This window comes from Hyphomonas johnsonii MHS-2 (assembly GCF_000685275.1).
Classification (GTDB): Bacteria; Pseudomonadota; Alphaproteobacteria; order Caulobacterales; family Hyphomonadaceae; genus Hyphomonas; species Hyphomonas johnsonii.
Map to the genome: position 1 here is coordinate 849,087 of NZ_ARYK01000001.1, position 56,205 is coordinate 905,291.

At 59.3% G+C, this 56,205-nt stretch carries 55 protein-coding genes, 2 tRNA genes and 1 other RNA gene (2 of these 58 running past the window's edge); 31 read left to right on the forward strand and 27 right to left on the reverse strand.

What is annotated here, in order from left to right; translation table 11 throughout:
- From HJO_RS03980 to HJO_RS03990, 3 genes are all read right to left on the reverse strand, one after another.
- On the reverse strand, positions 1-431 hold the 5' portion of the coding sequence (locus HJO_RS03980; protein ID WP_035613707.1) for a polysaccharide biosynthesis/export family protein. The gene continues 163 nt to the left of window position 1, outside the view; 431 of the gene's 594 nt are visible here — the first part of the coding sequence; the start codon lies at positions 429-431; its stop codon lies off the left edge, out of view.
- Between the two features lie 61 nt (positions 432-492).
- Entirely contained in the window at positions 493-1,479 is a 987-nt protein-coding gene (locus HJO_RS03985) for a metallophosphoesterase family protein (protein ID WP_206741795.1), read from the reverse strand.
- Positions 1,470-2,483, reverse strand: coding sequence for a glycosyltransferase family 2 protein (locus HJO_RS03990; RefSeq protein WP_051618153.1), 1,014 nt, complete (start codon positions 2,481-2,483; stop codon positions 1,470-1,472). Before HJO_RS03990 ends, HJO_RS03985 begins: the two co-directional genes overlap by 10 nt.
- 269 nt (positions 2,484-2,752) lie before the next feature.
- Here HJO_RS03990 and HJO_RS03995 point away from each other — a divergent pair, with 269 nt between their 5' ends.
- From HJO_RS03995 to HJO_RS04010, 4 genes are read left to right on the forward strand one after another with little or no spacing between them, the layout of a single operon-like run.
- Positions 2,753-3,043 (forward strand): putative quinol monooxygenase, encoded by a 291-nt coding sequence (locus HJO_RS03995; protein ID WP_035613710.1) that lies wholly within the window; start codon positions 2,753-2,755, stop codon positions 3,041-3,043.
- Positions 3,044-3,058: 15 nt separating this feature from the next.
- On the forward strand, positions 3,059-4,282 hold the full coding sequence (locus HJO_RS04000; protein WP_035613713.1) for an acyl-CoA dehydrogenase family protein: 1,224 nt from the start codon (positions 3,059-3,061) through the stop codon (positions 4,280-4,282).
- 26 nt (positions 4,283-4,308) lie between these two features.
- Entirely contained in the window at positions 4,309-5,766 is a 1,458-nt protein-coding gene (locus tag HJO_RS04005) for an MFS transporter (RefSeq protein ID WP_035613716.1), read from the forward strand.
- Between the two features lie 55 nt (positions 5,767-5,821).
- A complete protein-coding gene (locus HJO_RS04010) occupies positions 5,822-7,243 on the forward strand; it encodes a Do family serine endopeptidase (RefSeq protein ID WP_241764658.1) in 1,422 nt (473 codons plus the stop codon).
- An 8-nt stretch (positions 7,244-7,251) separates the two neighbouring features.
- On the opposite strand, the gene HJO_RS04015 is transcribed toward HJO_RS04010, so the two are convergent.
- Positions 7,252-8,505 carry a cytochrome P450 gene (locus tag HJO_RS04015; RefSeq protein WP_084141441.1) on the reverse strand — a complete coding sequence of 418 codons (1,254 nt, stop codon included), beginning with the start codon at positions 8,503-8,505 and terminating at the stop codon, positions 7,252-7,254.
- A 60-nt stretch (positions 8,506-8,565) separates the two neighbouring features.
- Positions 8,566-9,408, reverse strand: a complete 843-nt coding sequence (locus tag HJO_RS04020) for a TauD/TfdA dioxygenase family protein (RefSeq protein ID WP_035614487.1) — start codon at positions 9,406-9,408, stop codon at positions 8,566-8,568.
- 57 nt (positions 9,409-9,465) lie between these two features.
- On the opposite strand from HJO_RS04020, the gene HJO_RS04025 reads away from it, so the two are divergent.
- Positions 9,466-10,779, forward strand: coding sequence for a replication-associated recombination protein A (locus tag HJO_RS04025; protein ID WP_035613719.1), 1,314 nt, complete (start codon positions 9,466-9,468; stop codon positions 10,777-10,779).
- A complete protein-coding gene (locus HJO_RS04030; RefSeq protein ID WP_035613722.1) occupies positions 10,776-11,513 on the forward strand; it encodes an RluA family pseudouridine synthase in 738 nt (245 codons plus the stop codon). The genes HJO_RS04025 and HJO_RS04030 overlap by 4 nt, the downstream gene beginning before the upstream one ends.
- Here the strand turns inward: HJO_RS04030 and HJO_RS04035 are convergent.
- Positions 11,498-12,502, reverse strand: coding sequence for an NAD-dependent epimerase/dehydratase family protein (locus tag HJO_RS04035; RefSeq protein WP_084141444.1), 1,005 nt, complete (start codon positions 12,500-12,502; stop codon positions 11,498-11,500). The two genes, HJO_RS04030 and HJO_RS04035, sit on opposite strands and share 16 nt — an antisense overlap.
- A gap of 166 nt (positions 12,503-12,668) precedes the next feature.
- Positions 12,669-14,441: a signal peptide peptidase SppA gene (gene sppA, locus HJO_RS04040; RefSeq protein ID WP_035613728.1), complete on the reverse strand. Its 1,773-nt coding sequence runs from the start codon at positions 14,439-14,441 to the stop codon at positions 12,669-12,671.
- A gap of 195 nt (positions 14,442-14,636) precedes the next feature.
- Between sppA and HJO_RS04045 the strand changes: the two genes are divergently transcribed.
- The 8 genes from HJO_RS04045 to HJO_RS04080 all read left to right on the forward strand — a co-directional run bounded on the left by HJO_RS04045 (position 14,637) and on the right by HJO_RS04080 (position 21,155).
- Positions 14,637-14,711: transfer RNA gene (locus HJO_RS04045), tRNA-Gln, on the forward strand.
- A 385-nt stretch (positions 14,712-15,096) separates the two neighbouring features.
- Positions 15,097-15,864, forward strand: a complete 768-nt coding sequence (locus tag HJO_RS04050) for a DUF3450 domain-containing protein (RefSeq protein WP_035613732.1) — start codon at positions 15,097-15,099, stop codon at positions 15,862-15,864.
- 31 nt (positions 15,865-15,895) lie between these two features.
- Positions 15,896-17,296, forward strand: a complete 1,401-nt coding sequence (locus HJO_RS04055) for a MotA/TolQ/ExbB proton channel family protein (RefSeq protein ID WP_035613735.1) — start codon at positions 15,896-15,898, stop codon at positions 17,294-17,296.
- A 39-nt stretch (positions 17,297-17,335) separates the two neighbouring features.
- Complete coding sequence (locus HJO_RS04060) at positions 17,336-17,845, forward strand: MotA/TolQ/ExbB proton channel family protein (protein ID WP_035613738.1); 510 nt, start codon at positions 17,336-17,338, stop codon at positions 17,843-17,845.
- Positions 17,845-18,261, forward strand: coding sequence for an ExbD/TolR family protein (locus HJO_RS04065; RefSeq protein WP_035613741.1), 417 nt, complete (start codon positions 17,845-17,847; stop codon positions 18,259-18,261). Before HJO_RS04060 ends, HJO_RS04065 begins: the two co-directional genes overlap by 1 nt.
- A 13-nt stretch (positions 18,262-18,274) precedes the next feature.
- Positions 18,275-18,694, forward strand: a complete 420-nt coding sequence (locus tag HJO_RS04070) for an ExbD/TolR family protein (RefSeq protein WP_035613744.1) — start codon at positions 18,275-18,277, stop codon at positions 18,692-18,694.
- A gap of 11 nt (positions 18,695-18,705) precedes the next feature.
- Positions 18,706-19,329, forward strand: coding sequence for a TonB family protein (locus tag HJO_RS04075; protein WP_035613747.1), 624 nt, complete (start codon positions 18,706-18,708; stop codon positions 19,327-19,329).
- 425 nt (positions 19,330-19,754) lie between these two features.
- A complete protein-coding gene (locus tag HJO_RS04080; RefSeq protein ID WP_035613750.1) occupies positions 19,755-21,155 on the forward strand; it encodes a tetratricopeptide repeat protein in 1,401 nt (466 codons plus the stop codon).
- A 228-nt stretch (positions 21,156-21,383) separates the two neighbouring features.
- On the opposite strand, the gene HJO_RS04085 is transcribed toward HJO_RS04080, so the two are convergent.
- The 3 genes from HJO_RS04085 to HJO_RS04095 form a co-directional block, all read right to left on the reverse strand.
- Positions 21,384-21,908: a bactofilin family protein gene (locus HJO_RS04085; protein WP_035613753.1), complete on the reverse strand. Its 525-nt coding sequence runs from the start codon at positions 21,906-21,908 to the stop codon at positions 21,384-21,386.
- Positions 21,898-23,118, reverse strand: coding sequence for a M23 family metallopeptidase (locus HJO_RS04090; protein ID WP_035613754.1), 1,221 nt, complete (start codon positions 23,116-23,118; stop codon positions 21,898-21,900). The genes HJO_RS04085 and HJO_RS04090 overlap by 11 nt, the downstream gene beginning before the upstream one ends.
- Before the next feature lie 193 nt (positions 23,119-23,311).
- A complete protein-coding gene (locus tag HJO_RS04095; RefSeq protein WP_035613758.1) occupies positions 23,312-23,791 on the reverse strand; it encodes a peroxiredoxin in 480 nt (159 codons plus the stop codon).
- 97 nt (positions 23,792-23,888) lie between these two features.
- Here HJO_RS04095 and HJO_RS04100 point away from each other — a divergent pair, with 97 nt between their 5' ends.
- A complete protein-coding gene (locus HJO_RS04100) occupies positions 23,889-27,278 on the forward strand; it encodes a YhdP family protein (RefSeq protein ID WP_035613761.1) in 3,390 nt (1,129 codons plus the stop codon).
- A 12-nt stretch (positions 27,279-27,290) separates the two neighbouring features.
- On the opposite strand, the gene tyrS is transcribed toward HJO_RS04100, so the two are convergent.
- Positions 27,291-28,541 carry a tyrosine--tRNA ligase gene (tyrS, locus tag HJO_RS04105; RefSeq protein ID WP_035613765.1) on the reverse strand — a complete coding sequence of 417 codons (1,251 nt, stop codon included), beginning with the start codon at positions 28,539-28,541 and terminating at the stop codon, positions 27,291-27,293.
- Between the two features lie 61 nt (positions 28,542-28,602).
- On the opposite strand from tyrS, the gene HJO_RS04110 reads away from it, so the two are divergent.
- Positions 28,603-29,721 carry an anhydro-N-acetylmuramic acid kinase gene (locus HJO_RS04110; protein ID WP_422120067.1) on the forward strand — a complete coding sequence of 373 codons (1,119 nt, stop codon included), beginning with the start codon at positions 28,603-28,605 and terminating at the stop codon, positions 29,719-29,721.
- Between the two features lie 45 nt (positions 29,722-29,766).
- Here HJO_RS04110 and HJO_RS04115 read toward each other — a convergent pair whose 3' ends face one another.
- On the reverse strand, positions 29,767-30,444 hold the full coding sequence (locus tag HJO_RS04115) for an alpha/beta hydrolase (protein WP_035613770.1): 678 nt from the start codon (positions 30,442-30,444) through the stop codon (positions 29,767-29,769).
- Between the two features lie 113 nt (positions 30,445-30,557).
- Between HJO_RS04115 and HJO_RS04120 the strand changes: the two genes are divergently transcribed.
- The 7 genes from HJO_RS04120 (at position 30,558) to HJO_RS04150 (ending at position 37,506) form a co-directional block, all read left to right on the forward strand.
- Positions 30,558-31,703: a cysteine desulfurase family protein gene (locus HJO_RS04120; RefSeq protein ID WP_035613772.1), complete on the forward strand. Its 1,146-nt coding sequence runs from the start codon at positions 30,558-30,560 to the stop codon at positions 31,701-31,703.
- Complete coding sequence (gene sufB / locus HJO_RS04125; protein WP_084141447.1) at positions 31,703-33,265, forward strand: Fe-S cluster assembly protein SufB; 1,563 nt, start codon at positions 31,703-31,705, stop codon at positions 33,263-33,265. The genes HJO_RS04120 and sufB overlap by 1 nt, the downstream gene beginning before the upstream one ends.
- A gap of 244 nt (positions 33,266-33,509) precedes the next feature.
- Positions 33,510-34,271 (forward strand): Fe-S cluster assembly ATPase SufC, encoded by a 762-nt coding sequence (gene sufC / locus HJO_RS04130; RefSeq protein ID WP_035613774.1) that lies wholly within the window; start codon positions 33,510-33,512, stop codon positions 34,269-34,271.
- Positions 34,268-35,494: a SufB/SufD family protein gene (locus tag HJO_RS04135; RefSeq protein ID WP_035613777.1), complete on the forward strand. Its 1,227-nt coding sequence runs from the start codon at positions 34,268-34,270 to the stop codon at positions 35,492-35,494. Before sufC ends, HJO_RS04135 begins: the two co-directional genes overlap by 4 nt.
- Entirely contained in the window at positions 35,491-36,714 is a 1,224-nt protein-coding gene (locus HJO_RS04140; RefSeq protein ID WP_035613778.1) for an aminotransferase class V-fold PLP-dependent enzyme, read from the forward strand. Before HJO_RS04135 ends, HJO_RS04140 begins: the two co-directional genes overlap by 4 nt.
- A gap of 10 nt (positions 36,715-36,724) precedes the next feature.
- Positions 36,725-37,114, forward strand: coding sequence for an SUF system Fe-S cluster assembly protein (locus tag HJO_RS04145; RefSeq protein ID WP_035613780.1), 390 nt, complete (start codon positions 36,725-36,727; stop codon positions 37,112-37,114).
- Positions 37,115-37,149: 35 nt separating this feature from the next.
- Entirely contained in the window at positions 37,150-37,506 is a 357-nt protein-coding gene (locus HJO_RS04150) for a HesB/IscA family protein (protein ID WP_035613782.1), read from the forward strand.
- A gap of 8 nt (positions 37,507-37,514) precedes the next feature.
- Here the strand turns inward: HJO_RS04150 and HJO_RS04155 are convergent, their stop codons facing one another.
- From HJO_RS04155 to HJO_RS04170, 4 genes are all read right to left on the reverse strand, one after another.
- A complete protein-coding gene (locus tag HJO_RS04155) occupies positions 37,515-38,153 on the reverse strand; it encodes a hypothetical protein (RefSeq protein WP_156945409.1) in 639 nt (212 codons plus the stop codon).
- An 87-nt stretch (positions 38,154-38,240) separates the two neighbouring features.
- Positions 38,241-38,771 carry a hypothetical protein gene (locus tag HJO_RS04160; RefSeq protein ID WP_035613785.1) on the reverse strand — a complete coding sequence of 177 codons (531 nt, stop codon included), beginning with the start codon at positions 38,769-38,771 and terminating at the stop codon, positions 38,241-38,243.
- Positions 38,772-38,860: 89 nt separating this feature from the next.
- Positions 38,861-39,667 carry a lysophospholipid acyltransferase family protein gene (locus HJO_RS04165; RefSeq protein ID WP_035613787.1) on the reverse strand — a complete coding sequence of 269 codons (807 nt, stop codon included), beginning with the start codon at positions 39,665-39,667 and terminating at the stop codon, positions 38,861-38,863.
- Between the two features lie 38 nt (positions 39,668-39,705).
- Positions 39,706-40,314 (reverse strand): TetR/AcrR family transcriptional regulator, encoded by a 609-nt coding sequence (locus HJO_RS04170; protein ID WP_051618258.1) that lies wholly within the window; start codon positions 40,312-40,314, stop codon positions 39,706-39,708.
- Positions 40,315-40,466: 152 nt separating this feature from the next.
- On the opposite strand from HJO_RS04170, the gene HJO_RS17525 reads away from it, so the two are divergent.
- Positions 40,467-40,988, forward strand: coding sequence for a hypothetical protein (locus HJO_RS17525; protein WP_156945411.1), 522 nt, complete (start codon positions 40,467-40,469; stop codon positions 40,986-40,988).
- 16 nt (positions 40,989-41,004) lie between these two features.
- Here HJO_RS17525 and purS read toward each other — a convergent pair whose 3' ends face one another.
- Both purS and purC read right to left on the reverse strand, forming a co-directional pair.
- Complete coding sequence (gene purS / locus HJO_RS04180) at positions 41,005-41,250, reverse strand: phosphoribosylformylglycinamidine synthase subunit PurS (RefSeq protein WP_035613790.1); 246 nt, start codon at positions 41,248-41,250, stop codon at positions 41,005-41,007.
- A gap of 87 nt (positions 41,251-41,337) precedes the next feature.
- Positions 41,338-42,111: a phosphoribosylaminoimidazolesuccinocarboxamide synthase gene (gene purC, locus HJO_RS04185; RefSeq protein ID WP_035613792.1), complete on the reverse strand. Its 774-nt coding sequence runs from the start codon at positions 42,109-42,111 to the stop codon at positions 41,338-41,340.
- Positions 42,112-42,285: 174 nt separating this feature from the next.
- Between purC and HJO_RS04190 the strand changes: the two genes are divergently transcribed.
- The gene (locus HJO_RS04190; RefSeq protein ID WP_035613793.1) at positions 42,286-42,612 is read left to right on the forward strand and encodes a DUF1476 domain-containing protein; all 327 of its coding nucleotides are present in this window, start codon (positions 42,286-42,288) and stop codon (positions 42,610-42,612) included.
- On the opposite strand, the gene HJO_RS04195 is transcribed toward HJO_RS04190, so the two are convergent.
- From HJO_RS04195 to HJO_RS04210, 5 genes are all read right to left on the reverse strand, one after another.
- On the reverse strand, positions 42,609-43,085 hold the full coding sequence (locus HJO_RS04195) for a YbbN family protein (RefSeq protein ID WP_035613795.1): 477 nt from the start codon (positions 43,083-43,085) through the stop codon (positions 42,609-42,611). The two genes, HJO_RS04190 and HJO_RS04195, sit on opposite strands and share 4 nt — an antisense overlap.
- A gap of 88 nt (positions 43,086-43,173) precedes the next feature.
- Positions 43,174-44,166 carry a family 16 glycosylhydrolase gene (locus HJO_RS17530; protein WP_162173771.1) on the reverse strand — a complete coding sequence of 331 codons (993 nt, stop codon included), beginning with the start codon at positions 44,164-44,166 and terminating at the stop codon, positions 43,174-43,176.
- 151 nt (positions 44,167-44,317) lie between these two features.
- Positions 44,318-44,944, reverse strand: coding sequence for a 5-formyltetrahydrofolate cyclo-ligase (locus HJO_RS04205; RefSeq protein ID WP_035613797.1), 627 nt, complete (start codon positions 44,942-44,944; stop codon positions 44,318-44,320).
- 52 nt (positions 44,945-44,996) lie between these two features.
- Positions 44,997-45,156: non-coding RNA, 6S RNA (ssrS, locus tag HJO_RS18885), on the reverse strand.
- Positions 45,157-45,201: 45 nt separating this feature from the next.
- Positions 45,202-46,281, reverse strand: a complete 1,080-nt coding sequence (locus HJO_RS04210) for an esterase-like activity of phytase family protein (protein ID WP_162173772.1) — start codon at positions 46,279-46,281, stop codon at positions 45,202-45,204.
- Between the two features lie 133 nt (positions 46,282-46,414).
- On the opposite strand from HJO_RS04210, the gene HJO_RS04215 reads away from it, so the two are divergent.
- The 3 genes from HJO_RS04215 (at position 46,415) to HJO_RS04225 (ending at position 48,358) form a co-directional block, all read left to right on the forward strand.
- The gene (locus HJO_RS04215; protein ID WP_035614497.1) at positions 46,415-46,879 is read left to right on the forward strand and encodes a winged helix-turn-helix transcriptional regulator; all 465 of its coding nucleotides are present in this window, start codon (positions 46,415-46,417) and stop codon (positions 46,877-46,879) included.
- Between the two features lie 168 nt (positions 46,880-47,047).
- A tRNA-Gly gene (locus HJO_RS04220) sits at positions 47,048-47,122 on the forward strand.
- Between the two features lie 249 nt (positions 47,123-47,371).
- Positions 47,372-48,358, forward strand: a complete 987-nt coding sequence (locus HJO_RS04225; protein ID WP_035613799.1) for an NAD-dependent epimerase/dehydratase family protein — start codon at positions 47,372-47,374, stop codon at positions 48,356-48,358.
- A gap of 65 nt (positions 48,359-48,423) precedes the next feature.
- On the opposite strand, the gene HJO_RS04230 is transcribed toward HJO_RS04225, so the two are convergent.
- The gene (locus tag HJO_RS04230; RefSeq protein WP_035613800.1) at positions 48,424-49,308 is read right to left on the reverse strand and encodes an NAD-dependent epimerase/dehydratase family protein; all 885 of its coding nucleotides are present in this window, start codon (positions 49,306-49,308) and stop codon (positions 48,424-48,426) included.
- A 326-nt stretch (positions 49,309-49,634) separates the two neighbouring features.
- Between HJO_RS04230 and HJO_RS04235 the strand changes: the two genes are divergently transcribed.
- The 3 genes from HJO_RS04235 to HJO_RS04245 are packed head-to-tail and all read left to right on the forward strand — an operon-like array spanning position 49,635 to position 53,048.
- Positions 49,635-50,567 carry an NAD-dependent epimerase/dehydratase family protein gene (locus HJO_RS04235; protein ID WP_035613801.1) on the forward strand — a complete coding sequence of 311 codons (933 nt, stop codon included), beginning with the start codon at positions 49,635-49,637 and terminating at the stop codon, positions 50,565-50,567.
- A gap of 10 nt (positions 50,568-50,577) precedes the next feature.
- Entirely contained in the window at positions 50,578-51,615 is a 1,038-nt protein-coding gene (locus HJO_RS04240; RefSeq protein ID WP_035613803.1) for a GHMP family kinase ATP-binding protein, read from the forward strand.
- 2 nt (positions 51,616-51,617) lie between these two features.
- Positions 51,618-53,048 carry an aminotransferase class I/II-fold pyridoxal phosphate-dependent enzyme gene (locus tag HJO_RS04245; RefSeq protein WP_051618160.1) on the forward strand — a complete coding sequence of 477 codons (1,431 nt, stop codon included), beginning with the start codon at positions 51,618-51,620 and terminating at the stop codon, positions 53,046-53,048.
- 93 nt (positions 53,049-53,141) lie between these two features.
- Here the strand turns inward: HJO_RS04245 and HJO_RS04250 are convergent, their stop codons facing one another.
- The 3 genes in view from HJO_RS04250 to HJO_RS04260 are tightly spaced (at most 41 nt apart) and all read right to left on the reverse strand, a layout consistent with a single transcriptional unit that may run on beyond the window.
- Positions 53,142-54,395: a glycosyltransferase family 4 protein gene (locus HJO_RS04250; RefSeq protein WP_035613804.1), complete on the reverse strand. Its 1,254-nt coding sequence runs from the start codon at positions 54,393-54,395 to the stop codon at positions 53,142-53,144.
- A 41-nt stretch (positions 54,396-54,436) separates the two neighbouring features.
- A complete protein-coding gene (locus HJO_RS04255) occupies positions 54,437-55,720 on the reverse strand; it encodes an ABC transporter ATP-binding protein (protein WP_084141453.1) in 1,284 nt (427 codons plus the stop codon).
- Positions 55,721-55,723: 3 nt separating this feature from the next.
- On the reverse strand, positions 55,724-56,205 hold the 3' portion of the coding sequence (locus tag HJO_RS04260; RefSeq protein WP_206741796.1) for an ABC transporter permease. 388 nt of this gene lie beyond the right edge of the window; 482 of the gene's 870 nt are visible here — the last part of the coding sequence; the start codon falls outside the window, past its right edge — the gene reads right to left on this strand; the stop codon is at positions 55,724-55,726.

Consider the following 56,205-nt stretch of genomic DNA (forward strand, 5'->3'; position numbering starts at 1 on the left):
ACAGTAAGCCCTGAATTATAAGGGTATTCTCCCGGGCGGCCGACTTCTCCCAGGATATAGAAGGGGCGATAGTTGATTACTTCTGCGCTTACCTTCGGTTCCAGGAGGAACCCGTCGGCGAGGCGCGCTTCGATCTTGTCTTCCAATGCCGGCGTGCTGAGCCCGACAGCTTCCATTTGCCCGATCAGGGGCATTGATATGGCACCCGAACCGTCCACGACGAACTGGCCCGACAGTTCAGGCTGTCCGAACACGCTGATGCGGAGTTTGTCACCTGTGCCCAACGCATAGGCAGTCGTTGCCTGAGTCTGAGCCCGAGAGACGGTTGCATCGCCTGCCGTACGTTGCGCCGTGGGGGACGACTGGCAGGCTGTTACAAGCAGGGCCGCTGCGATAGCGGGCGCGAGGAGAAGAAGTCGAAGGAATTTCATAGTGGCGTATCTCCATGCGATTGGGCGAAGGTTTCGCCGGAAGCGTCTCTTATTGGCACATCTACGTCGCCAGGATCGTGATCTCGGTCCCGAACAGTTTCGCTGCAGACAGGCGGCCGCTCAGGAACGCGCCAGTATCCAGTCCAAGCCTGCGATCGTCACGGAAGACCCCTTCTGCCGGCGTATGGCCGTGTACAATCAAATGCGAAAATTGACGATCGTCGTCAAGAAATTCGTCGCGGATCCAGAGCATGTCCCGCACGGACTGTTCGCGAAGGGACCGCTCAGGTCGCAAACCGGCATGGACAAACAGATAGTCGCCAGCGACGTGGTACGGCCTGAGCGACCGATAAAAATCAAGATGCGGTTCAGGCAAGCGCACCCGGAATTCATTCCACAATTCTTCCCACGCCTGTTTCGCGTTGGCCATGGCATCATGCGAACCGAGGGTGCTGCGCGAATTTGGCGCCTGAAACCCATATGAATACAAGGTTTCAGCACCCCCGTAACGAGCCCACTGGCTTCCGAAGGAAGCATCATCAAGAAATTTCAGAAGCGCTTCTTCGTGGTTGCCCATCAGGTAGATCGTGTTGAAACCGGCGAGCCGGTCACCCAGGAACATTTCGATCACGTCCTTCGATTGGAGGCCGCGATCAATATAGTCACCGAGAAACACGATCGTCGCTTTGGTGCCCGCGGGGAGGCTGGCGGCGTCCGCCTCGATCTCCACCATGAGGCGGTCGAGCAAATCGCATCGTCCATGTATGTCGCCAATTGCGTAGATACATTCGCCGTCCGGGGCGCGGGTTACGCGAGTGGGGACGAAGATTTCGGAAGCCGCCGCACTCGATTGTTCGGTGGCCGGCCGTTTCGCGCCGTCGCGAATCCGGGCGCGCAAGGACGTCGCCGAACGGGTGATCCGTCCGAACTGCTCCAAGAAGGACCTTTGCAAAAGTTGCGGTATTCTCGACATGTCGACTTTCTGAATTCGACTTCCTTTATAATGGTTTCCGGCCAAATTCCAATTTTCCTTTGAAGTCATCGCCATTGCCGGGACGCCTGAACCAGGAAGCCGACGGCCCAACTCATATGCATTGTTCCGGAAGCGACGCCGGATAGCAGGCCACACGGCGAACGTTTTGAAATTGCAATGAAAATCGACGCTAGAAGCAGAATGGACACGTATCCGGCCGGCAAGATGAGTGCGGGCCAGAAAAACGGGCTGACAACGAGCCCAAGGACGCTGCCAAGGAACGCAAGGATCGGCAGTGCCTGGCGCACCTTCAGGGGGCGCTTGTGCTTGAACGCGTTCCGGGCGCGGCCCTTGCCATAGTTGAAGTACTGACGTGCCAGGCTGCTGATGGTCCCGCGCGGGTGATAGGCTTTGCGGATGGTGGCATCGAGAAAGATTTTGCCACCCTGTTGAATGACCCGTTCGTCGTATTCCGCGTCTTCATTGTGGGAAAATGTTTCGTCGTATCCGCCGACCGCCCTGAAAGTGGCGAGGTCGAAGCCGGCATGGTGCCCGTGATCGACAAACCCGGATTTGCGACCGCCTCGATGCGCTGAGCCGCCGGACCCGAGCGGTGTGTCGACGATCCAGGCGTTGGCTTTCTCGAAACATGTTGCGCCGACAGCATCCATCGGAATCACGACGGAGCTGGCCTTTGTCCGCGCCAACGCACTGACCACGTCCAATATGAAATCTGGCGGAAAGACCGAATGCGCGTCGCACCTGACCATGAACCGGGTTTTCGCATCGGCAAACTGGACGACGGCCAGATTGACGGCAGCGGCCTGCAGGCGCTTCGGGTTGTGTGCCAGTCGGAGGTTCGGAAACTCCGCCTGGAGGCGCTGGACGATCGCGACAGTGTCATCGGTGCTGCCACCGTCCACAATCGTGAGGGCGACGTCCTGAAGCCGATTGGCGCCCGTCATGAGCGATCGAATGCAGGCTTCAATATATCTGGCTTCGTTCAATACAGGCACCACGGCCAGGATTTCGTCCGGAGAGACCGGCCGTTCCGAACTTTGGGTTTGCTGTGCCGTCATTGTCACGCCAGGGTCCGAGCTTCGTTGCAAAGGTTACCGGTCAGCAAGTCCTGTTCCACTTCGATGACCGGTTGGCTGGCGGGGTGTGTCACGCCTGCAGTTTTGCTATTCTGGCGCGTGAGGTGCGAAAATCGTGATTAACAGTGACGGCGTAGTGCTCCAAGTCCCCGGAAGCCCAGTTTTTTCGTGACCCTACCCTAGGTCAAGCTTGTCCCGCCCTCCCAAGGTTCTAGTGTAGCGCCAGAATTCAATAGACAGGGAGTAGAACGATGATCGGTGTTGTCGCAAAACTGAAGATCCAGGACGGCAAGCAGGCGGAATTCGAGCAGGCTGGCAAAGACCTGATGGCAAAAGTCAAAGCCAACGAGCCCGGCTGTCTGACGTACCAGCTGTACAAGGAAAAGGGGTCGGATACCGACTACATCTTCATGGAGCAGTATGCTTCACAGGATGACCTCAAGGCCCACGGCCAGACTGACTATTTCAAGGCAGCGGGGCCCAAGCTCGGTGCGTGCCTGGCGGGCGCGCCGAATGTCCAGTACTTCGATATCGTAGAATAGAGAGGCGGTCCGGAAATGGATCTCTCGTTCACCACAGAAGACAAGGCCTTCCAGGCAGAAGTCCGCGACTGGATTACCAGCGCGTACACCGAAGACCTGCGCGCCAAGATGGCGATGTCGAAAAATGGCTACCTCGACAAGGCAGGCCAAGTGGCATGGCAGAAGAAGCTCTATGAGAAAGGGTGGGTCGCCCCCAACTGGCCGAAGGAGTATGGCGGCGCCGGCCTTTCGCAGTCCGAGCGCTATATCCTGAACATGGAACTTGCTGCCGCCGGGGCGCCAACGGTCAGCCCGATGGGCCTGGCAATGGTTGCGCCTGTCATCATGGCGTTCGGTTCGGACGAGCAGAAGAAGAAGCACCTGCCGCCGATTCTCGCGTCAGACATCTGGTGGTGCCAGGGTTATTCCGAACCCGGGGCCGGCTCGGACCTGGCGTCACTCCAGATGAGCGCCGTCCGTGATGGCGATGACTATGTCCTCAACGGGTCCAAGATCTGGACCACGCATGCTCAATGGGCTGACTGGATCTTCTGCCTCGTCCGTACATCGAAAGAAGGAAAATCCCAGGAAGGGATCAGTTTCATCGTCTTCCCGATGTCACTGCCGGGCATTACCGTATCGGGCCTGCCAACGCTCGATGGGCCGGTCGAAGGCGAGCAGGAGGTCAACCAGGTTTTCTTCGAGAACGTCCGGGTCCCGATTGCGGACGCGTTGATCGGCGAAGAAAACAAGGGTTGGACCTACGCGAAATACCTTCTCCAGTTCGAGCGCGGCAATGCCTATGCGCCCGGCCTGCGGAACATGCTGAACAAGGCGAAGAAGATCGCGGCAGTGGAATTGAATGGGGGGACACCACTTCTCCAGGATCCCGATTTCGCGAGGAAAGTCGCGCTGCTCGAGATCAAGATCGACGGCTTGAATGCGATCGAGCTGCGGATCTTTTCGGCACTTTCTGCGGGGCAGGCGCTTGGGCCGGAGAGTTCGATGCTCAAATGCCAGGGGTCTGAAACGCAACAGGCGATCACCGAACTTCTCGTGGAGGCCGTTGGCCAGTACGGCGAGCCCTTCGTAGCCGATAGCATGGCGTTGGCGCGCGACGGCGCGAACACTGACTTGCCGATGCCGAGATATGCGGTGCCTGTAGCACCGAGCTATTTCAACTATCGTAAAACGTCCATCTACGCCGGGTCCAACGAGATTCAGCGCAACATCATGGCCAAGATGGTCCTCGGCCTCTAGGCGGGGCGTCGTCAGAAGGATCGATCATGGCGGCAGGAGCGGTGGGCAAACCGAGCCATTTTACGCGGATAGCATTCGGCGTCGGCGGGATCGCTGACGGCGTAAAGAACAATGGCTTCGACTATTTCCTGCTGTTTTACTACAGTCAGGTGCTCGGCGTTCAGGCGTCGCTTGTTGCCGCCGCCCTGTTCATCGCGCTGCTGGTCGATGCCGTGTCAGATCCCGTCGTGGGATACTGGTCGGACAATCTGAGGACGCGCCTCGGGCGGAGGCATCCGTTCATGTATGCCGCGATCGTGCCTGTCGCGGTCGCGTACTTCTTCGCTTGGAATCCACCACCCGGCCTGTCGACGAGCGAGTTGTTCGCCTGGCTGGTCGGCGTGACGATCTGCGTGCGCCTGCTGTTCACGATCTACGAGGTTCCGCAGACGGCGCTCGCGGCGGAACTGACCAGCGATTATGACGCGCGCACCTCGCTGATGTCCTACCGGTACTTTTTCGCCTGGGTCGGCGGGCTGAGCATTCAGATAGCACTGTTGGCCCTGCTACTGACCCCGACGGAGGCTGACCCATCCGGCTTTTTCAACAAGGAAGGCTGGCACACGTACGGCCTATGGGCGGCCATTGTCATCTTCCTGGCTGTTCTGGCCACAACGGCCGGTACACATAGCCATATCCCCCACCTCAAGCCGCCGCCGGCGCAACGCCAGCTGACCATCGGAACAATTTTCCGGGAGATACTGGAGACGGTTTCCAACAAATCGTTCAGGGCCCTTTTCCTCGCGACACTGTTCGGGCTGCTCGCGACGGGTATTTCGGCCTCCCTGAACCAGTACATCAACGGCTTGTTCTGGCAGTTCACGACAGACCAGATCGCGGCACTCACCGTGGCGGTGTACATCTCTGCTGTCATCGCCCTGATCCTCGCGCCGATTGTTGGAAAGACGCTCGGCAAGAAGCGCGGCGCCATCATCGTGGGAGTCCTGGCGTTCACGATCGCGCCGTCTCTTGTGATCCTGCGCTTGCTGGGCCTGATGCCGCCGAACGGGACAGAACTCCTGTTCCAGATCGTCATCAGCGTAACGGTCTTCGACCTTGCGCTCATTATCGCCACCCAGATGCTGATCGGGTCGATGATTGCAGACATCGTGGAAGACAGCGAACTGCAAACGGGCAGGCGGTCTGAAGGCATCTTTTTTGCCGGCATCAGCTTCATTCGCAAACTCGCACAGGGCAGCGGCGTGATGCTGGCTGCGATCATCCTGTCGGTGGCCTCGATTGCGCCCGGGATGAAGCCCGGCGAGGTTCCCGAAGACCAGCTGCACCTGCTCGGGATAGGCTATGCAGCCTCTCTCCTGACCATCTGGATGCTCATGATCCTGTGTGTCTCATTCTACCGGATCAGTCGTGAGGGGCACGCGGCGAACCTTGAGGCACTGGCGGCGCGGTCAGGGGAGGCAGGCGCGGGGCCGAATTCTGACTGAATTGTCATATAGTGACGAATTGCCTCCGGCTCGACGCCGCAATAGAGCCATACTCATGGTCCATTCAATTCCCATGACGAAACACGTATCCAAGCTGCTGGCTGTAGCGGGGCTGGCAGTACTGACCCTGTTGATCCTGGTGCTGTTGCCCCTGTTTGCCGAGGCCCAGCGACTGCCGGAATCGCGCGCGGAAATGGAGCTGTCCTTTGCGCCGCTGGTGAAGCAGACCGCACCGTCCGTTGTAAACGTCTATACGCAAAAGCGCGTCACCTCGCGGATGTCTCCGATTGAGCAATTCTTTTCGGGCGGCGTGGTTCCGCAGGAGCGTATCCAGAATTCCCTCGGTTCGGGTGTGATCGTTGGTGCTGATGGCGTCATCGTCACGAACAACCACGTGATCGAAGGGGCTGAATCCTTCCGCGTTGTCCTGAGTGATCGGCGCGAGTATTCGGCTGAGCTGGTTCTGGCCGACGAACGGACCGATCTCGCGGTACTCAAGATCGATACGGACGGCGCCAGCCTGCCAACGCTTCCCTATGCGGACACGCGCGCTGCGCAGGTCGGTGACCTGGTCCTGGCGATCGGCAACCCCTTCGGTATCGGGCAGACCGTTACGAGTGGCATCCTGTCAGCCACAGCAAGAACGGATGTCGGGATTTCCGACTATGCGTTCTTTCTGCAGACCGACGCTGCAGTGAACCCCGGTAACTCGGGGGGCGCGCTGATCAATGCCAGGGGCGAGCTGGTTGGCGTCAATACCGCAATCTTTTCCCGGTCAGGCGGATCCAACGGGATCGGTTTCGCCATCCCGGCAGAAATGGTGAAGCGCGTCGTGGACGCTGCCATCAATGAGGGTACGTTCGTGCGGCCATGGCTCGGCCTCGCCGGACAGGCCGTTAGCTACGACATCGCGAAGGCACAGGGCCTGACGCGACCAGTCGGTGTGATGGTGACAGAAGTGTACGAGGGTGGTCCAGCCGACAAGGCGGGGTTGCGCCGGGGGGATCTTGTGACCGAAATCGACGGGCGCGAAGTATTTGACGAAAAGGGCCTGAAATTCCTCGCGGCGATCAAGAGCCCCGGTGAGTCGGCGGAACTTTCCTTCCTGCGGGGCGGCAAATCCCTATCGAAGCGTGTCCGGCTTGCTCCTCCGCCGGGCGCAACGGCCGCGGACATCGTCCTGCTGGATGGCGAGAATGTCTTCTCGGGTGCCCGGGTGGTCGAACTGTCGCCGCGGCTCGCCGAAGAGAATGGTCTCGATCCCTTTCAGAAGGGGTCGGGCATTTATATTCACTCGGTCTTGCGACGGTCGATCGCGCGGAACTATTTCCGGCCTGGCGACATTATCCGGTCGGTCAATGGCGTATCGACAAAGTCGGTGAAAGACCTGGAAAAAGTGCTCAAACCGACGACGCGTAGCTGGAACATCGAGCTGGAGCGCAACGGGCACATGATAAAAGGCACAGTGAGCCTCTGAACTGGCGCTCAGCGCGCATGAACGACAACCGGTACGTCTTCATACCCAAGGACGAAGTTGGACAGCACTCGCGTGGGCTTGCCCACCAGTTCAATGTGGTCGAAGCGCTTGAGAATCTCTTCCCACAGAATCCGGAGCTGCATTTCCGCGACACGGTTTCCCATGCACCGGTGAATGCCAAATCCGAATGAAAGGTGCCGCCGCGCGTTCGCGCGGTCGATCCTGAATTCATCGGGCGAGTCGATCGCGGTTTCGTCGCGGTTTCCCGATACGTACCACATGACGACCTTGTCGCCTTTCCGGATCGACTTTCCCTTGAAGGAGACATCTTCCGTGGCGGTCCGACGCATGTGCGCCAGCGGCGTTTGCCACCTGATGATCTCCGACACCATGTTCGGGATAAGTGTGGGGTTTGCCTTCAGCTTGGCGTACTCGGCCGGCGATTCATTGAGCGCCACGATACCGCCCGAAATCGAGTTTCGGGTCGTATCGTTCCCTCCGACGATCAGGAGCATGAGATTGCCAAGCAACTCCATGGGATTGTTGACCATGTCCTTTGTCTCGGGATCATGCGCGAACAGGGATATGAAATCGAATTTCCGGGGCTGCGCGGCGCGTTCCTTCCACAGCGCCGTGAAATAGGCGAGGCATTTGTGAAGTTCGGCTTCGCGGTGCTTCATGTCGACTTCGACGCCAACGGTCTCTGATGTTGTCGTCACATCCGACCAGTAGGGCAGCAGGTGACGATCTTCGAACGGGAAATCAAACAGTGTTGCGAGCATCTGGGTCGTCAGCTCCTTAGAGACATGCTCGACCCAGTTGATTTTTTCGCCGACGGGAAGGGCGTCAAGGATCGCAGTCACGCGCTGGCGGATCAAGGATTCGATGTCGCTGAGTTGCGTCGGAGCGACCGCAGGCTGCACCGCCTTGCGCTGAACGTCGTGAACCGGCGGATCGCTGGCGATGAACATGGGCGTGTCGAAATCGGCCGGTGCATCCCCGATCACAATGTCTCGCCGGGACGAAAACTGCCTGTGGTTCGAGTCCACGGCCACGATGTCTTCGTATCTGGTGATCGACCAGAATGGACCGAACTGGCTCTCCTCGCAAAAATGGACCGGGTCTTCCTGCCTCAGCCTGCGAAAATATTCTCCGTGCCTGTTCTGTTGAAACAGCTCGGCACGAGAGACATCAAGCGTTTGGAGCGGAAGGTCCCACGGGCTTTTTATCCCCTGAGCCTGTTGGTGAAGAGTGTCTGGCACGCGTTCCTCCCGAATTTTCTTTTCGGGAGGGTATGCCGGAAAGGCAAATCCGGGAAGGCTTCAGGCCGCGCCAATGGTTGTGCGGTGCAGCAACCGGTCGAAGCCCTGGTAGCCGCCTGTCGCCATGTGGAGGAGGGAGCGATTGTCCCACATCAGCAGCATATCCGGTGCCCACCGGTGCCGGTACTGGAACTGCGGCTGGGTCTGCCAACGGTAGATCTCGGTTAGAAGATCCCAGGATTCGCTTTCCGGCATCCCCTCGATTCCGACGATATAGCCAGCACAGCCGTACAAGGCTTCCCGTCCCGTCTCGGGATGGACCTGGATGAGCGGGTGCAATTGCTCTGCTTCGGCCTCGGTCGACGGCCGGATATCCATCGACCGTCCGGCTGCATGGTCCTTTTCACCGTAGCTGCCGCTTGGGGCATAGGCGTTCCGGGCGGAGTGAATGGCCATGCGGCCTTCGATGCGCCCACGAAGCGCTGGCGGCATTTGTTCGAGGGCGAGATGCTGGTTTGCGAAGAGCGTGTCGCCGCCTTGCGGCGGTATCGTGATGCCATACAGGCACGTGCCGGCGGGTGGGCGCACCTGGAAGCTCCAGTCGGTGTGCCATGTCTCGGCAAATACGGGCGCCGTTTCGTCGGCGGTTCTCTTCACAGCGATGATGTGTTCGCGGCCCGGGATAGGTGCGATAAACGGATCATCGCCGAATGGCCCGAAGTGGAGCGTAATGCGTTCGAGGTCGTCATCATTGATCTTCTGGTCGGGAAAGGACAGGACATGGTGTTCGAGCCAGGCGTCGCGAATTTGCTCTACAAGCGCGTCCGACAGCGGGTCAGCGAGGTTGAGACCGGTGACGGCGGCACCGAATGGCTGGCCCGAGGGTGTAATTTCCAGTGACATGATGTTTTCCTCCGCCACCATCTTATCATCCTGACTGTTCACGCCTAGGAGAAGTGCATGTCCGATCTGTTTGCCGCTGCCGGCATGGCAACCGCTGCTCCACGCCCGTTGGCCGACCGGCTCCGGCCGGCGACGCTTTCCGATGTGGTGGGCCAGGACCACCTGTTGGGACCAAACGGTGCATTGTCGCGCATGCTTGCTGCCGGGAACCTGTCGTCCATCATCCTTTGGGGGCCTCCGGGCGTTGGCAAGACGACGATCGCGCGGCTTCTCGCAGAGGAGACAAATCTCGAATTCGAGTCGATCAGTGCGATTTTTTCGGGCGTCAAAGACCTGCGCGCCGTGTTCGACCGCGCCGCGAACCGGCGCAGCATGGGCAAGGGCACGCTCTTGTTCGTCGATGAAATCCATCGGTTCAATCGCGCACAGCAGGATGGATTTCTGCCGTTTGTTGAAAATGGAACCGTGACTCTCGTCGGCGCGACGACCGAGAATCCGAGTTTCGAGATAAATGGTGCACTGTTGTCGCGTTGCGCCGTGCTGACGTTGAAGCGCCTCGATACCCAAGCGATGGAAACCTTGCTGGAGCGGGCCGAAGCCCTTGAAGGCAGATCGATTCCCGTCGAAGACCGCGCTCGCGCAGCTATGATCGATATGGCGGACGGTGACGGCCGATACCTGCTGAACATTTCAGAACAGGCGTTTGGTCTCGCAAGTGAACCGGACCGCCTGACGCTGGACGAACTCAGCGCGGCGATCCAGAAGCGGGCACCAGCCTATGACAAGGATCGGGACGAGCACTACAACCTCATTTCTGCGTTGCACAAATCCATTCGCGGATCTGATCCGGATGCCGCGCTCTACTGGTTTTCGAGAATGCTGGAAGGGGGGGAGGACCCGCTTTTCCTGGCGCGCCGCCTGCTGCGGATGGCGAGCGAGGATGTCGGCCTCGCCGATCCGACCTCGCTGATGATTTGCGGAGAAGCCGCCAGGACGTATGAGCGTCTCGGCAGCCCGGAAGGCGAACTGGCGCTGGCCCACGCTGTCATCCACCTGGCCACTGCTCCGAAGTCCAATGCGGCGTACCTTGCCTACAAGTCGGCGCGAGCCTTTGCGCGGGAAACGGGAAGCCTGATGCCTCCAAAGCACATCCTCAACGCGCCAACGGGCATGATGAAAGAGCAGGGGTATGGTGATGGCTATGCGTATGACCACGACACGGAGGAGGGAGTGTCTGGCCAGCCCTACTTCCCGGAGTCAGTCGGGCACCGCACTTTTTATGAACCGTCCGGCAGGGGCCGGGAAAGTACAATTGCGGAAAGGCTGAAGCAAATCGCAACCATCCGCGAGCGGTCCCGAGGCAAGCCATGACCCGCAACAGGCCGGTCCCGGTCTTCTCACCTGAAGACGAATCTTTCGTCCGCAGTCTCGTCCTGTTCCAGGATTCCGATGTCATGGTTTTCAACAAGCCGTCCGGACTTCCTGTTCAGTCGGGTAGCGGTGTCGATCGATCCCTGGACAGCCTGCTTGGTGTGTTCGCGCGCTCAAACGGGAAGCGCCCTCGCCTGGTCCACCGTCTGGATGTCGGCACGTCAGGTATCGTAATCGTGGCGAAGACGAAGCCAGCGGCAGCGTTCCTGTCTGCAGAATTTTCGGAGCGGCGCGCGAAGAAGACCTACGTCGCGCTGGTAGGCGGCGAACTGCCACTAGCGTCAGAGGGCCGTATCGACTTGCCGCTCGTGAAGGTGAAGGAGATGGGGCGCGACCGGATGATCGCGGCGCGGCCGGGACGCGCCGGCGCGCAGAGCGCGCGGACTGGATGGCGAATACTCCAGTCAAATGGTGGCAGTGCCATGTTCGAATTGTCCCCGGAAACCGGGCGGATGCACCAGATTCGAATTCATCTGGCCCACCTTGGGTGCCCCATTGTGGGGGATGGCCTCTATGGAGGTGAGTGCAATGGCAGAGAGCGCCTGATGCTGCACGCAGCAGCTTTGGACATAACGCTTCCGTCTGGCGAGAGGCAGGCGTTTGCTGCGCCTGTGCCTGGCGAATTCGCAGACGCTCAGCGCGCCCGCGGCCTGACTGGTCAGTCAGGTTTGTAGTATGCGCGATACCAATCAACGAATGCCGCTATGCCGGTGCGAACGTCAGTTGTCGGGGTGTAGCCTGTCAATGATTTGAGCAGGCTGGCATCGGCGTATGTCTGCTTCACGTCGCCTGGCTGCATGCCGATCATGTTCTTGATGGACTTGCGTCCAATGGCATCTTCGATCGCAATGATATAGTCGAGCAACCGGACGGGCGTCGCGTTGCCTATGTTCACCAGACGGTAGGGCGCAACCGGGCTGAGCGAGTCGTTTCTGGATGCCGGCTCTCCGGCGCGCGGCGGCACGTCCATCAAACGGCGGATCGATTCGACGAGGTCGTCTATATAGGTGAAATCACGCAGGAGGTCGCCGTGATTGTAGACGTCTATCGGTTCACCGCGGAAAATCTTGTCCGTAAACAGGAAGAACGCCATGTCCGGCCGACCCCAGGGGCCGTATACGCTGAAGAATCGCAGCATGGTGGTCGGCGTGCGGTATAGATGGGAATGGCTGTGCGCGACCAGCTCGCTTGCGAGCTTTGTCGCCGCATAGATGGTGAGCGGGTGAGGAGCCGGGTCGGTTTCCTCGAAGGGGAACTTCTGGTTCGCGCCATAGGCGGAACTCGTCGACGCCATGACGAGGTGCTTGACCTGATGCTGACGTGCTAGATCGATCACGTTAAATGACCCGATCACGTTGGCGTCAATGTATTCGCGTGGGTGGTCGAGGCTGTAGCGGACACCAGCTTGCGCAGCCAGGTGCACGACGATCTCCGGTTCGCATTCCTTGAAGATGCGGGTCATGGCCGCGTCGTCGTCGACGCGCTCGTCTTGCATCACGAACTTCTCAAACTCCGTCAGCCGGGCAACCCGGTCGTGCTTGAGTTTGACGTCATAATAGGGCGTGTAACAGTCCACGCCGGTGACGTCGTGGCCTTCGGAAAGAAGCCGATGGGCGAGTTCTGCGCCAATGAACCCGGCTGCGCCAGTCACTAAAATTCTCATTATGTGCTTCCGAAGCTTTTTGTTCGGCTAGGGTAGTTCCAGTTGAGACACAAGCCGCGAGTTGATACCTGCCAGGACGTTATGACGCCAGCGATCAGGGCTGTGCTCTGGGCAAAGATTGAGCCTCCGCCGTCTATTGGACAGGCTCAATCAGGAAATACGATCGCTACCTTTCGCGAATTCTCGGTCCGACCGCCTGCATCTGGCCCGAGTTCGACGCGTCCATTGCCGCGAGTTCCTCGATCAGGATCTTGGTGCGTTCGTCGCCCGCGATTTCGCTGAGAATACCAGCGACTCGCGCGGTTTCCTCGGATACGCCAAACAGGCCTTCGAGCGCCTCGAATCCGCTCTTGCGGCGCGGATAATAGGTCAGGCGGGGAGTCACGTCAGAATCGATCCCGCCCAGTTCCTTGGCCTTTTCGATAGCATCCATGAATCCGCCAATCTGATCGACAAGTCCCTGCTGGAGTGCATCTTCGCCGCTCCAGACGCGCCCGCGCGCGACGGTGTTGACTTCATCGACGGTCATGCCTCGCCCGTCAGCGACGATGCCGACAAATCGATCATACCCACGCTTGAGCCAAGCCCTGACTTCGGCTTCCTGGGCCTGTGTGAAGGTTCCGGTGCCATAGGCATCAGCGAAGTCGCCGCCAACGCTGACCGTGTCGAAAGTGATTCCGATCTTGTTGAAGGCGCCTTCCAAGGCAAGCTTGCCTCCGAAAATTCCGATAGACCCGGTAATCGTTGAGCGGTTGGCCATGATATAGTCGGCGCCAGTCGAGACGTAATAACCGCCGGACGCGGCCAGCGACCCCATGGAAACGACCACGGGTTTCCCGTCTTCCTGGACCCGTTCGATTGCTCTCCATATCTGGTCGGATGCGGTTGGCGAACCACCGGGGCTGTCGACACGGAAGACGATGGCCTTCACCTTGTCATTCTCGCCTGCGTCGAGGATTGCCCGCGCGATCGCATCCGAAGCGAATCCGGGAGGGCTGGAGAATGGTGACCCGCTTTCGGAACCGCCCGTGACAATCGCGCCTTCACCGCCGACCACAGCGATCAGTGGCGCCTTGAGACTGACGGACGGCGGCGTGTACGCGGCGAGCTCAACGAGTTCCGCACCCTTGCCGGCCCGCTCCTTGGCGGCATCTTCAGCCTCTTCCGGCCAACCTAGCTTGTCCATGAGGTTCAGGTCGATCACTTGCTGTGCTGTCTTCGGACCGCTCTCGAGTGAAGCCTTCACGGCATCGACGGAGAGGCCGCGGTCTTCTGCGATGTCGATCAGTGACACGCTCCAGATCGAGTCGGCGAGTGCCGTCATCGCTTCGCGGTGCGGCTCGGTATAAGACGTCTCATTATAAGTGTTCGGCGCATTCTTGTATTCGTAGAACGGATAAATCTCAGGCGTGATGTCGATCTTGTCGAAGAGGCCTTTCAGGAATTCCGTCTCAAATGTCACGCCGGTTGCGAACAAGTCTGTGCCTGGCTGCATCCAGATTTCGTCCGCCGCGGTAATGGAACGGAGTGCCGATGGGCCGCTCATGCCATACGTGCCCTGGGTGTGGGCGATAATGAATTTTCCCGAATCCCTGAAACTGTGAAAGGCTTCTCTCAACTCTTCCGCGCGGGAGCTGCCGACAGTTATCATGGCGCCGCGGACGTAAAGCCCCTTGACGGCGTCATCTGTTTCAGCGGCTTTCAGTTTCGTCAAAAGGTCAATGAATCCGGGGGTCTGCGAGAATGCCGCAAAGCCTCCGGTCGGGCTTTGGTCGGGAAATTCGGAGTTGAGGTCGAGCGTCAGCACCATCGTCTTTGGCGCTTCAGGACTGGAGTTCGCGGCGCTCGCAATGAGCATGCCGACGAACGTTACCATGAGAAGGACGAATATGATCATGGCGACAAAGGCACCAGCCATGGAAAGGAAGAATGTTTTCATTGGTGCGGAAACTCCATGTCGCGCTAAGCAGATCGCCAAAACCTACCCTTGCCGATTATCGATAAAAAAGTAAAGAGCCGACAACATTCGACCGCAAAAGCATATGCGCGACCGAGGAAGGTGTGCGATATATGCGAAACAATGCCATCGGGTGTTGCCAGCCAACGCAAGAGTGGCTATCTCGCGTCGTCTTGATGGGGTGTCGCCAAGCGGTAAGGCACCGGTTTTTGGTACCGGCATTCCCAGGTTCGAATCCTGGCACCCCAGCCATCTTTTTCCTGCCTTGACTTGGTCGATGTCGAACTTTGTGGCTCGTGACTGTGTTACATGTGTTGCGTTCAATCACCGCGCAGATATTTTCTAAACGAATCGTAAAGCCATGTTGATCCGGCCGTTCAGGGTTGTTAGCGTCCGGGATTGCAATTAAGGGCGTTGCGGACTTGTTGCCAGAATGGCAAGGGTCAAAGCGAGAGAGCGAACAACGCTCCAAAAAGGGCAGGTGTTGGGCATTTTTGCCTTGCGACTTCCAAAAAACTCGGCCGGTGTGTTTTTGGCCAGGCATTGAAACCGGGACATCTTCATTAGCAAGATGCCTGATTGTCGAATTTTCCGCGCAATACCTGCGCGACCGTTTGGAGAGTGAGAGGCAAACCTCATGATGAAATTTCTGTCACCAGCCCGCGGCATTGTTGCCGTTACGCTGATTGCTGGACTGGCCATTCCGGCCCAGGCTCAGTTGCGCGAAGCGCTAAATACGGGCGAGCAGGCCACGAGGCGCGCCGAACAAGTCCAGGAACAGATCAACCAGCTTGACGATGATCGCACCGACATGGTGCGTGAGTATCGCACCTTGCTGCAGCGTCGGGACGCAGCCGAGCTTTACGCCAAGCAGCAAGCACTGGTCGTTCAGAGCCAGCGCGAAGAGATCGAGTCTCTGACCAACCAGCTGGGTTCCATCGATGACATTACGGCGCAGACCGTGCCGATGCTTCTCAGCATGGTGGACGACCTGAAAACGTTCGTCGAAGCAGACCTTCCTTTCAAGAAGACCGAACGTGAAGCGCGCATCGACGGCCTGGTCGGCATCATGCAGCAGCCGGACGTGACTGCAGCGGAACAGTATCGCCTGATCATGGACGCCTATCAGGCCGAAATGGAATATGGTCGCACGATCAGCACCTGGCAGGAAGAAATCGACATCGATGGCAAGCCAACGACTGTCGACATGTTCCTCTACGGACGCGTTGCGCTCGTCTACCTGACACCGAATGGCAAGGCGTCGCGCTACAACCGGACGACGGGCCAGTGGGAGAGCCTCAGCGGCAAGTTTGTTCCCGACATCGCCAAGGCGATCAAGGTTGCCCAAGGCAAGGCGCAACAGGACGTTCTGTTCGCCCCGGTTCAAAAGTTCTCGGTCGAATAGTCGGCGCGATCCTGAAAAAGAGGTATATGACATGTTGAATTTGAAATCCTCGCTGAAGGCTCTGGGTGCGGCGACGCTTCTCAGTCTCGGCTCGATGACCTTCACCGCGCCTGCGGATGCTCAGGCGACCCTGAAGACTGTACTGGACAATATCCGCAAGGATTCCGATGAAATGTCGGCTGCGGACCAGGCCCGCCTGCGCGAGTTCCAGCAAGACAAGAATGCACAAGCTGCCAAGATGACCGATGCGCGGAATGCGCTTGCGGTTGTTGAGGGACGCGGACGCGCACTTGGCGCAGAATTTGATGCCAACGAGGCAACGCTTGGCGACCTTGAGGCCCAGGTATCGGCGCAAGCCGGTGATTTCCAGGAGCTGCTTGGCCAGTTCCGGACCGCCGCTGGTGAAACAATGCCGGAAATCCTGAACTCCTTTGCCAACTTCGACTATACGGGGCGCGTGGAAGGCATCGCCGAGATCGCAGAAGCACGGACGCTTCCAAACCGCCAGCAGCTGGAGCGCCTGCCCAAGGCAATGCTGCAGGAAATGATCGCCCAGTCCGAAGTAAAGACATTCTCCGCGGTCGTGGACGGCTTTGGTCCGGATCAGTCGAATGTTGAAACCGAACTCATGCGAGTGGGCGTGTTTACGGCGGCGACAACCGACGGCAGGAAATTCGTCGAAGTCAAGAAAAGCGACAACGGCGACACGTTCCTGCAGATGTTCAAGCAACAGCCCGCTGGCTCTTATGCTTCGGCCATGGGCAGCGTCATCAATGCCGGCCCTGATCAGTTGGTTCGTGGTCCGGTTGACCCCTCCAAGGGTAACCTGTTCGGTATCCTCGGCGATCTTCCAAAGTTCGCCGACCGTCTCCAGCAGGGCGGTCCTGTGGGTGCTGTGATCGCCACCCTGGCGACGATTGGTATCCTGATCGGTCTCTACAAGATCTTCACGCTCTTCACGATGGGCGGTGCGATGCGCCGGACTGCGAAGACACGGCAGGCTGGCACGGGTAACCCGCTGGCGCGCGTCTTCGAAGCATACGAGACAAACCGGAATGCGGACATCGAGACACTCGAACTGAAGCTCGACGAACAGATCCTTCGTGAGTCGCCACGCATCGAACGCTTCAATGACATCATCAAGGTGTTTGCAGCTGTTGCGCCTCTGCTCGGACTGCTCGGTACGGTTATCGGTATGATCATCACCTTCACCACGATCACGATCTACGGTGCAGGCGATCCGAAACTCATGGCCGGCGGTATTTCAGTCGCTCTCATGACTACGGTGTTTGGCCTTGTGGCCGCCATTCCGCTTCTGCTGATCCACGCTGTCGCTTCGTCGATGGCACGTGGCAACCAGCAGATCCTCGACGAGCAGGCCGCTGGCCTGGTTGCCGAGAAAGCGGAATCCCTGAGCGGGGCAATGGCGTAAGCCATCCCGCTCGTTTCACTCGAGGAGGAGGAACCCGATATGGGTTTTGCAGATTTACAAGCGTTCCTCGATCGTGGCGGTCCCGTGTTGATTGTCATCATGGCAGCAACATTCTTCATGTGGGCATTGATCCTGGAACGTCTGTTCTATTTCAGGTTCGCTCACAAACAGGTGGCCGCGGAAGCGATCGCGGAGTGGCGTTCCCGCTCCGATCGGAAATCAACTCTCGCCCATTGGGTCAGAGACAAGCTCGTGTCCGAAGTTCGGGGCAAAGCCGAGCAGAACGTGCAACTTACAAAGGCCATGGTGGCGTTGGCGCCATTGCTCGGCCTTTTGGGTACGGTGACGGGCATGGTCGCGGTGTTCGACGTCATGGCCATTACCAACGGGGCTGACGCCAAGGCGATGTCAGCCGGTGTGTCGCGCGCCACGATACCGACCATGGCAGGGATGGTTGCCTCGCTTTCGGGCATTCTGTTCACGTCCGGCATGGACCGCCGGGTAAACCGGTCGGTGCAGTGGGTCGAAGATGAAATGGAGATCAACTGATGCGCGGACGCAATGTAAGGTCGCCCGACGAGGCAAACGTTGATCTCACGCCGATGCTGGACGTTGTCTTCATCCTGCTCATCTTCTTTATCGTCACGGCGACATTCGCTCAGGAAGATGCGCTCGGACTTGAGCCACCACCACCACCCGCGCCGGATTCGGAATTGCAGGAACAAATTCCGGCCATTCTCATTCTGATCGACGAAACAAACCTGATCTCGGTAAACGGCCGCCCTACAGACATCGGTTCGGTGCGTGCGAATATTGAACGGGTTCGGGCCGAAACGCCCGAGAGTGCGGTGGTCATCCAGGCGCATCCCAAATCCAAGAGCGGTGTTATCGTTCTGATCCGGGACGCTGCCTATAACGCTGGCTATCAGGACCGGGTTAATCTCGTCCTGTCGGCTGTAGAATAGGAGGAGCGATCAAATGGCACGCAGAAAACGCGTATCCGTCGGCGGCGGGGGATCAGCGGAAGACGATGTCAACCTCACGCCCATGCTGGACGTGGTGTTCATCCTCCTGATCTTCTTCATCGTGACGGCGCAGTTCATCAAGGAGCCTGGCGTTCCCATCGTTCGGCCTGAAGTCGACAACAAGGCACAGGTCAGGCCCCTGGCAATCCTGATCGGGATCGACAAGAACAGCGATATCTACATCGACAAGAAGAAGGTCAATGCTGACGAGATCGGGTTCATTTTCAAGCAATTGCGCGAAGACAACCCGAAAGGTGAGGTCGTCGTTCAGGCGGACGTAGATGCGGAAGCCGAAGTCCTGGTCGATGTCATGGAAACCATCAACAAGATTGACGGTGCCACGGTCATCAACATTTCGGCGAAGCGCGAGTAAGGAGACAGCAAATGTTCAACAGTCCTTTCGTACGGCTTCTCGTCGCCTTCGCGATCTCGATTCCCATTGTCTACCTGCTGTTCATCATGATGAGCTCACTGATCAATGTAACCGAGATCAGGGTCGACAAGGGCGAACAACGTGTACTTGCGGCAATCACGCCGCAGAAGCAGGACAGTGAAGTGAGGACCCGTCAACGGTCCAAACCGAGACGTCTTGATTCTGCTTCCAAACCGCCGCCACCGCCAAAAGTGTCGGCAACAAAGTCGCAGATCAACCTGCCAACGCCCAGGATCGAAGGTGCGGCGCCGACTGAACTGAATCTCGGTCGCATGCAGTCCCTGGCGATCGACCCGGTGGCAATTTCGGACCGTGATGCACAACCGATCCGGCCACCTACGCCGTCATTTCCTCAGCGCGCGGCAGAACGCGGGATTGAGGGGAGCTGCGATGTCCGGTTTGACGTCGACACGCGGGGCAGGCCTTACAACATTCAGGCGAACTGCACGAATTCCATATTCAAGTCTGAAGCCGAGCGTTCGGTTGCGAGAGTTGAATTCGCGCCGAAGATCATCCGCGGCAAAGCTGCAGAACGCAAGAACGTCGTTTATCCACTCGAGTTCAAACTGAACTAGATGGCATGCCGATGACCCATCATGAAAAGGGCGCCTTTCAGCGGGCGCTCTTTTTTTGCCAGTCCGCTGACAGTGCGGTGACATTCCGATCACCGGATTGCGAGCTGGCACAAAATGATATATAGTAACAATTGTTTGATTTGAAAGGCATTGGAGCGCTACGCTCTATTTCCACACCGCGTTTCCCGGTTCGATTCGATCGAGCATTTGCCAGCGTTTCTAGATCGGCAAGCTGTCTCAATCGGGGCGCCAGGGACGCCGACCGGGAGCGTCGAAACCCGGATCGCACGGTCTGGAATGAGAACGATGCCTGAGAGGACCGCGCGCTGTGAAAAACCTGCCTATGCCTGCGGAAGTTCTTGATCCCGCCCGACAATTCCGGTTGATTGGGCCCAACGCCGCAATACGCGGAGAGGAGATGTAACATGAGTATGAAAGCTACTCTCAAGGGAGCGGTGGTCGTCGCACTGATGGCGACGCTTGGAGCCGGGGCAGCACTGGCTCAGACGTGTGAGCAGACTGAATTCTCGTCGAAAACAGGCCAGACCTATCTCGAAGCCGAACAGGCCGCGATGGTGAAGAAGGATTATGCGACGGCGATCAGCAAGTTGAACTCGCTCCGGGCGATGGAGTTGAACTGCTACGAAGAAGGCGCGGTCATCAAGCTGTCGGCTTACATCAAGATCGAGAACGGAGACAGGCGCGGCGCTGTTGAGGACCTGCTGTCCGCCCTGCAAAAGGGATACATTGCGCCTGCGGATGCACCGCAAACCTATTACAACATCGCCCAGATCTATCTTCAGGAAGAAGACCTCGCGAAGGCCCTTGAGTACATGACCAAGTGGCAGCAGGTCGGTGGCAAACCTGACCGGACCCAGAAATGGCAATTGGCCGTTCTGAACCAGCGGGCCGACAAGTTCAAAGAAGCCGTACGTTGGGCTGAAGAAGTGCGCCGCGAAGATGGTGCGAACTTCAAGCAAGAGGTCTATGACCTGCTGCTCTACCTCTACAACCAGACAGGCCAGAAGGCGAAACTCGCCGAAGTTCTGGAAATCCTGTTGGAGCGCAATCCGAATGAACGTAAATATTGGGACGCGATTGCGGGTAACTATTTTGCGGAAAATGAAGAGCGCAAGGCCTTCGAAGTACAGAAAGCCATGTACCTTATCGGTCTGCTGAAGACTGATGAAGAATTGATGCGGATCGTCAACTTCTACAACCGCTTCAACGCGCCTTACCACGCCGCCCGCATCCTCGAGAAGGAAATGAATGCAGGGCGTATCAACAAGAACCTGGAACGGCTCGAACTCCTGGCAAACCTCTATCAGGTTGCGCGGGAGCACGAGAAAGCCATTCCCGTCATCAAGCAGGCTGCTGACGCGGGCGGTGGCGGCGCGATGTACGAGCGCCTCGGCCGGTCCTATGCCGACCTGCAGAAGTGGAAAGAAGCGGAAGAGGCTCTTACCAAGGCGCTTAGCTTGGGAGGCGTCAAGGACCGCGGCAATGCGTACGTCCTGATCGGACAATCTCGCTACGAGCGGAATGACCGTTCTGGCGCGCGTGAAGCGTTCAAGCAGGCCGGCAACAATGCGGGACGAAGCTGGATCGACTTCATGAACTCCGAGGAGCAGACGAAGCGCGCACTGGTATGTTTCGAAGTACAGGCGTCCGTCCTGAACGTTCAGAACGAGGCGAAGATCTGCAAGAGCCTCGCCGTCCTTGGCCCGGAAAACGTCCCGGAATCCTGCAAGACCGTCAAGGAACGTTTGAGCGCTGCCGAAGCCAAGTTCAACGCTACGCCTGAGTGCAAAGGGCAAACCATGTAGCCGAATGAAGCTTGGCTAGCCGAGTGAATTTTTTGGAGAGCCCCGAAGCTGGACAGCTTCGGGGCTCTTTTCTTTGCGGGCGCAGGGCCAAGTACGTGGCGTCCGAATTCTGATCGTAGTGTCCGGGATGCGGTTTCTTCCCGAACGGTGTCCGAACAAAAGAAAGCGCCGAGGCCTGGAGAGGCCTCGGCGCTTTCTTTTGTGACGTCTCTTTGCAGAGAGAAAAATCTAGGAAGCCGACGTCGAAATTCCGAACGCTGTGGGTGACGAAGAACCAAGCGACGAATTCGACTCTGACGAGGTCGAGACAGCCGCAGCCTTGGGGCCCGAGTCCTTCAATGGATCGTCTGCGTGTTTTACCTGGCCCTCGAAAACAGCATTTGCCTGAATCTGCAGTGATGCATGGACGATGTCGCCCTTTACATGGGCGCCCGATTCAAGTTCGACCTTGCGGGCGCGAATGGAGCCGCGGATCTTGCCTTTGACTTTGACAACCTCGGCTTTCACTTCGCCAGTAATGTGGCCTGATGCACCGATCGTAATGTCGGTAGCGCTGACGTCGCCGTCAACGACGCCGTCGATCTGAAGCGCGCCTTCAGACGTCACAGACCCGTTGATCTTCATGTCTGCGCAAATGATGGAAGCTGCCCGCGCAGCCGGTTTCATCGACGCACCACGAATAGCTTCTTGAGCCGGTGCAGGCTTCACGGGCTCTGGCGTGTTGGATTCGGGGGCTTTGTTTTTAGTGAACATGTCGGCCTGCTTTCAAGAATTTTGCTGGATCATATGGTTTGCCGTTGAACCAGACTTCGAAGTGAAGGTGGTCTCCTGTGCTTCTACCGGTCGTACCCATCTTGCCCACCAAGTCACCGATTTCGACAACGTCCCCCTTTTTTACCGTAATTGCGCTCATGTGGCCATAGCGGGACTTGAATCCATGCCCATGGTCGATTTCGACCATCCGTCCATAGCCCGAGCTTGCGCCGGCGAAAGAGACTTTCCCGGGACCTGAGGCCACAATCGGCGCTGCATGGTAAGCTGCCAGATCAAGCCCGTTGTGCCAGCCCGGCCGTTTGCGAAATGGATCGATCCGCATGCCGTAGTCGCTGGTTTGGCGGTAGGGAACGCCAACCGGACGCCCGAGCGGCAGGCTGCCGACGATCTGTTCGTAGTATCTCATCTCTTCGACCCGCGCACGCGTCTGCACGAGCCGGTTGTAGAAGGACGTATCGGCAGCGGAGAGATTTGTCGCGCCCGATGTAAGGTTTGCGACAGACACGAGCGGGCCGCCCATTTCGGCACCCGACATGATGCGGTCGCTGCCGACTGATGTCAGTTGAAGGACGCCGCGGGCGCGATCAGCGCGCTCGATCGCAAGCTCTTCTGCCTCATCAAGAATGCGTTCCTGGTCGAATTTGAGATTTTTCAGGCTGACCCGGGTACCGGACTTGTCGAACGAGGCTGTAATGATTGGCTGGACATGACGGGACTGCCGGTTGTCGGCTTCCTCTATCGATGCCTTCACCAGCAAGCCTGTTCCGTCGCCCTTGAGCGCGGACACTTCCAGGTTTTCATCGCCCTTGAGTTTGTCGAACAGTTCTTCCAGCGCGTTTTGCCGGTCCTCCCATTCTGCGGTCTCTTTCTGGAAGGCGTCAGTGCGCTCTTCAAGCAGGGACCGAGACAGGGCGTCTTTCGCGCGAAGTTCCTGAACCCAGCGCTCATATTTTGCGAGTTCGCGATCATCGGGACTGCCAGCGATAGCGCTTGGGGAACCGCCCAGCACATAGCTGCCGGTCAGAAAAAGTGTCCAGCTGGCAAGCGCTGCTGCGCCTGCAGCGATGATCGCCTGTTGCCAAGGCGAAACGGAAATATACCGGACAGTGCCGCCGCTGCGATGATAAATCTGCCGTTCTGGAAACGCACGATCAAACGCCGCTTTAGCGCTCGCACTCCACTTTGCCATTCACGCCACCCGTCGACTGGAAATCACACCTCATACTGCAATAAACATTACAGCACGTTTCCCAAACCCGTTGAGCATATAAATACTCAATTCGAACTGAGGTGAAAGCCCCACTGAACATAATTCATGCAATTTTTCGCCTAATTGGGTAAACCCCCTGTTAAAGCTCGCGAAATCGGTTGAGTATTGCTGATTATTTAGCTTTCGAATCGGGCCGGATGCTGTCCAGGACGTCTTGCGCATGGCCCTTCACGCGGACCTTGGGCCAAATCCGAATGATCCTGCCGTCGGGGCCGATCAGAAACGTGGACCTGGCGATGCCCATATACGTGCGCCCGTACATGTTCTTTTCGACCCATACTCCATAGGCCTCACACACGTCGCCGTCGGTATCGGCACCCAAATTGATGTCAATTCCGTGTTTCGTTGCGAATTTCTGATGCTTTGACAGGGTGTCTCTGGATATGCCGAGAATCTCTGCGCCGGTCGCCTCGAACTCCTTTCGAGCCGATGTGAAATCGATGGCCTCGGTCGTGCAGCCGGGCGTGTCATCTTTCGGATAGAAGTAAAGCACGAGGTGCTTGCCCTTGAATGAAGAAAGGGAGCGCGGTCCTGCGGTGGTTTCGATAGTGAAATCAGGGGCGTTGTCACCTGCCATCAGTGCTTTGGTCATACAGTACTCCTATGGTGCGGTCGTGTGTCTGTGGCTATATCCATATCAGAAGCCCTACTGTTCAGTCGCCACCGCGTAAAGCTCAAGGAGCGTGCCTTTGGTCCGCCAGACCGCATCCACGATCGTCCTCGAGATTCTTGGCGGATTGATCCTGCTTGTATTGGTATGCGGGGCGCTGCTCGCTGCGCGCCTTGCGAACGGGCCGGTCAAGCTCAGCATGCTGAAAGACGATGTCGAAAAAGCCCTGACTGACGGCCGGCAAGGTCGGAAGGTCGAGTTGGGTGACATTTTCCTGGAATGGTCGTCAGCGGATCGCCGTGTGCTTATCAACGCGCACGACGTGCAGCTGTTTGATGCCGCCGGGGAGCTGGCTGCAGAGGCCGACAGGTCCGACATTGTTCTTTCCGGGTCGTCCCTGGTCCTCGGCAAGATCGAGGTGCTGGGTATGAACCTCGACCATGGCTGGATAAACGTCGACAGTATTACGGACACGAGGTGGACTCTGGCAGGAGACCCGCTGCCCGAAATTCCTGCCGGCGAACTTCCGCAAACACTCGCTGAATGGCGTGCGCGCGCCAACGAAGTCCTGCCCAACGTGCTCCTTGGAGTCGAGCAGGTCCAGTCCAGCATCAGTCTCGAGAGCGTTTCTCTTGAGGATTTCGAAGTGCGCGTGCGCGCGCCAGACCAGTCGCGGCTGCTCACCCTGTCGGGAGCGAAAGGACGGATGACGCGCAAGCCCGACGGACTTTTGTTCGCGCTCTCCGGCCGCGGGGTTGGCAAGGGGCTGCCAGCTGGAATTGCCGTAACTCTGGATACGTCTCAAAATAACGAGCGCCTGCGTGCCGAGTTTGCCATCGCGGAGTGGCCGCTTGCCGAACTCGCTCGCCGGCTTGGCCTGGACGCGGAGAATTTCGAAGGCTTACCCGGAAATCTGGACATTTCCTTTGACGTCACAAAGGAGGCTGGCATCGAACAGGTGATCACCAGTCTTGATGTGGGGAAGGGGGTCCTGCCGATCGGGACAGAGGGAGTGCCCGTCGCCGACCTGAAGGTCCTCTCAACCTATTCTGCTGGTTCAGACGAATTGTCCGCGGATATATCGACTTCCGGGGCCGGGCCATTCAGTGGCGCTGCGCTCATCACGCTCCAGGATGCTTTCAAGGACCAGGCGTTTCATCGGTTCACGTTGGCGAGCCCGACGTTTCAATTCGACTTCACGCCCCAATTCGCCGCACCGGTAGAACTCACGAACGTGGTCGCGACGGGCGAGATCGGTTTGAAGGAACATGCCCTGCGCAGCACGAGTGTCACTTTCACGCGGGGTGAAGACCGGTTGGAGGCGTCCGGATCGATCATGCTGACGCCGGATCGGCAGCCCGGCGAGCCCCGGATTCTCGGATCGCTGGATTTTGCGTCGCCCGGCAACCTGAGCAAGGACACCGTCCTCGCGTTCTGGCCCGTCGGACTGGGTGCAGGTGCGCGGCGCTTTGCGGTCGGGCGCGTGGAAGAAGGCGTCATCACCTCAGCCACCGGGCACCTTGACCTGTCGCGTGACAGTCTTGCCGCCGGGTACCTGAGAGATGAAGATCTCAATCTGGACTTTACCATCACTGGCGGGAAGGTGCGGTTCGCCGACGATCTTCCGCCGGTCGAATCTGCCGGCGGCAAGGGCCATCTTTCAGGCAACAGTTTCAAGGTCATCGTGGAGCGCGGTGAGTATGGCGGCTGGGCAGTCGATGACGGTGTAGTCGATTTTCCGGCATTCAATCCCAAGGGCGTGGACTTCCGTGTTTTCGCCAAGGGGCACGGGCCCGCGCAGAACGTGATGAAGACCCTTGTCGAGTCGCAACTCAAACTCGACTTCGAGCCTGAGCGGTTGAGCGGGGATGCGGAACTGACGTTTGAAATGTTCCGTCCCGCATTGGACAATGTGCCGTATGACAAGATCCGGTTCACGGCCATCGGGTCCATCAAGAACGCAGGTCTGAAGGCGGCGGCGCTCGGGTTCGACCTCACCGACGGGGCATTGAAAGTTGACACCAGCCAGGATGGCATAGCGATTACCGGCTTCGGGCAGCTAGGCCCGACACCCGTCCAGTTCACCTGGCGAGACGGGTTCAACGATGACGATGCGCCCTCCAACCTGTCAGCCACCGCAGTGGTGACGCCAGATGTGCTTAACAGTTTTGGCCTGCTGGGACGCGCCTACCTGACAGGCGAAGTCCCTGTCGAGCTGCAAGCCAAGCTGGGTGGTGAACAACTGGAATCGGCCGAAGCTGCGCTGGACCTCGGAGAGGCGCGGATCGATATTTCTGAGATTGGCTGGGTGAAGCCCAAAGGCGCGCCCGGAAAAGCATCCGTGAGTTACAAGAAAGTCGACGGCAGAATCGAGTCGACTGTCCTGTTCAAGTCCGAGCAGGCTTTTCTGGATATCGCGTACACGCTTGGCGCGGATGACAAGCTGGTTTCGGCCGCATTGCGGCGCGCATACCTTGCGGACACAGCGGATGTCGGCGGGTCAGTGTCCAGGACGGATGATGGGGTGCTCAACCTGAACCTGACGGGCACTTATCTGGACCTGTCCGGGGCAATGTCGGGTCTGGGTGCGATGGGGAGTTCGGCTGAGGGCAACAAGACGCCACTCAGGATTTCCGCGGATATCGAAACGCTCACGTTGCGACCGGGCCTGGACATGCGGAAGGCGAGCGTAACAGCTGAAACCAGCGTGAATGGCATCGCGTTGTTCACTGCCAGCGGAAATGCCAATGATGGCAGTCCTCTGTCGGCAGCATACGATGCCGCAGGGTCCGCCACAGGCGCGACGATCCATATTGTTAGCGGAAATGCGGGATTCATGGCGCAGGCATTCATGGATGTGGATTTCCTTGAAGGGGGAGATCTCGATCTGGTCGGAACACTGCCCAGGGATCAGTCGCCGGCAAAGTTCGAGATTGGAATCACCAATGCGCGCTTGAGAAATGCCCCTTTTCTCACGCAGATATTGTCGCTGGCCTCGCTCCGGGGGCTGGCCGACACGCTGGGCGGTGAAGGCGTCCTGTTCTCGCGTATTGACGTGCCGCTCACAATTTCGAACGGTCGCTATGTCGTCACGGGCGCCAAGGCGCAGGGGCCAGCGCTGGGGCTGACGGCGAGCGGTTTCATGGACGGCAAGTCGAACGCGATTGAATTCGACGGCGTGCTGGTGCCGAGCTTTGGCATGAACTCGGCGCTTGGCGGTATTCCGATCATTGGCGACCTTGTCGTCGGGCGCGATGGCGAAGGCGTGTTTTCGCTGACTTACGGAATTCGGGGTACGCTTGAAAAGGCGAGCGTGTCGGTGAACCCGCTTTCAGCGCTGGCGCCCGGCGTCATTCGAAGGATCTTCGAGAACCCGTCGGATACAAAGATTCCCGAAGCAAAGCCGAGGACGCCCGACGAGCCAATCCCGTCAGAACTGCCGCCCATCCCCGAAGAAACATTCGAATAGGCCAGGCGGCCTTCAGAGCACTTTCAACAAGGCATGACGCTTTTTGCCGGCGGACAGCTTGATCGAACCGTCGATGATGTCGGTGACGCCCAGCGTGGCGTTCGGGTCTGAGAGTGCGGAATCATTGACCCGGGCAGCACCCTGTTTGATCAGGCGCCGTGCTTCACCATTGCTGGCTGCGAGGCCGGCCGCAGCGAATGCGGCCGCGGCAAGCATTCCAGATTCGAGGTCGGTACGGGCGATGTCCACGGTTGGCAAGGCGTCCGCCGTGGCGCCCTGTTCAAACACTGCTGCTGCGGCGGCGGCCGACCGTGCGGCCTCCTCTTCACCGTGAAGCAGGGATGTTGCCGCATTTGCCAGCGCAATTTTGGCCTCGTTGATCTCGGCACCTTCCAGCGCTTCGAGCGCCTGAATCTCGTCGAGGTGAAGTTCTGTAAACAGGCGCAGGAAACGGCCGACATCGCCATCCTCGGTATTCCGCCAGAACTGCCAATATTCGTAGGGGCTCTTTTTCTCTGCGTTCAGCCATACGGCTCCGTCTGCAGTCTTGCCCATCTTTCCGCCTGATGACGTCGTGATGAGGTGGGATGTCAAACCGTAGGCTTCACCACCGGCGACCCGCCGGGTGAGGTCGACCCCGTTCACGATGTTGCCCCACTGGTCAGATCCGCCAAGCTGCAGGCGGACGCCGTAACGCCTGTAAAGCTCAAGGAAATCATACGCCTGGAGCAGCATGTAGTTGAATTCAAGGAATGTGTAGGGCTGCTCGTTGCGAAGGCGGCGGTCTACAGTCTCCTGTTTGATCATGGTGTTGATCGTGAAATGGACGCCATAATCCCGCAGGAATTCGACGTAGCCGATCTTTGAAAGCCAGTCGTCATTGTTGACCATGATCGCGTCCGTCGGGCCGTCACCGAAAGTCAGGAACGGGTCGAACGCCTTCTTGATCCCGGCCATGTTGGCCGCGATCTGGTCGTCTGTCAGCAAGGGGCGTGATTTTTCCTTGTCCGTCGGGTCGCCGACCTTGGTCGTACCGCCGCCCATGAGGACGACGGGTTTTCCGCCCGCCTGCTGGAAATGACGCAGCATCATGATCTGCAGGAGCGAACCGACATGAAGGCTGTCGGCTGTCGCGTCGAATCCGATATAGGCGACGGGCACCCCGGAAGCGCAATAAGCGTCCAGTTCAGCGGGGTGTGTCATCTGCTTGATGAAGCCGCGCGTATCCAGCGTTTTCAGGAATTCCGACTTGTATTCGCTCATGGTCTCGTGTTCTCCGTAGCGCAGGCGCGTAACATGGAACGGGGCAATCTTGAACCATCCAATTCACGATCGCGAACCTGTATGGGTTGCAGGGTTCATGTCAGGGACATCGCTGGATGCGACTGATGCGGCGCTTATCCTGACAGACGGCGAACGCGTTCTGGAGTTCGGGCCGGCTGTTGAACGCAAGTACGCCCCGTCCGAACGGCAAGTCCTGCAGGACGCAACGGATGCCGCACGGGCCTGGAATTGGGAAGGGCCCGCGCCGGAAACGGCGTTCGAGGCTGCCCGCAAGGTGGTGACGCAGACCCATGCGGAGGCGTGGCACATGCTGCGGGATGAGGGCGGGAAGGGGATGATCGCGGCGCTGGCCGGAGTTCACGGCCAGACTGTTCTCCACAGGCGCCCCCAGCCAAGCCGTCCGGGCGCAACGCTGCAACTGATTGATGCCGGGGCGCTACAGGCGCGACTTGGCATTCGGCTGGCTTATGACTTCAGGTCGGCCGATGTCGGCGCAGGCGGGCAAGGCGCACCCCTGGCGCCGGCCTATCACAAGGCGCTGCTTGAGCGGGCTGGTACGGGGACGAGCGCCGTTCTGAACATGGGCGGCGTGGCGAATATTACCGCGCGAATGTCTGACGGGTCCCTGATCGCATTCGATACGGGGCCGGCCAACGGGCCGATCGACGAATGGATTGCGAGCCACGGGCGGGGGACGCATGACGTTGGCGGTGCATTGGCGGCGGCAGGACGCGCGAACGATGGGCGTCTGGCTGAACTGCTGGACCATGCCTGGTTCTCGGAACGTCCACCCAAATCGCTGGATCGCTACGATTTCAATGCCGGCATGGCGCGTGGGCTTTCGGTGGAAGATGGCGCGGCGACCTTGACCGCTTTTTCGGCACGGGCAGTGGCTGCTGGCGTCGCGCAACTGCCGGAAACACCGCAGCGCATCATCGTCTGTGGTGGCGGCCGTCATAACCCGACGCTTATGGCCGCGCTGCAGGATGCACTGCCATGCGAAGTGCTGAGCGCCGAAGCAGCCGGTTGGCGTGGGGATTCGATCGAAGCCGAGGCTTTCGCCTTCCTGGCGGCACGGACGGCCCGCGGTTTGCCGATCAGTTGGCCCGGAACGACGGGTGCGCCACGCCCGATGACCGGTGGCAAACTGCTGCCCTGATATACCCGCAGGTTCCAGGGCAGCGATTGCCGGCGCAGGCGGACCTTAGTCTTCTTCGGCTTCCAGCCGCAGTTTTTCTTCCGCATCTTCGAGCCGCTTGAGAAGGTATTGCTCGCACAGCTCGATCAACTCGTCGCGCTTGTCGACGTAGAAATGGTTCGCGCCCTTGACCTTGGCACGTTCGATAACTTCGCCTTTCTGGACACGCACTTTGGTCAGCGCACGCTCGACGTCTTCCGGGCTGGCGATCGAATCCGCATCCCCGCTGACGATGAGCCCCGACGCGGGGCACGGCGCAAGGAACGAGAGGTCGTAGTGATTGGCGGGCGGCGAGATGGCGAGGAATCCATCGATTTCCGGACGGCGCATCAGAAGCTGCAGCGTGATCCATGCCCCAAAGCTGTAGCCGGCACACCAGACATAGCGGGGGCTCTCGCTGAGGTTCTCGATATAATCGAGGACGTAGGCAGCATCTTCGAGTTCTCCGATGCCCTGGTCGTAGACGCCCTGACTGCGACCGACGCCGCGCGAATTGTAGCGCAGGACGCCGAATCCGGCGCGCTCGAACATCTGGTACAGCATGATCGAGATGGGGTCCTGCATGGTGCCACCCGCTTTGGGGTGGGGGTGCAGTACCAGCGCGATAGGGGCGCCGGGGTATGGCGGCTCTGTGTAGCGCGCCTCAATTCGGCCCTGCGGCCCCGGAATGATCAGTTCTGCCATGACACCCTCGCAGTAGTTTCTCTTGCAAGGGCGCGGTCATAAGCCAAATGGACTGTGAAATGCAAATTTTTCTGCAGGTGCGCACTCAAGCCCGAAGGGTTATACCAAAATCCATGATCTACGCTGACCACAACGCCACGTCGCCGCTACGCCCGGAAGCGCGTGATGCCATGCTTGCAGCTTTCGACATCGGCGCGACAAACCCGTCTTCGGTGCATACGAGCGGACGCGCAGCGCGGGCCGTGGTGGAGCGTGCGCGGGCGCAGGTGGGCGGTGCAATAGGCAGCCGGGCCGCGGACCTGATTTTTACAGGGGGTGGGACGGAATCCGACGCCCTCGCTGTGCAGGGCGTGGTGGACGCGCTGGAGGGACGCTGTACGTTGATCGTCTCCGCCATCGAGCACGACGCCGTTGCCAAGTCGGCAGCCCATTCGGGCGCCATCGTGCAAACCGCGTATGTCACTCCGGCCGGAACGCTGGATCTTGATGATTTGCGCTTGCGGATGGCGCGTTGGGACAAGGAGACGTTGGGCACGCCCGTACTGTGCCTGATGCTGGCGAACAATGAGACCGGGATCATACAACCGGTTGCCGAGGCCGCTTCGATCATGCGCGAAGCAGGCGGGCTGACGATCTGCGATGCCGTGCAGGGACTGGGCAAGATTCCAGTGAATGTCGGTCTCCTTGGTGTCGATTACCTGTCTGTCTCAGCCCACAAGGTGGGTGGCCCGCAGGGTGTAGGTGCCTTGTGGCACCGGGCCGGGGCACCGCTGAAGGCCATTCTTTATGGGGGCGGGCAGGAGCGGTCATTGCGGTCCGGAACCGAAAACGTGGCGGGCATTGCCGGCTTTGGTGCGGCTGCAGAGGCCGCGGTGCGGGATTTGCCCAGATATGCGGCGCTCGCGAAGCACCGGGATGCCATGGAATCGCGCCTGAAGGCCGAGGGTGGAGTCGTTGTCACGGGCGAGGGAAGCCCGCGCCTGGCCGGAACGTCAAACTTCGCGCGGACTGGTTTCAGGGCAGAAACGCAGGTCATGGCGCTGGACCTTGCGGGGGTGTGCGTGTCTGCGGGATCCGCTTGCTCTTCGGGCAAGGTCAAGCGATCTGTCGTGCTGATGGCCATGGGCGCATCTGACGCGGTTGCGGAATCGGCAATCCGTACCAGCTTTGGGTGGAATAGTGAGCCAGCCGATTTTGACGGTGTGGCTGAGGCATGGCTGGAAGCGGCGCGACGAACGGTTTTGAAGGAGAAGGTGTGATGGACTGCTGTGGCGGCACCACCGAACACGACGAGGACTGCGGAGAAGTCCAGGTCAAGGACAGCATTGACGCCAAGACGGTCGATGCTGCCAAGGCCCTGGAATCCGAGAACTATTCGGCGGGTTTCTCGACCACGATCGAAACCGACTTTGCGCCGAAAGGCCTGTCTGAAGAGACGATCCGCTATATCTCGGCAGCCAAGAACGAACCCGAGTGGCTGCTTGAATGGCGCCTGAAGGCCTATGAACGCTGGCTGACCATGGAAGAGCCGACATGGGCAATGGTCCGTTATCCCAAGATCGACTACCAAGCCTATTATTATTACGCGGCGCCGAAGGCCGGGGCGAAATATGCCTCGATTGATGATGTGCCAAAGGAAATCCTCGAGACCTACGAGAAGCTCGGAATCCCGTTGAGGGAAGCCGAAGTGCTGCTGGGTGTAGAGGGCGCGGTCGAAACTGCGGCAGAGGCACGCGAGAAGCCGCGCGTGGCGGTAGATGCCGTGTTTGACTCCGTGTCGGTGGCGACGACGTTTCGTGCAGAACTCAAGAAGGCCGGCGTGATCTTCATGTCGATCTCGGAAGCGGTGCATGAATACCCGGACCTGGTGAAGAAGTATCTCGGCTCCGTCGTGCCGCAATCCGACAATTTCTTCGCGACGCTGAACAGTGCTGTCTTCTCTGACGGGACATTCGTTTACATTCCGAAGGGCGTGCGATGCCCTATGGAACTGTCGACCTATTTCCGGATGAACGCTGAAAATACGGGCCAGTTCGAGCGGACGCTGATCATTGCGGATGAGGCGGCTCATGTGTCCTACCTTGAAGGCTGTACTGCGCCGGTGCGCGACGAGAACCAGCTGCACGCGGCGGTCGTCGAGCTGGTGGCGCTGGACGATGCCGAGATCAAGTATTCGACGGTCCAGAACTGGTGGCCGGGCGATGAGGACGGAAATGGCGGTATCTTCAATTTCGTGACCAAGCGTGGCGATTGCCGGGGCGACCGGTCGAAGATTTCCTGGACGCAGGTGGAAACAGGTTCAGCGGTGACGTGGAAATACCCGTCCTGCATCCTGCGCGGCGATGACAGTGTCGGAGAGTTCTACTCCATCGCCGTCACGAATGGCCGCCAGCAGGCCGATACCGGCACGAAGATGATCCATCTCGGCAAGCGCACGAAGAGCCGGATCATTTCAAAGGGCATCTCTGCCGGCAGGTCTAACAATACCTATCGCGGGCTCGTGTCAGTCAATCGCAAGGCCGACAAGGCGCGCAATTTCACCCAGTGCGACTCGTTGCTGATCGGACAGAATTGCGGGGCTCATACGATTCCCTACGTCGAAAACCGGCGCGCGGACGCGCAGCTGGAGCATGAAGCGACGACAACCAAACTGTCGGATGACCAACTGTTCTACGCGCGGCAGAGGGGAATCCCCGAAGAAGACGCGGTGGCCCTGCTGGTGAACGGGTTCGTGCGGGACGTGCTGCAGCACCTGCCGATGGAATTCGCCGTCGAGGCGCAAAGCCTGCTCAAGGTCAGCCTCGAAGGCAGTGTTGGCTAGTACAGCCGAACAGGAAATCCCGCGTCATCGGTGTTTGGAACGCTGGCGGAGCTGAGGTTTCGGATTGCGCGGCTTACAGGCGTAATCACGCGCTGAGGTGACTGGCGTTGAAGGGTGATAAGGCGCGCTGGATTCGAAAAATTCCGTTTTGAGCGAGATGTCTTGCCGCGTCGACCACAGCACCAGATTGTGCGCGATGTCGCAGGGGCTTTCCCTTTAGTCACGAGAGGCTTACATCGGCTCCATGTTGAAGATCACAAATCTGAGCGCCACTGTTGGTGAAGCGGCTGAGGCCAAAGGCATTTTGAACGGGCTGACGCTGGACGTTCCGGCGGGCGAGGTCCACGCAATCATGGGGCCGAACGGGGCGGGCAAATCGACCCTGTCCTACGTGCTGACGGGCCGGAATGGCTATGACGTCACAGGTGGCAGTGCGACCCTCAATGGCGAGGACATCCTGGCGATGGACCCCGAGACCCGCGCCGCGAAGGGAATGTTCCTGTCATTCCAGTATCCGGTGGAGATTCCAGGGGTGCCGGTGATGACCTTCGTGCGCACCGCTATCAACGCCCAGCGCAAGGCGCGCGGCGAGGATGAAATGTCGGCCCCGGACTTCATCAAGCGTTCGCGCGAGGTCGGCAAGACGCTGAACCTCAACGCTGAGATGCTGAAGCGGCCGGTCAATGTCGGCTTTTCGGGCGGTGAGAAGAAGCGCCTCGAAATCTACCAGATGATGATGCTGGAGCCGAAATTCCTGATCCTGGACGAAACTGACAGCGGCCTTGATATCGATGCGCTGAAGACCGTGGCGGACGGCGTCAATGCGATGCGTGATCCCTCTCGCGGCATGCTCGTGATCACGCACTACCAGCGCCTGCTCGACTATATCAAGCCGGACAAGGTGCATGTGTTGGCCAAGGGCCGGATCATCAAGACGGGCGGACCTGACCTCGCGCTGAGGCTCGAGAAGGAAGGTTATGACGGAGTACTGGGAGAGGCGGCGTGACCACCGCCCTGCGCGATTTCATCAGGAACCCGACAGCGGCCGAACTGGAACTGGTCGCACGTTACGGCATGCAGCCGGAAGATGCGCGGCGTGAACGGGCGTTTCTGGCATTCGCTGAAACCGGGCTTCCGCACCGGCGGATGGAGGCCTGGAAGTGGAGCGACTTCAGGGCGTCACTGAAATCTCTGGACAGGCCGAAGCAGGCCGCGATCCCTGATCCCCTGCCGCATGACGGGGCACTCGTGTTCCGGTTTACTCCCTCCGGGTTCGCCTATCCCAAGACATTGCCATCCGGAATCTCGATGCTCGCCAAGCGCGAGGTTCAGGCGTTCAGTAGCGCAGAAGACCTGCCACTCGGCGCGTTGACGGCGGCTCTGGCGGGTAGCGACAGCAAGCCGGCAACTTTGCTGTTCGAGATTTCAGGGCGCGACCTTCCGCGCCTCCACTTTGTGTTTGAAGGCGCCGGCGAGGCAAGTTTCTCGCGGGTTGTTTTCCTTCTGCGACCGAACGCCGAACTTGTCGTCACTGAAAGCCATCTTGGTGGAGTTGGAATGGCCTCTGCGCTCTCCGAGTTTACGCTGGAAGCCGGAGCGAAGCTGACCCGCACGATCTACCAGCGTAGCGGGCCCGAAGATGCCATCGGCATCGCCAGCACGCTGACGCTCGACGCCGGCGCGGCTGTCACCCAGACGACCCTGGCATTTGGCGCAAAAGTGTCGCGGCTCGAAACCCGGGTCGTTCACCGCCAGCCGGGCGCGCACCTGACCTTGAATGCAGCCTATCTCGCCGGAAAAGGCTTTCACGCCGATATCACGAGCCATGTGCGGCATGGCGCGCCGGAATGTGTCACGCGCCAGCTGACCAAGGGTGCCGTGCTTGATGGCGGTACCGGCGTGTTCCAGGGCAAATTCCTGGTGCCGCGCATCACGGGCCAGCATACGGATGCAGACATGCAGCACCAGGTTCTCCTTCTGGAAGATGGTGCCCAGGTCTTCGCGAAGCCGGAACTTGAAATTTATGCCGATGATGTTCAGTGCGCGCACGGCAACACATCCGGCGCACTCGATGACGCGCAGCTGTTCTATTTGCGCCAGCGGGGCATACCGGAGCGCCAGGCGCGGGGCATGTTGACCGAGGCGTTCATTGCCGAAGCGCTGGAAACGGCTGACGAGACGGTGCGGGACGTCATGCTGGCTGAAGCACAGGACTGGCTGGCATCATGACCCGTCCGTTTGATGTTGCGACCATTCGTGCGGAATTCCCGATCCTGACGCGTGAAATCCATGGTCGACCATTGGTTTATTTCGACAATGCGGCGAGTGCGCAGAAACCCAATGCCGTGATTGACGCGGTGGCGAACCAGTGTCGGACGTCATACGCAAATGTGCACCGTGGTATTCATACTCTGTCGAATGAAACGACCGAAGCCTACGAAGCGGCGCGGGAAGCCGCGCGCGGTTTGCTGAATGCGCCGGATACGGACACCATAATATTCACAAAAGGCGCGACGGAAGGCATCAACCTCGTCGCGTCGGCGCTGGCTGGCACAATCCAGACCGGCGACGAAATCGTGCTGTCAGTGATGGAGCACCATTCCAATATCGTGCCGTGGCATTTCCTGCGGGAGCGGAATGGCGCGGTACTGCGGTGGGTCGGCCTGAATGATGACGGCTCGCTCGACATGGACGCAATGCGTGCGGCCATCGGGCCGAAGACGCGCATGGTCGCGATCAGCCACATGAGCAATGTGCTTGGCACTGTGAACGACGTGACAGAGGTCGCGCGCCTGGCGCATGCGGCGGGCGCACGCGTGCTGGTCGATGGCTGCCAGGCGGCTGTCCATCTCAGCGTTGATGTCCAGGCGATCGGCTGTGACTGGTATGTGTTTTCCGGACACAAGCTGTATGGCCCGACCGGTATCGGCATCCTCTACGGGACGGCGGCGGCGCTGTCTGAGGCGCGGCCATATCAGGGCGGCGGAGAGATGATCGAGACGGTCAGCATGGACCGGATCACCTATAACGAGGCCCCTCACAAGTTCGAGGCAGGTACACCTCCTATTCTGGAGGCGATCGGGCTTGGTGCCGCCATCGCGTGGTACCGGCAGTTCGACCAGGCAGAGGTTCAGGCGCACGAGCACGCGCTGTACCAGAAAGCACGTGACGGCTTGCGGGGCATTAACGGCCTTGCCGTGCACGGCGAGGCCCCCGGCAAGGGATCGGTTCTGTCATTCAGCCTTCAGGGCGTCCATCCGCATGACCTGGCGCAGATCCTCGACCGCTATGGCGTGGCCATCCGGGCCGGCCACCATTGCGCCCAGCCGCTGATGACCCATTTAGGAGTTAGCGCGACAGCCCGCGCAAGCTTTGGCATCTACAATACCGAAGCCGAAGTCGACGTCTTCATTGAGGCGCTGGAAAAAGCGCGCGGAATGCTGGTATAGAGGGTCACACATGGCAGATGACATGACTTCTCGCGACATGATTGACGCATCCGCGCCAGCGGACGCGGCACCGTCGGCGATTTCGCCCGAAGAGCTGAATCGCATTACGGATGCGCTGATTGCTGCCTTCAAGACGGTCTATGACCCTGAAATTCCGGTCGACATCTATGAATTGGGCCTGATCTACAAGGTCGATATCGATGATGACCGCAAAGTGGACGTGGATATGACGCTGACAGCCCCTGGCTGCCCTGTGGCGGGCGATATGCCCGGATGGGTGGAGACGGCCGCGCGCACGGTCGAGGGCGTCACGGACGTCGAGGTGCGCCTCACGTTCGATCCGCCATGGGACCCGTCGCGGATGTCGGATGAAGCGCGTCTCTCACTGAACATGCTTTAATTGAATCGCAGCCCTTCAGACCTTATCTGTTGATCATGGCCAGACGACCCCGCCCCAAACCGGTTACCCTGACTGACGATGCGGCAACGCGCGTCCGGGAGATCATGCAAGAACGCGGCGCAGGTTTCCTGCGCGTTGGCGTGAAGAATGGTGGGTGTGCCGGCATGGAATATGTCATGGACTATGCCATGGCGCCTGAGCCTCTGGACGAAGTCGTCGAAGAGAATGGCGTCACGATCCTGATTGATGCCAAGGCTGTCCTGTTCCTGCTCGGCAGCCAGATCGACTATGAAGTAGCGCCGCTGCACGAGAAGTTCGTATTCCGGAATCCCAACCAGACCGATGCGTGCGGGTGTGGTGAGAGCGTGACGATCGTGCCGGTCGTCGCCTGAGGCGAAGATCAGTCGGTGGCTGTTGCCTCTGTCCGCATACCCTTTGCATTCTCGAAAATGGATTCATCGAATGTCCCGCCATTGGTGACCGGACAGGTCTTGGCGAACATGGTGAAAACGGGATCGACGCCAGGCACGGCGAGATCGTAGGTCTTGTTCCGGACTTTCAGCTGGACGGGATCGCCGCGCACGACGGCGTTGAACAGCCGTTTAGGCACCGTGCGGTTGCGAGGCGTTATCTTTGACGAGTCGGGATGATACTGGAACCGCTCGCTTTTGCGATCGCCTCCGACCGTCAGTTTTCCACTCATCTCGAGAAGCCGCAGGTGTTCCTTCGGGGCTTGCTCGTACGTGTTCTCAGGGTCGAGCTTGATTCCCGCCTGGAGCATCTGGTCGCCCCTGCTTGTTGCCTGGCAACTGAGTTGCAGGATCGGGCCTTCGCCGCCGGATACCGTTATGATTCGGACAAAGCTGAAAAAGTTGGGCGCATCACCGGCGTCTGAACTGTCCACACTCCAGAGCTGGTCGCGTTCCATGACCCAGTGGAGTCCCCCGTCAGTGCCGTGTTCATCCGCAAAGCTGCTGCCGGGTGAGAGGAAGAGCAAGCTGAGGACAAGACAGCTGGCCCTGGTAGAGCGACACGTCATGATCCGCCTCCCGATACGCGTTAAAATAGAAAATCAACACGTATCTGAGGGAGGCGTCAAGCAGGGAATGGGAGACCGTTCGGAGCCTTACTTTTCTTTGCCTTCGTTGCGGCTTTCCTCACACACGCGGGCGAATGCCCTGAAGGCATCATTTGGTTCAGGGAGCACTGTTTCGACGTCTCCGAAGTGGCTGACCGATATTTTCAGGGGGGCGCCGATCACGGCTGCGTTGAAAACCTTGGCGGCTGCGTTGTGTGAACGTGCTTCGATCACATCAATCGCCGGGATGACACGCACTGTTGTTTCATAGGCGTCAGCCGTACCGACCATCACGCTGGCGTTTTCCGAACGGGAGTAGGGCGCATTCTTGGCAAGTTGTTCGGGAAGCGAGGCGGGCTTTACAGTGATCATCGCGGAAAGCAGGCCGTTGGCGCCACACGTCAACAGTGCGGATTGCTGGTCAGTGGCGTCTGAGTAGATCGCGCGTGGCGATGCCTGATCTTGGCCTTCCCACGCTTTCCACGCATTTGCAGAAGCAGGCAGGGCGGCAGTTGTCGCCAAGGCGATGGTGAGGGTGCTGATGCACGCAAGGTTTCGTTTCGTCTTCATGTTGGTCATCCCGATTTGCCCCCGGGACATCCTGAGCCCTTATTGAATAACAATAAAAATATCTCGCGTAAAGATATAATCGTGGGCGCTGACGGGATTTATGCCTGAGATAAGCTGGCGGGGTCTTCGGAGGCGGGTTTGGCGTCGGTGCCGTTGGGTGGGTCGGGGATGAGTGTGGCTCGGGTGGCGGGTCCGCCGCGCGCCTCGGCGACGAGTTCGGCCGTGCGTGCCTCCACGACCTCAGTCAGCTGGGCCATGAACTCGTCCTTTGGAAGGCCGACCGGAATGGGGGAGAGGAATTCGATGACGGCGCGCCCTGGCGTTTTGCGGGTTTCCTGCTGCTTCCAGAAGACCCCGATGTTTGTCGCCACCGGGACAACCGGTACGCCCATCGCTTCGGCCATATGCCAGACCCCCGGCTTGTATCGAAAATGGTGGTCGACCGGAGCGAGGTGGCCTTCAGGATAAATGAGAATCCGGCGGCCTTCCTGGCGGGCAACTTCCATGCCTTCACGCAGGGATTCCGCTTTGCGATCGCCGCCGCCGCAGGTGTCGATGACGATGGCGCCAAGTTTGCGCAGGATGCCGCCGACGAGGGGAAACTTCTCGAGATGGTCGCCGGTCACGAAAGCGAGGTTCTTCACTTCCGGATAGATAAGATAGCCGTCGCCCCAACTCTGGTGCTTGGCCGCGATGATGAAGGCACCATCCGGAAGGTTTTCGCGCCCGCGAACCTCCTTGCTGATGCCGCCGATGAGGCGAAGATTCAGGTTCATCGCACGCGTGTAGCTGCGAATGATCAGGCTGACAGGACCACGCCCGGGCAGGGCCAGGAATGGCAGCGAAACCAGCACGTAGCCGACTGACAGCAGGTAGTAGGTAACCGTGAAGAGGAAACCGCGCATGAGTGTGAGCTTTCTTGAGGCCGGGGACGGCGCCGCGTTCAGCCGGAATGCAGGACAGCGATGATCGCCTTGGTGAAGGCGCTGGCATGCTGGGACAGCGGGCCGGGCAGGCGATTGTAGATCTTGTTCTGTCCAGCCTGCATGATGACACCAAGGGCCATCGCAGCCTTCAGGGCCGGATCACCCTTGGGAATGGTGCCTTCTGCCATCAGGCCGGCGATGATGCGTTCTGTGATCGAGACAGGGTCGTCCTCGCGGCGTTTGTCGTAGGGCAGGTAGCGGTTCAGCGATACGAGGTGGAACGAGAACAGGAGGAAGTCCTCGTCGGCCAGCTGGCAGTATGCTGACACGGCGGCGCCGATCTTTTCCTCGAGCGTTCCTTCAGCGGCGAGGGCTTCCATCATCATCTTGCCAAGGCGATTGTGCGTTTCCATGAACAGGGCAAGCGCCAGTTCATCCTTGCCTTTGTAGTGCCGGTACAGCGCGCCCTCAGAGACACCGGCCTGTTCCGCAATTTCACGGGTCGTGGCCGCGTCCACGCCTTCATGGATAAACAGCTTCAGCGCCGCGCGCTCAATCTTGGGGCGGGCATTGCGTGCGCGCTGCTTCTTGGCGGGATCCTGAACCGGAGCGGTAGATCGGGGCATGCGGTACTCCTTGATTTCATGCTTCATCTAGCATGGGACAGAACTACACGCAAGTGATTAATCGCTCACATTAATGCCTGGTGCTCCCGCCAGAGTATTGGAGGATCTGACAATAAGAGTGATAATAAAAGGCAACCCGGGAGGCCGAACCGATGAGACAATTCCTTGTTCCAATCCTTGTCATCATGGCAAGCGGATCTGCGGCCGCGCAGCAAGAGGCGCCGGCGCCCGTGCCCTGTTCAGGCGAAGCATATCACGCCTTCGACTTCTGGGTCGGGACTTGGGATGTCTATGACGGGTCTGGCAACAAGGTGGGGGAAAACACGATCTTGCCGGAAGAGGGGGGATGCGTCCTCGTGGAGAGGTGGACGTCGACGTCCGGGACGACCGGTCAAAGCTACAATTTCCTTGAGCCGGATTCCGGGAAGTGGCGGCAGGTATGGGTCAGCAAGGGATCAGTGATCGACTATGCGGGTGGCTTGTCACCGGAGGGATCAATGAAGCTTGAGGGCAGGATTCTCTACCATGCGAGTGGCCAGAGCGCGCCTTTTACCGGCGAATGGACGCCGAATGAGGACGGGTCTGTCACACAGCATTTCGAGCAATACAACGCCGCGACAGACACATGGGATCCGTGGTTCACGGGAAAATATGTTCGTAAAGCGCCCGAATGATGCTCGGACGCAGCGGTCAGGCGCTGAGTTCGAACCGGTAGCTTTCGATCACCGTGTTCGCCAGCAGCTTCTCGCACATTTCCTTGACCCGGTTCTCCGCGTCGGTCGCGCTCAGGCCGCTGTCGAGGTCAAGCTCGATCACCTTGCTGATGCGCGCCGCTTCGACTTCCTTGTAACCCATGCGAGTGAGCGTGTCGGCGACCGCCTTGCCCTGTGGGTCGAGGACGCCAGCCTTGAGGGCAACGTGGACAATGGCTTTCATCGGGCAAGGCTCCATAGGTTTGAGTCGCGCATCGTTTAGCTCACTCCGGCAGGGATTGGAACGCGCATGGCAACGTTGTGCGGTGGTTTACTTGCCGCCGGTAAAGCTCACGACATTGTCCGTTTCCCCTGATTCCTTGATGATGCCGAGGCGGCGGGCGACTTCGGCATAGGCTTCGGTCACACCGCCCAGGTCGCGGCGGAAACGGTCCTTGTCGAGCTTTTCACCCGTTTCAAAATCCCACAACCGGCAGCTGTCCGGGCTGATCTCGTCCGCGAGGAGGATACGCGGGACATCACTGTCACCTTCGAAATAGCGACCAAACTCCAGCTTGAAATCGACGAGGCGAATTCCGACTGCGGCAAACAGCCCGGACATGAAGTCGTTCACGCGAAGCGACAGTGAAATCAGGTCGTCATATTCCTGCGGGCCGGCCCAGCCGAAGGCAGCAATGTGCTCTTCCGTGACGAGCGGATCGCCGAGAGCGTCGTCCTTGTAGTAAAACTCGACCATCGGCCGAGGCAGGACCTGACCTTCCTCGATGCCGAGGCGTTTGGACAAAGTGCCTGCCGCAATATTGCGGACGACCACTTCGAGGGGGATGATGTCGACCTTCTTGATCAACTGTTCGCGCATGTTGAGGCGGCGGATGAAGTGAGTCGGGATGCCGACCGCACCGAGGCGGGTCATCATGAACTCGCTGATTCTGTTGTTCAGCACGCCCTTGCCGTCGAGCACGGCCTTCTTCTGCGCGTTGAAAGCCGTCGCGTCATCCTTGAAATACTGGATCAATGTGCCTGGCTCGGGTCCTTCATACAGGATCTTTGCCTTGCCTTCGTATACGACACGCTTTTTTGACATCCGAAATAGCCCTTCCATGGGTGATAGAGGGCAAAAGGCGGGTCGGAATCGCCAGCGTCCCCATCAGCTCGCGACTGTTACGCCAAGTCGCGGTGATAAACAATTATTGCACACACCTGATCTGGCACCCTATATGGCTGCAAATTCTCAGATTACCGCTGAAAGGCCTCTCCGATGAGCACATTTGACGATAGACAACGCGCTGAAGAAGCCAAGTATGCCCTGGACCAGCAAACCCAGTTCAAGGTCATGGCGCGGCGCAACAAGTTGCTGGGCCTGTGGGCGGCTGACCTGATGGGCATGTCAGGCGGTGATGCAGAGGCGTACGCCAAATCGGTCGTGCTGTCGGACCTTGAAGAAGCAGGGGATGAAGACGTATTTCGCAAGGTGCGTGCGGACTTTGACAATGCAGGTGTCGACCGCACGGACGCTCGTATCCGCGAGCAAATGGCGCAGTTGTTGCCGATCGCCCGCGAACAAGTCCTGAAGGACCAAAGCTAGGCGGGTGGCGGGCAGTCAGTACCGTCGGGCCTGCGTTTGCCCGGCGCCACATGCGTTGCCAGCACCAGGCTTTCCTGCATACGAGCGGCAATTTGTCTCGCGGTGAGTGACGCCGTAAGGCAGGTCAACGGCTCGCCATTATCGGCCGCGACAATGACTGCGAGCCCTGTCCGGTCGCCATACCAGTCCCACACTGCGCCGACCTTGTGATGTATCGCGGTCAATCTCAGCGCGTTCGCAAGCTCGGAATCTGCCGCAATGTCCTTGCCGCGCAGGCTGGTCGTGTCGAGCTCCACTTTCTCTGTCGCAGCTGGATCAAACTGATCCATTGCGTCTTCAATGCGCGGATCAAGTACCCGGCATAGCGGACACCATGCAGAGGTGAAGCTGATGATCTTGATTTTCGGGCCCGCCGCAGCTGGCAGGCAAGACAATGCCGCGACGATGCCGAGCGCGATGATTCGTTTCAGCATGCACAGGTCCCGAATTGATCAGCGTCTGGTGGAGATTGCCGTGCTTTCCCGGACAAAGCCAGAGGAAGGCGCGGGCGGACGTGGCCGTTCAGCGCGTCGGAATGTGCGAGATGTCAGCTGTCATCGGGGCATTTTCGATAGGGCGCTGCGGCAGGAACAGGTCGCTGCAGGATCGCGACTCCTGTCCATAGGGCGAGAAGGACACGCAAGAATAATGCGCGGCCGCCCCTGACTCGAAGTCCGGCTTGCCATGCCAGCCCTGCATGTCCGGTTTACCCGTCCAGGCATTGAACACGATGTTTCCTGCCGTTTTCGGAAGCCGCTTGTCACCAGCTGGCGTGCTGTAATACGGCTTGCCGTCCACAAACCAGGTGATGCGGTCCGGCGTCCATTCGAAGGCGTAGACATGGTCGGCTTCCGCCGCATCGAATGGCAGGTCGAACGTGGCAAACTCACCGCGTCGGCCCTTCCGGAAATAGTTGAAGTGAACGCGCGAAGTGTCCTTGCCGAGGAATTCGATATCGATTTCGTCGTGTGCCGTGCCTTGATAGGCGCCGGTATAGGTAAAGAACGAGGAAACCAGCCCCGACCCCTTCGCCGGGCGCATCACGACTTCGTACCGGCCATAGCCATATGTCTTCAGCGTTTTCATCTCTGCGCCGGTGAACGGGCCGGATCTGGACGGCGTGCGGCGCACCTCAAGGTCGGCGCCCTCTGCCGTGTTGGTGATGTTCCTGGGGGACCAGTCACCGCCATAGTGCCCGGTGGGGTTGCTGTAGGATGACTGGTAGAAGAACGCGTCGTTTTGCGCATCACCCAGAAGCGTAATGAAGCCCGGCGACTTCGAGATGACAGGAACCGGCGGGCGGGGTTTGATGAGAATGGTGCGCCGCGGAGGTGCGGGTGAGGGGATGGCTGGAACGGTCTCGGTGGGCCCGACGGTCGCCTCCGGAGCCGGATCATGCGGATCGACAAGTGCAGACGCGAGGACAGTCTGGGCGCTTGGTTCGACGTGTTTACCGGTCGGCGACGGCGTCAGTAACCATATCCCGAAACTGCACACTGCGACGATGGCGGCCACAATGATCGCATCATCACGTGAGGTGCGATGTTCAATAATCTGTTTTTGCTTGTCTTTTTGCAATTCTGCACACGCGTCAAAAGGGTTAATCAATCCCTAAATACGCAAGAATTGCGCCAACGGTCATGGTTTACAACCGCTGGGTCGCAGGTCAGGCCGCGTCGGGGCCGTCTCCATCGGCGGCGTTGAGCGCCTTCATGTTGCGCATCATGAACAGCGGCACCGACCCGATGGGCGTGACGGCCCAGTCAAGCGGCTGGTCATGTGGCTCGGCTGGCACTGAGTCGATTTGCTGCGCGGCAAAGGCCAATGCGCAGGCGAAAGCGCGGCCTTCCGAACGTAGACTGGTCAATGCCGTGTCGTAGTGGCCTTTACCGTAACCCAGCCTGTTTCCCATGCCGTCGAACGCCAGGAGCGGCGTCAATACGAGGGTCGGGTGCGCCTCGGGGGCGTCGTTTGCCGGTTCCGACAGCCCGAAAGGCCGGCGCTCGAGCGGCTCGCCCGGTGTCCAGAGCCGCCATGTCATGCGTCCATCGTCCTCGATCCGGGGCAGGCAAAGTTCTGCCCCGGCGCGCATCAGGCGCTCCATCAGGGGCTTGGGATCGATTTCCTCATTGATTGCGACATATCCCGCGACAACAGGCCCGTAGCGGTCGAGCAGCTTCATGGGGAAGAGGTCAGCCAGCTTTTCAGCGGCGTCCGGGTCGCGGGCCGCCGCTTCTGCGCGGATGGTGCGCATCCGATGGCGCAATTGGGTCTTGTCGGGAAGCTGGGACATGACGCAAGCCTTAACGCGCGAGCCAGCCCGCGTCACGCCTGAATGAGAGTGCACAAGAACCGCAGGCGTCGCAGGGCATATTCACTCCCGTCAACCTAGAGACTAGGTGGGCGCCGGATGAGCCCGGACCACGGTCCGTGCCAGAATGCCAGCTCCCTGACGGAAATTAAGGTCGCCGGAGTTCAGTCCCTTCGCGGGCGCCGCAGCCCTTGTACAAGACCAGATGTAAGCTGCGTGGGTAAACAATGTAAGAGGATTTATTCTGTCGGCAGTGCAACGTCGAACGCGTACAGCAGCGTCCGCTGCCGGTCCGAAAAATTATTGTCCGAAATCAACCAGATACGAAGTGTATCGGGCGCAGTCAGTTCGCCTGCCACGCCTTCGAAATTATCGACCAGAAGCGGGCGTTTCAACTCGATGGCAGGGCCGTCTGCCGCCCAGGTGACGATGTTGCGGCTGCCCCGTATGGGGTCGTAGCTTCGAAACAGGGTGACTGTCATGGCTTTGCCCGAGGGAAGCTGGACTTCATCGAGGCCAACCAGGGAATAGCCGGATGGGTTGCCCGCCAGTTCGCCGGTGAGCCACCCGTAACCGGTGTCGAGCACGACACCGAGCGGCGAGGCACTGCCCCTGAAGCTTTCCAGTCCGTAGTGAAGGAGGCCGGATGGCGAGATCGAAAGCGCCTCAGCACCCTGGTTTTCGTCGATATCACGCCCGTTCACGCTTGATGGCAGGGTGGCAACTTCGGTCGAGCGTGCCGCAGCGCTGCACCGGGCGAGATAGAAAGCTTCGATGCGATGATTGCGCTCGAAGCTGACCAGGGCCACGCCGTTCTTCACGGCGAGACCTTCGGCATCCCCGTCTGCCTTGCCTGATAGTTGCGCGCCATTCTGGTCCAGCATGTAGGCGAGTTCACCCGTGCCGTCGGGCTGGCCGTTCGCCATGCCAATCCAGACGAACATGCCGGTATCCGACACTGCCAGGAGCGCATTGTCTGACCAGGAATCGATGCCCGAAAGGCCCCCGAAGCCTGCATTGTCTGACGTGAGGTGCCATCCACCGGCGAAGGTCGCGCCTGCCGGCAGGACGTTGTCATGGTCCGAGCGGGCGTCGAGCGATACCGGTTCGGCGGTGATATGGATGTCTATTGGCTCCAGGCCGGCCTGATCAGCAGGGCAGGAGAGGTCGCCGAGCCTGTCTGCCGCTGTTTCAAAGCTCCACTGGGCTCTTTCAGCGGATACCGGGTCTTCCGGAAGCGGATTCTTGGGGGCGGCACAAACTGCGAGTGCCAACAGGCTGGCGCATAGGACGAGGGACGTTCTGACGGGCGTGCGCATGCGATCGTGCATCCTGTTATTCGCAAGCCGTTTCACACTTCAAAACGGCGAATGCAAGGCCAATGCTCAAAAACTGCTTCGGCGCCAAAACGGCCTCTGGATTTCGAAAGCGAACCCATCCATGAAACAGGACATGACGCAGATTCCCCTGGCCCGCCGATCGCCCATTCCCCCGGACAGTTGCAACCTGGCAAGCGCCATTGAAATTGTGGGAGACAGGTGGACGCTCCTTATACTCCGCGCCGCGCTGTACGGTGTGAGGCGGTTTGACGATTTCCAGGCCGAACTCAGTTGTCCCCGCACAGTCCTGTCGGGCCGGCTGAAATCTCTGGTCGATGCTGGGCTGCTGACAAAGCGTCCCTACAAGGCACCAGGGAAGCGGGCGCGACCGGAATACACGCTTTCGGCAATGGGCCTTTCGCTGCGACCAATCCTGATTGGCCTGACGCAATGGGGCGACGCGTGGCTCGGGGCCGGTGAGCCACCGCCCATCAGTTTTACCCGGGCCGGTACGAAAGCGGCGATTCGCGCCGCCTTCGTGGACAGCGATGGCAGGGAAGTGAGACCCGACCAGATCCGCACCGTCATTCGCGGATAGTGAGGCTGTGCGGCCGGGTACGGTGGACAGCCGGGCCGCCGCCAGGCCCTGGTTCTGGTGCCGTGCCGGAATTGTACAGCAGGGCCGAACTAAGCTCTTGCAAACGCCTACGTGATGCGCTTTATCACGCCTCTCGGCAGGCCTCCTGCCGGGTACCTAATTCAGGATGCGGGCGTAGCTCAGTGGTAGAGCACAACCTTGCCAAGGTTGGGGTCGAGAGTTCGAATCTCTTCGCCCGCTCCAGAATAGCCAGACAATTCGAGATGAAACAGACCGCGCGTCGCCGTGCGCTGTCTGAGGCCCCGGTGCAGATCGTCGTGCTGGCGGCAAGCGTGAATGCGGCATGGCGGCCTGCGACGCCAACAAGACAGGCTTCCAAAAAGGGACACCAGGACGCCTGGGTCGCGGCACATGGCTTGCACACGAACGCCCAATGATATTGATGCATGAGGCGGCGTGTCGCCTTGTCGAGTGATTTAAGGAGAATAAAGGGTGACGAAGTCGGTTCTGGTTTGTGGTGCGGGTGGTTTCATTGGGGGACATCTGGTCCGGCGTCTGAAGCGCGAAGGGTATTGGGTTCGCGGCGTTGACCTCAAGATGCATGAATTCAGCGAAACTGAAGCTGATGATTTCGTGATGGGCGATCTGCGCGAACAGTCTTTTGTGCGCGAAGTTGTCGACCGCAAGTTTGACGAAATCTATCAGCTCGCAGCTGACATGGGCGGTGCCGGCTATATCTTCACTGGCGACAACGATGCCGACGTGATGCACAATTCCGCGACAATCAACCTGAACGTCCTCGACGCAGCCTACAGGCGCAATTGCAAACGTATCTTCTATTCCTCGTCGGCCTGCATGTACCCGTCCTACAATCAGGAAGACCCGGACAATCCGAACTGCCGTGAGGATTCGGCCTATCCGGCTGCACCCGACAGCGAATACGGCTGGGAGAAGCTGTTCTCCGAGCGTCTCTACCTGACCTATGCGCGTTGCCGCGGCATGGAGTCACGCGTCGCCCGCTACCACAATATCTTTGGCCCGGAGGGCACATGGGACGGCGGACGCGAGAAGGCGCCGGCAGCCCTGTGCCGCAAGATTGCCATGGCAAAATCGGGTGATTCGATCGAGATCTGGGGTGACGGTCTCCAGACGCGCTCATTCCTTTTCGTCGACGAGTGCGTCGAAGGAACGGTACGCCTGACCCGTTCCGGCGTAGCAGAGCCGTTGAATATCGGTTCTGACGAGATGGTGACGATCAACCAGCTGTCCGACATGATTGCCGACATTGCGGGCAAGAAGATCATTCGCAACAACATCCCCGGGCCAACCGGTGTGCGCGGTCGCAACTCGGAAAATACCCTGATCCGCGAAAAGCTGGATTGGGCGCCGAGCCAGACACTGCAGGCAGGCCTCGAAAAAACCTATGAATGGATCGAGCGTCAGGTGCACGCCAACGCGCGCCAGACCGCTTCCGCGTGACCTGTCGGGAGGAGCGGGTTTGCCGCGTCCTCCCGCTACGCCGGCTGCAGATCCTAGGGACGAGCCTAAACCAGGCTGTCGATCACGGATCTGATGCCGGCTTCAAACCCGATTCGCGGCTGCCACCCTGTTGCCGCCGTCAGGGCTGAAATGTCTGCCACGATATCCATGACCTCGTTCGGGCGCACCTCGCCGCGATCGCGGACCGGTTTTGCTGTGCCGGCCGCATTGAGGCAGGCTGCGATCACGTCTCCCACGGAATGCGAGGTACCGCTGCCAACATTGTAGGCGCCGCCGCCTGGCAGCCTGGCCGACGCGACCAAGGCATCCACCACGTCATCAACATGAACGAAGTCCCGGCGTGGGGCGAGGTTGGCTGCCGAAATCTCGGACACGGCCGGATCGACAGCCTGACGGGCAATCGTTGGCACGAGGAAGGGCCCGGACTGCCCCGGGCCGTACGTGTTGAAGAGTCGAAGAATGGTAATGTCCATGTCGAACGTGCGCGCATAGAACCGGCAGGCATCTTCGGCGGCCAGCTTGGAGAAGGCGTAAGGGTTGGCGGGGGCTGGCAAGGCGGCTTCCGAGACCGGCATCGGTGCGTCGGCGGCGTAGACGAAAGTGCTGACAAAGGTCATCGACACGCCGGCCCTGCGACATTTCTCGAGTACCCGCGTGGTGCCGTGCGTGTTGACGAGGTGGAAGGCCGCAGGATCGTTCCAGGAATCCGGCACATAGGACAGCGCGGCCAGGTGGAACACGTGTCCGACGCCGTCCATCGGAATCTCATCATGGAGAAGGTCGCCGCCAGTGGACTTTGAAAAGCCGACGACGTCCACGCCGTTGTTCGCCAGCCGGGCTGCCAGGTGCCCTCCGATGAACCCGGTGTGGCCTGTTACCACGGCTCGCGTGGGCAACGTGCGAACAGGGAGCTGTGTACCGACGTCCATTCTATGTTGGTTTCCTGAAAATCCGGATCATGAGGCTAATTCCTGTCTTGCTGTGGTGACCCGCGCAAGGGCCCCAGCTTGAATTTGCTCCTGTTGGCACACAACCTGGATCACGGCGACGCTTTGCGGTCCCTTTCACACGATGATTGCCCGTTTCGATGGGTGACGCGGGCCGATGTGTCATATACACACGCAAGGTGCGGGGGGTGACCCTGCGGGGACGCATTTATCTTGCCTTCGATCGCATTTTTGTCTGGCGCGAGAGTTGCATCGGGAGAAATGGATGCGCGCCTAGAGTGCGTTAAAGACAGAGCCAGAGGGTAAACATGAAAATTCTAATTACAGGCGGTGCGGGATATATCGGGTCAATCATGGTGCCCCGCTTGCTCGACCTTGGTCACGAGGTCACGGTTCTGGACACGTTCGCCAGCGGCACGACCGAACTCGCTGCTGTGTGTGCGAACGAGCGCTTCACGCCTGTTCGCGGTGATGCCCGCGACCATCGTATCCTTGATGAACTGGTGCCCAAGGCGGATGTCATCATCCCGCTCGCCGCGCTGGTCGGCGCGCCGCTGTGCAAGGCTGACCCGATCGCTGCGAAGACCACGAACCAGGACGCCGTCATTGACGCCGTCAAGCGGACGTCGAAGTCGCAGATCGTTCTTTTCCCTGTGACAAACTCCGGATACGGGATCGGCGAATCCGGGAAGTTCTGCACTGAAGAAACGCCTCTCCGTCCAATTTCGCTTTACGGTGTCACCAAGGTCGAAGCTGAAAAGGCTGTCCTGGATAATGGCAACGGGGTGACCCTCCGGCTCGCGACCGTCTTCGGCATGTCGCCGCGCATGCGTCTCGACCTGCTCGTCAATGACTTCACATGGCGTGCTGTTACCGACCGCGCCGTCGTCATTTTCGAAGGCCACTTCAAACGCAACTACATCCATGTGCGCGACGTCGTGAAAGGCTTCGAACATGCGCTCGAGAATTATGACTCGATGCGCGGCGAGGCCTACAATCTCGGCCTGTCTGACGCCAACCTTTCGAAGATCGAACTTTGTCAGCGGATCCAGGAACAGGTGCCTAGCTTTGTGTACCTCGAAGCGCCAATCGGGGAAGACCCTGACAAGCGCGACTATATCGTTTCCAATGAAAAGGTGGAATCCACAGGATGGCGTCCGGAGTGGCCGCTTGACCGGGGTATCGCCGAACTCCTGCGTGGTTACCGGATGATCCGGAACTCGCGTTACTCGAACGTATGAAACCTGATTCATGATTATCGTCCGAAGCCCTCTGCGCGTATCATTCTTTGGTGGCGGCACCGACCATCCGGCCTGGATCGACCGGGGCGAAAAAGGTGCCGTTCTGTCGACTTCGATCGACAAGTACATCTACATCCAGTTGCGGCGTCTGCCGGCCGTGTTCGACTTCAACTACCGCGTCGCCTGGGGCATGCTGGAAGAAGTGGACTCGATCAATGAAATCGAGCACCCGGTGGTTCGTGAAGTGCTCAAGTACTATGCGGGCGAGAACGAGACCGGTTACGAGATCATCCACAACTCGGACCTGCCTTCGAAGTCGGGCCTGGGGTCCAGCTCGGCGTTTACGGTGTCACTGCTTCACGCGTTCCATGGCAATCAGGAACTGCTGTGCTCGAAACGCCGGCTGGCGAAAGAGGCGATCTTCGTCGAACAGAAATTGTTGGGTGAAACCGTCGGATACCAGGACCAGATCGCGTCGGCGCATGGCGGTCTCAACCGCATCGATTTCAATGCGGATGGCGACTACGATATCACGCCGATCCACCTGACGGGCGCCCGGAAGACCGAGCTTGAAGATTCGATGATGCTGTTCTTTACCGGGTTTACGCGGTACGCGGACGCAATCGAAAAGCGGAAAGTGGCCCAGTTCGGAGACCGGACAAAGGAACTGCGCGCGATCTACGACATGGTCGGCGAAGGTGAGCGGATCCTGACGACGCCGGAATGCAATCTTGCCGAATTCGGCGAGCTTCTGCACGAGACCTGGGTCAACAAGCGCAAACTCGACGCATCGGTGACGAATCCGATGATCGACGAACGGTATGAGGCAGCGCGCCGTGCGGGTGCATTGGGCGGCAAGCTGCTCGGTGCCGGCGGCGGCGGCTTCCTGCTCATGTTCGTGCCGCCGGACAAGCGCGCAGCCGTTACGGAGGCGATGGCTGGCATGGTCCACGTACCGCTCCGTATGGAGCGTACTGGCACCTCTGTCGTCCTCTACGATCCTGATCTCACGTCCAATTATCTTGCTGCTGGTGCCAAGGTTTCCTGAAAATGATTGAAGCAAACGAATCCCGTCCTGCGAATGCCGACCCGGCGATCGCAGCCATGACATGTGGCCAAGGCGATGCGGTCTGGGTGGGTATCGAGCGGGCGCTCGATAACGGACAGGGCTTCGTGTTCGTCACGGACGCCGAGGGTGTCCTGACTGGATTTGCGAGCCTGACGGCGATGCGCGCGTCGCTGATGCAGGGTGGGCACCTCGGCCAGCTTACATTGTCCGATGTTGCCGAACCGTGGGGGACATCTTCCGTCACGCTTGGTGCTGCGCCGGTCCTGGACGACAAGGGGCGGCTTGTTGGAATCGATCATTCCGGCCCGCAACCTTTCCTTCCGGTGTCTGAACCGGATCTTACGCATCGTGAAATGCGCTTTGCCTTTGACGCCTTCCTGTCGACGTGGATTTCGTCGACGGGTGATTATATCCGCCGCTTCGAACAGGATTTCGCCGACAAGGTTGGCATGGCACACGGCGTTGCTACGTCCAATGGTACAGTGTCGCTGCACCTGGCTCTTGCTACGCTCGGGATCGGTGAGGGCGATGAAGTCATCGTTCCCGACCTTACTTTCGCTGCATCGATCAATACGGTGATGCATGTCGGTGCGCGTCCGGTCATCGTCGATGTCGATCCTGACAGCTGGTGCATGACCGCTGAATCTATTGCCCGGGCCATCACGCCGCGTACGCGGGCCATCATGCCGGTTCACGTCTTCGGTCGGCCATCGGAAATGACGGAAATCGTCGAATTGGCGCGTTCTCACGGCCTGTACGTCATCGAGGATGCCGCAGAAGCGCATGGGGCGCAGTATGACGGCAAGCAGGTTGGGTCGTTTTCCGACATTTCCAGCTTTTCCTTTTTTGCCAACAAGATCATCACGACCGGCGAAGGCGGTATTTGCCTGACCAATGACGCCGACCTTGCAGGCCGCATGCGGATGTTGCGAGACCACGGTATGCGACCAGAGCGCCGGTACTGGCACGAAGAGCCGGGATTCAATTTCCGAATGACCAATATGCAGGCCGCGATTGGGTGTGCACAGATTGAACGCATGGATGAATTGCTCGCCATGAGGGCCAATGTGCACGCGATGTACGAGAAGGCGATGGCGGGCATTCCGGGCGTGGCATTTCCGCCTGCAATGTCTCAGCGGGCGCAGCCGGTGACATGGTTTTCATGCGCACAGGTACCTGCCGACAAGCGTGACGCACTGATTGCGGCATGTCGCGATGCGAATATTGATCTGCGGCCATTCTTCAATGGCCTGTCGGCGATGCCTGCCTACCGTCGGTTCGCGCGTCATTGCCCTAACAGCAATGGCCTGTCCAAGACCGGGGTCAACCTGCCGACATCCCGCCGCGTCGATCAGGGCACTGTGGATCGCATTGCGCAGATTTTTGAGAATGTCCTCGGTCCCAAGACCTAGTCAGCCAACACGTGACAAACTGAACAAGCAAAAGCGCTCCTGCCGGGAGCGCTTTTTTTGTCGGTGAGTGCCCGTGAAAGAAGGTGGAGAGACTCAGCCGCGCTCCGGGTTGCGCATCCAGTCCGTTGACAGGAGCTTCTTGTCTTCCGCGTCCAGCGGGCGTCCGGCGGCGCGCCGGTAGAGCGCACGGTTCGCGCGGGCGGTGCGCAGGAAGTCGAAGTCGGAAAGGCGCCGCGTTCCCTTGGTGACCAGGTCCGCGCATAGCGCATCATCCGTAAAAAGTCGTTCAATGACAGCGCCCATATCTGCCGGATCGAAAGGATCGAACAGGAGACCGGCGTCGCCGACCTGTTCGGGCAGGGCGGTGACATTGGAGCTGGCGACGGGAATGCCCTCAGCCCAAGCTTCGAAAATCGGTAAGCTGTTAGCTTCGAACAGGCTGGGCACCACAAGGCACCGTGCCATCTGGTAGAGTGCCCTCAAGTCTTGAGTCGACACAAAGCCGAGGAAGTGGACTTGCGATTCAAGGCCGAGTTCGCGGATCCGCGCGTCCAGTTTTTCCCGGGAAGGTTCGTGGCGCGCGCCGGTCGATACGAGCGGTACGGTCAGTCCTTTCTTGTCTCGCAGCAGGGCCAAGGACTCGACGAGGCGAAGGTGGTTCTTATGCGGCCAGGTATTGTTCGGGTAAAAAATGAACTTGTCCGGCAGGTTGTAGCGCGTCCGGGTCGCTTGCTTGTCTTCATCGCTGACATCTGCGAGCAGCTGCGTCGGTGCTGCTTCGGGAATGACCTGAACCTTGGCCGGGCTAACGGCGAACTGGGCGACCACGTCGTCCTTGATCCATTGTGAGTTCACGATGATTGCGTGCGCCGTGCGGCAGGCGGCCCGATAGATCGTCTCGCGCCAGGCGAGGTCCTCAATTTCGAAGAATTGCGGGTAATGCAGGTGCTGCAGATCGTGCGGGTTGTAGACACTCGGTATGGCGCAATAGGTGAACCCCTGCGTCGGGAAGTGAATGACGTCGAGGCCGAGGCTTTCGAAATAGCCACTTGATAACGGCACGATAGGCCAACCGGCCCGCCCATCACGTCCAGCCAGCTTGTTGACCATGTCGCGCACCGCTCGCAACGTCTTTTTGATTGCGCTTTCAGTGTGAGCCGGGCGCATCTCGAAACGCTGGTTGGGTGCCAGCGGGCTCAGCCAATCCACCTGCGTCTCTGACTCCACGAGCAGGACGTAGGTTTCCGGGCCTTCCAGTTTGCCAAGCGCGGTAATCAGGCTGCGAAGCGCTGTTGCAATTCCGCCGTGAATGCCCGGCTCGACGTCGACCAAGATGCCAACCTTCAATGTAGTCTCCTTTCGGGAGGAAATGGATTTGGACCAGCGCTTCAGTCGCTGCTGCTCTGTGTACCCACGCCGTTGGCCGATTCCATCGTCCAGGGCAATTGTACGCGGATGAGGCCGGCGCGACTGTCCGGAACATGCCCGCCGACCATGTCGGCTGATGCCTCCACCGTAAATGTTAAAACACGGTCCACATTAAAATGTCCTTGCACCATGGGAAAATCTGACCCGACTGACAGAAAGAACTGGCCGATGTTCAGGAAGTTTGCGGGTATTTCGCATGTGCTGATGTGCCGGCCAGCTGGGCGTGCGAGGTCCGGATCGAAGACATCCAGATCCTTGGACGACAGGACGGTTTCACCGCCGCTGCCCACAAGCGTAACACCCAGGCGAAGCCCTTTGGTCGGGCGCAGCGTTTCATAGTCGAGTTCGACACGAATCCGTTCGTTCGTGCCAAACGTGTTGGTGGTCTGGCCCGCGCCATTGCGCGTTCGTACGCCGAGGAGGCGGACAGCGTCGGACCCGGGGGCCGCCGCGGTGTCAAACCGGACGTGTCCGGAATCCTCACCACCGTGTTGCAGATAGCGCGTCACAATACCCTGTGTGGAGCCGATTTCCTTCACATGGCCGCGGTCGAGCCAGATGGTGCGCGGACAGAAGCTGGTAACGGCTGCCATATTATGGCTGACGAACAGGACCGTGCGGCCTTGCTTGGCGACATCTCCCATCTTTCCGAGACAGCGGGCTTGAAACCGGGCGTCTCCCACGGCCAGTACTTCGTCAATAATCAGGATTTCGGGTTCGAGATGGGCTGCGACGGCGAAAGCGAGGCGGGTGTACATGCCGCTGGAATAGCGCTTCACAGGCGTATCGATGAACTTTTCGATCTCCGCGAAGGCGACAATTTCATCAAACTTGCGGTCGATCTCCTTCTTTCGCATCCCGAGGATGGCGCCGTTGAGATAGGTGTTCTCACGGCCGGTCAATTCCCGGTCAAACCCGGTTCCGACTTCCAGCAGGGACCCGACCCGGCCCTGGATTTCGATGCGGCCCTCGGTCGGGTGGGTAATGCGTGAGAGCAGCTTGAGAAGTGTGCTCTTGCCGGCGCCGTTACGGCCGATCACGCCGACGACTTCGCCCTGTGCGACATCAAAATTTATATCGCGGAGCGCCCAGAATTCACGGTTGGCTGTTTCCGTTTCGGATTTCCCTACGAGCGCCTTGACCCCCGCCATGATCTCATCACGCAGCGTATCGTGCTGTTGCCTGGAACCCGACAACAGGTACTGCTTACCAACTCCGGAGACGTGAATAGCGGTTCTGGTCATGCGTTATATGATGTCCGCGAAAGTGCGCTCAGTGGCTTTGAAGTAGAAGAAGCCGGACGGCAGGACGATTGCGATGGTCAGTAGGCCCATGCCGACCATCTCAAATGATGGTGCTGGTGTACCGAGCAAGCACCAACGGAACCCTTCGATGACGGCGACCATGGGATTGAGTTCGTAGAACAGTCGCCACTGTTCGGGCACCAGGCTGGTCATGTACGCGACGGGGGACGCGAACATGCCGATCTGGACGAAAAACGGGATGAGGTACTGGACATCGCGATAGCGCACGTTGAGAGCGGCAAGCCAAAGGCTGAAGCCAAACGCAGCGACGATCGCCATGACAATGAACAAGGGAAGAAAGACCACCGCGAGATTTGGCGCAACCTGGTACCAGACCAGCATGCCGGTCAGGAACAGGAAAGCGAGAACAAAGTCGATCAGCGGTGTAATCGTTGTCGCGAGGGGCAGGATAATGCGCGGGAAGT

Excerpts from the sequence above, each read along its gene's own strand:
- HJO_RS03995 (WP_035613710.1), top strand. The coding sequence starts at position 2,753 with ATGATCGGTGTTGTCGCAAAACTGAAGATCCAGGACGGCAAGCAGGCG.
- HJO_RS04030 (WP_035613722.1), top strand. The coding sequence starts at position 10,776 with ATGACCCGCAACAGGCCGGTCCCGGTCTTCTCACCTGAAGACGAATCT.
- HJO_RS04035 (WP_084141444.1), bottom strand. The coding sequence starts at position 12,502 with ATGAGAATTTTAGTGACTGGCGCAGCCGGGTTCATTGGCGCAGAACTC.
- HJO_RS04235 (WP_035613801.1), top strand. The coding sequence starts at position 49,635 with ATGAAAATTCTAATTACAGGCGGTGCGGGATATATCGGGTCAATCATG.
- HJO_RS04160 (WP_035613785.1), bottom strand. The coding sequence starts at position 38,771 with ATGACCAACATGAAGACGAAACGAAACCTTGCGTGCATCAGCACCCTC.
- HJO_RS04255 (WP_084141453.1), bottom strand. The coding sequence starts at position 55,720 with ATGACCAGAACCGCTATTCACGTCTCCGGAGTTGGTAAGCAGTACCTG.
- HJO_RS03985 (WP_206741795.1), bottom strand. The coding sequence starts at position 1,479 with ATGGCGATGACTTCAAAGGAAAATTGGAATTTGGCCGGAAACCATTAT.
- HJO_RS04195 (WP_035613795.1), bottom strand. The coding sequence starts at position 43,085 with ATGCTGAAACGAATCATCGCGCTCGGCATCGTCGCGGCATTGTCTTGC.
- HJO_RS04070 (WP_035613744.1), top strand. The coding sequence starts at position 18,275 with ATGGCACGCAGAAAACGCGTATCCGTCGGCGGCGGGGGATCAGCGGAA.
- purS (WP_035613790.1), bottom strand. The coding sequence starts at position 41,250 with ATGAAAGCCATTGTCCACGTTGCCCTCAAGGCTGGCGTCCTCGACCCA.
- HJO_RS04065 (WP_035613741.1), top strand. The coding sequence starts at position 17,845 with ATGCGCGGACGCAATGTAAGGTCGCCCGACGAGGCAAACGTTGATCTC.
- HJO_RS04150 (WP_035613782.1), top strand. The coding sequence starts at position 37,150 with ATGGCCAGACGACCCCGCCCCAAACCGGTTACCCTGACTGACGATGCG.
- HJO_RS04240 (WP_035613803.1), top strand. The coding sequence starts at position 50,578 with ATGATTATCGTCCGAAGCCCTCTGCGCGTATCATTCTTTGGTGGCGGC.
- HJO_RS04060 (WP_035613738.1), top strand. The coding sequence starts at position 17,336 with ATGGGTTTTGCAGATTTACAAGCGTTCCTCGATCGTGGCGGTCCCGTG.
- HJO_RS04075 (WP_035613747.1), top strand. The coding sequence starts at position 18,706 with ATGTTCAACAGTCCTTTCGTACGGCTTCTCGTCGCCTTCGCGATCTCG.
- HJO_RS17525 (WP_156945411.1), top strand. The coding sequence starts at position 40,467 with ATGAGACAATTCCTTGTTCCAATCCTTGTCATCATGGCAAGCGGATCT.
- HJO_RS04085 (WP_035613753.1), bottom strand. The coding sequence starts at position 21,908 with ATGTTCACTAAAAACAAAGCCCCCGAATCCAACACGCCAGAGCCCGTG.
- sufC (WP_035613774.1), top strand. The coding sequence starts at position 33,510 with ATGTTGAAGATCACAAATCTGAGCGCCACTGTTGGTGAAGCGGCTGAG.
- HJO_RS04170 (WP_051618258.1), bottom strand. The coding sequence starts at position 40,314 with ATGCCCCGATCTACCGCTCCGGTTCAGGATCCCGCCAAGAAGCAGCGC.
- HJO_RS04020 (WP_035614487.1), bottom strand. The coding sequence starts at position 9,408 with ATGTCACTGGAAATTACACCCTCGGGCCAGCCATTCGGTGCCGCCGTC.
- HJO_RS04210 (WP_162173772.1), bottom strand. The coding sequence starts at position 46,281 with ATGCGCACGCCCGTCAGAACGTCCCTCGTCCTATGCGCCAGCCTGTTG.
- HJO_RS04005 (WP_035613716.1), top strand. The coding sequence starts at position 4,309 with ATGGCGGCAGGAGCGGTGGGCAAACCGAGCCATTTTACGCGGATAGCA.
- HJO_RS04205 (WP_035613797.1), bottom strand. The coding sequence starts at position 44,944 with ATGTCCCAGCTTCCCGACAAGACCCAATTGCGCCATCGGATGCGCACC.
- HJO_RS04145 (WP_035613780.1), top strand. The coding sequence starts at position 36,725 with ATGGCAGATGACATGACTTCTCGCGACATGATTGACGCATCCGCGCCA.
- HJO_RS04050 (WP_035613732.1), top strand. The coding sequence starts at position 15,097 with ATGATGAAATTTCTGTCACCAGCCCGCGGCATTGTTGCCGTTACGCTG.
- HJO_RS04055 (WP_035613735.1), top strand. The coding sequence starts at position 15,896 with ATGTTGAATTTGAAATCCTCGCTGAAGGCTCTGGGTGCGGCGACGCTT.
- HJO_RS04090 (WP_035613754.1), bottom strand. The coding sequence starts at position 23,118 with ATGGCAAAGTGGAGTGCGAGCGCTAAAGCGGCGTTTGATCGTGCGTTT.
- HJO_RS04120 (WP_035613772.1), top strand. The coding sequence starts at position 30,558 with ATGATCTACGCTGACCACAACGCCACGTCGCCGCTACGCCCGGAAGCG.
- HJO_RS04140 (WP_035613778.1), top strand. The coding sequence starts at position 35,491 with ATGACCCGTCCGTTTGATGTTGCGACCATTCGTGCGGAATTCCCGATC.
- HJO_RS04230 (WP_035613800.1), bottom strand. The coding sequence starts at position 49,308 with ATGGACGTCGGTACACAGCTCCCTGTTCGCACGTTGCCCACGCGAGCC.
- HJO_RS04155 (WP_156945409.1), bottom strand. The coding sequence starts at position 38,153 with ATGACGTGTCGCTCTACCAGGGCCAGCTGTCTTGTCCTCAGCTTGCTC.
- purC (WP_035613792.1), bottom strand. The coding sequence starts at position 42,111 with ATGTCAAAAAAGCGTGTCGTATACGAAGGCAAGGCAAAGATCCTGTAT.
- HJO_RS04165 (WP_035613787.1), bottom strand. The coding sequence starts at position 39,667 with ATGCGCGGTTTCCTCTTCACGGTTACCTACTACCTGCTGTCAGTCGGC.
- HJO_RS04095 (WP_035613758.1), bottom strand. The coding sequence starts at position 23,791 with ATGACCAAAGCACTGATGGCAGGTGACAACGCCCCTGATTTCACTATC.
- HJO_RS04245 (WP_051618160.1), top strand. The coding sequence starts at position 51,618 with ATGATTGAAGCAAACGAATCCCGTCCTGCGAATGCCGACCCGGCGATC.
- HJO_RS04080 (WP_035613750.1), top strand. The coding sequence starts at position 19,755 with ATGAGTATGAAAGCTACTCTCAAGGGAGCGGTGGTCGTCGCACTGATG.
- HJO_RS04025 (WP_035613719.1), top strand. The coding sequence starts at position 9,466 with ATGTCCGATCTGTTTGCCGCTGCCGGCATGGCAACCGCTGCTCCACGC.
- HJO_RS03990 (WP_051618153.1), bottom strand. The coding sequence starts at position 2,483 with ATGACGGCACAGCAAACCCAAAGTTCGGAACGGCCGGTCTCTCCGGAC.
- sppA (WP_035613728.1), bottom strand. The coding sequence starts at position 14,441 with ATGAAAACATTCTTCCTTTCCATGGCTGGTGCCTTTGTCGCCATGATC.
- HJO_RS04115 (WP_035613770.1), bottom strand. The coding sequence starts at position 30,444 with ATGGCAGAACTGATCATTCCGGGGCCGCAGGGCCGAATTGAGGCGCGC.
- HJO_RS04010 (WP_241764658.1), top strand. The coding sequence starts at position 5,822 with ATGGTCCATTCAATTCCCATGACGAAACACGTATCCAAGCTGCTGGCT.
- HJO_RS04215 (WP_035614497.1), top strand. The coding sequence starts at position 46,415 with ATGACGCAGATTCCCCTGGCCCGCCGATCGCCCATTCCCCCGGACAGT.
- tyrS (WP_035613765.1), bottom strand. The coding sequence starts at position 28,541 with ATGAGCGAATACAAGTCGGAATTCCTGAAAACGCTGGATACGCGCGGC.
- HJO_RS04190 (WP_035613793.1), top strand. The coding sequence starts at position 42,286 with ATGAGCACATTTGACGATAGACAACGCGCTGAAGAAGCCAAGTATGCC.
- HJO_RS04000 (WP_035613713.1), top strand. The coding sequence starts at position 3,059 with ATGGATCTCTCGTTCACCACAGAAGACAAGGCCTTCCAGGCAGAAGTC.
- sufB (WP_084141447.1), top strand. The coding sequence starts at position 31,703 with ATGGACTGCTGTGGCGGCACCACCGAACACGACGAGGACTGCGGAGAA.